Annotated in this window: 63 protein-coding genes and 2 riboswitches (2 of these 65 running past the window's edge); of the genes, 15 read left to right on the top strand and 48 right to left on the bottom strand. The window is 41.5% G+C overall.

Features of this window, described 5'->3' with window-relative positions:
- On the top strand, window positions 1–1,055 hold the 3' portion of the coding sequence (locus M3197_RS14260; protein ID WP_251662250.1) for a carboxylate--amine ligase. The gene continues 166 nt to the left of window position 1, outside the view; only the last 1,055 of its 1,221 coding nucleotides appear in the window; the start codon falls outside the window, past its left edge; the stop codon is at window positions 1,053–1,055.
- A 54-nt stretch (window positions 1,056–1,109) separates the two neighbouring features.
- On the opposite strand, the gene M3197_RS14255 is transcribed toward M3197_RS14260, so the two are convergent.
- Window positions 1,110–1,829, bottom strand: a complete 720-nt coding sequence (locus M3197_RS14255; RefSeq protein WP_251662249.1) for a YebC/PmpR family DNA-binding transcriptional regulator — start codon at window positions 1,827–1,829, stop codon at window positions 1,110–1,112.
- 166 nt (window positions 1,830–1,995) lie between these two features.
- Window positions 1,996–2,100, top strand: a riboswitch (TPP riboswitch).
- Between the two features lie 78 nt (window positions 2,101–2,178).
- Between M3197_RS14255 and M3197_RS14250 the strand changes: the two genes are divergently transcribed.
- From M3197_RS14250 to M3197_RS17540, 5 genes are all read left to right on the top strand, one after another.
- Window positions 2,179–3,174 carry an ABC transporter substrate-binding protein gene (locus tag M3197_RS14250; protein WP_251662248.1) on the top strand — a complete coding sequence of 332 codons (996 nt, stop codon included), beginning with the start codon at window positions 2,179–2,181 and terminating at the stop codon, window positions 3,172–3,174.
- Window positions 3,175–3,187: 13 nt separating this feature from the next.
- Window positions 3,188–3,478: a thiamine-binding protein gene (locus M3197_RS14245; RefSeq protein ID WP_251662247.1), complete on the top strand. Its 291-nt coding sequence runs from the start codon at window positions 3,188–3,190 to the stop codon at window positions 3,476–3,478.
- Window positions 3,475–4,260 carry an ABC transporter permease gene (locus M3197_RS14240; protein WP_251662246.1) on the top strand — a complete coding sequence of 262 codons (786 nt, stop codon included), beginning with the start codon at window positions 3,475–3,477 and terminating at the stop codon, window positions 4,258–4,260. Before M3197_RS14245 ends, M3197_RS14240 begins: the two co-directional genes overlap by 4 nt.
- Entirely contained in the window at window positions 4,241–4,975 is a 735-nt protein-coding gene (locus M3197_RS14235) for an ABC transporter ATP-binding protein (RefSeq protein WP_251662245.1), read from the top strand. The genes M3197_RS14240 and M3197_RS14235 overlap by 20 nt, the downstream gene beginning before the upstream one ends.
- A gap of 82 nt (window positions 4,976–5,057) precedes the next feature.
- Window positions 5,058–5,177, top strand: coding sequence for a hypothetical protein (locus tag M3197_RS17540; RefSeq protein ID WP_490723210.1), 120 nt, complete (start codon window positions 5,058–5,060; stop codon window positions 5,175–5,177).
- Window positions 5,178–5,209: 32 nt separating this feature from the next.
- On the opposite strand, the gene M3197_RS14230 is transcribed toward M3197_RS17540, so the two are convergent.
- The 6 genes from M3197_RS14230 to M3197_RS14200 all read right to left on the bottom strand — a co-directional run bounded on the left by M3197_RS14230 (window position 5,210) and on the right by M3197_RS14200 (window position 13,837).
- Window positions 5,210–6,937, bottom strand: coding sequence for an AAA family ATPase (locus M3197_RS14230; protein ID WP_251662244.1), 1,728 nt, complete (start codon window positions 6,935–6,937; stop codon window positions 5,210–5,212).
- Between the two features lie 543 nt (window positions 6,938–7,480).
- On the bottom strand, window positions 7,481–9,331 hold the full coding sequence (locus M3197_RS14225) for an ABC transporter ATP-binding protein (RefSeq protein WP_285851378.1): 1,851 nt from the start codon (window positions 9,329–9,331) through the stop codon (window positions 7,481–7,483).
- A complete protein-coding gene (locus tag M3197_RS14220; protein WP_251662243.1) occupies window positions 9,328–11,052 on the bottom strand; it encodes an ABC transporter ATP-binding protein in 1,725 nt (574 codons plus the stop codon). Before M3197_RS14220 ends, M3197_RS14225 begins: the two co-directional genes overlap by 4 nt.
- A gap of 1 nt (window position 11,053) precedes the next feature.
- A complete protein-coding gene (locus M3197_RS14215; RefSeq protein ID WP_251662242.1) occupies window positions 11,054–12,133 on the bottom strand; it encodes a sensor histidine kinase in 1,080 nt (359 codons plus the stop codon).
- Window positions 12,130–12,807 carry a response regulator transcription factor gene (locus tag M3197_RS14210; RefSeq protein ID WP_251662241.1) on the bottom strand — a complete coding sequence of 226 codons (678 nt, stop codon included), beginning with the start codon at window positions 12,805–12,807 and terminating at the stop codon, window positions 12,130–12,132. Before M3197_RS14210 ends, M3197_RS14215 begins: the two co-directional genes overlap by 4 nt.
- Window positions 12,808–13,279: 472 nt before the next feature.
- Entirely contained in the window at window positions 13,280–13,837 is a 558-nt protein-coding gene (locus tag M3197_RS14200; RefSeq protein WP_251662240.1) for a helix-turn-helix domain-containing protein, read from the bottom strand.
- Window positions 13,838–13,951: 114 nt separating this feature from the next.
- Between M3197_RS14200 and M3197_RS14195 the strand changes: the two genes are divergently transcribed.
- A complete protein-coding gene (locus tag M3197_RS14195; protein WP_251662239.1) occupies window positions 13,952–14,536 on the top strand; it encodes a LysE family translocator in 585 nt (194 codons plus the stop codon).
- Between the two features lie 78 nt (window positions 14,537–14,614).
- On the opposite strand, the gene M3197_RS14190 is transcribed toward M3197_RS14195, so the two are convergent.
- The 12 genes from M3197_RS14190 to M3197_RS14135 form a co-directional block, all read right to left on the bottom strand.
- A complete protein-coding gene (locus M3197_RS14190) occupies window positions 14,615–15,037 on the bottom strand; it encodes a DinB family protein (RefSeq protein WP_251662238.1) in 423 nt (140 codons plus the stop codon).
- Between the two features lie 25 nt (window positions 15,038–15,062).
- Complete coding sequence (locus tag M3197_RS14185; RefSeq protein ID WP_025783879.1) at window positions 15,063–15,572, bottom strand: PNPOx family protein; 510 nt, start codon at window positions 15,570–15,572, stop codon at window positions 15,063–15,065.
- 23 nt (window positions 15,573–15,595) lie between these two features.
- A complete protein-coding gene (locus M3197_RS14180) occupies window positions 15,596–16,375 on the bottom strand; it encodes an ABC transporter ATP-binding protein (protein WP_251662237.1) in 780 nt (259 codons plus the stop codon).
- A gap of 1 nt (window position 16,376) precedes the next feature.
- Complete coding sequence (locus M3197_RS14175) at window positions 16,377–17,363, bottom strand: FecCD family ABC transporter permease (RefSeq protein ID WP_251662236.1); 987 nt, start codon at window positions 17,361–17,363, stop codon at window positions 16,377–16,379.
- Window positions 17,364–17,380: 17 nt separating this feature from the next.
- Window positions 17,381–18,361, bottom strand: coding sequence for an ABC transporter substrate-binding protein (locus M3197_RS14170; protein ID WP_251662235.1), 981 nt, complete (start codon window positions 18,359–18,361; stop codon window positions 17,381–17,383).
- Window positions 18,362–18,703: 342 nt separating this feature from the next.
- Window positions 18,704–19,516 (bottom strand): Cof-type HAD-IIB family hydrolase, encoded by an 813-nt coding sequence (locus M3197_RS14165; protein WP_251662234.1) that lies wholly within the window; start codon window positions 19,514–19,516, stop codon window positions 18,704–18,706.
- 66 nt (window positions 19,517–19,582) lie between these two features.
- Window positions 19,583–20,437 carry an STAS domain-containing protein gene (locus M3197_RS14160; protein ID WP_251662233.1) on the bottom strand — a complete coding sequence of 285 codons (855 nt, stop codon included), beginning with the start codon at window positions 20,435–20,437 and terminating at the stop codon, window positions 19,583–19,585.
- A 115-nt stretch (window positions 20,438–20,552) separates the two neighbouring features.
- Window positions 20,553–21,335, bottom strand: coding sequence for a 3D domain-containing protein (locus M3197_RS14155; RefSeq protein WP_251662232.1), 783 nt, complete (start codon window positions 21,333–21,335; stop codon window positions 20,553–20,555).
- Between the two features lie 187 nt (window positions 21,336–21,522).
- Window positions 21,523–22,191 carry a peptide-methionine (S)-S-oxide reductase MsrA gene (gene msrA / locus M3197_RS14150; RefSeq protein ID WP_251662231.1) on the bottom strand — a complete coding sequence of 223 codons (669 nt, stop codon included), beginning with the start codon at window positions 22,189–22,191 and terminating at the stop codon, window positions 21,523–21,525.
- A 1,391-nt stretch (window positions 22,192–23,582) separates the two neighbouring features.
- A complete protein-coding gene (locus tag M3197_RS14145) occupies window positions 23,583–25,139 on the bottom strand; it encodes an ABC-F family ATP-binding cassette domain-containing protein (RefSeq protein ID WP_251662230.1) in 1,557 nt (518 codons plus the stop codon).
- Window positions 25,140–25,281: 142 nt separating this feature from the next.
- Complete coding sequence (locus M3197_RS14140) at window positions 25,282–26,622, bottom strand: Nramp family divalent metal transporter (RefSeq protein ID WP_251662229.1); 1,341 nt, start codon at window positions 26,620–26,622, stop codon at window positions 25,282–25,284.
- 183 nt (window positions 26,623–26,805) lie between these two features.
- Complete coding sequence (locus M3197_RS14135) at window positions 26,806–27,159, bottom strand: winged helix-turn-helix transcriptional regulator (RefSeq protein ID WP_251662228.1); 354 nt, start codon at window positions 27,157–27,159, stop codon at window positions 26,806–26,808.
- 146 nt (window positions 27,160–27,305) lie between these two features.
- Here M3197_RS14135 and M3197_RS14130 point away from each other — a divergent pair, with 146 nt between their 5' ends.
- Window positions 27,306–27,905, top strand: a complete 600-nt coding sequence (locus M3197_RS14130) for a nitroreductase family protein (RefSeq protein WP_285851377.1) — start codon at window positions 27,306–27,308, stop codon at window positions 27,903–27,905.
- A gap of 62 nt (window positions 27,906–27,967) precedes the next feature.
- Here the strand turns inward: M3197_RS14130 and M3197_RS14125 are convergent, their stop codons facing one another.
- Complete coding sequence (locus tag M3197_RS14125; RefSeq protein ID WP_251662227.1) at window positions 27,968–29,185, bottom strand: helix-turn-helix domain-containing protein; 1,218 nt, start codon at window positions 29,183–29,185, stop codon at window positions 27,968–27,970.
- Between the two features lie 120 nt (window positions 29,186–29,305).
- Here M3197_RS14125 and M3197_RS14120 point away from each other — a divergent pair, with 120 nt between their 5' ends.
- A complete protein-coding gene (locus tag M3197_RS14120) occupies window positions 29,306–30,601 on the top strand; it encodes an MFS transporter (protein ID WP_251662226.1) in 1,296 nt (431 codons plus the stop codon).
- Between the two features lie 108 nt (window positions 30,602–30,709).
- Entirely contained in the window at window positions 30,710–31,306 is a 597-nt protein-coding gene (locus M3197_RS14115; protein ID WP_251662225.1) for a hypothetical protein, read from the top strand.
- 75 nt (window positions 31,307–31,381) lie between these two features.
- Here M3197_RS14115 and M3197_RS14110 read toward each other — a convergent pair whose 3' ends face one another.
- The 18 genes from M3197_RS14110 to M3197_RS14025 form a co-directional block, all read right to left on the bottom strand.
- Window positions 31,382–32,407, bottom strand: a complete 1,026-nt coding sequence (locus M3197_RS14110) for a TolB-like translocation protein (RefSeq protein WP_251662224.1) — start codon at window positions 32,405–32,407, stop codon at window positions 31,382–31,384.
- Window positions 32,404–32,949 carry a hypothetical protein gene (locus M3197_RS14105; RefSeq protein WP_251662223.1) on the bottom strand — a complete coding sequence of 182 codons (546 nt, stop codon included), beginning with the start codon at window positions 32,947–32,949 and terminating at the stop codon, window positions 32,404–32,406. The genes M3197_RS14110 and M3197_RS14105 overlap by 4 nt, the downstream gene beginning before the upstream one ends.
- Before the next feature lie 509 nt (window positions 32,950–33,458).
- Window positions 33,459–34,067 (bottom strand): protein kinase family protein, encoded by a 609-nt coding sequence (locus tag M3197_RS14100; RefSeq protein ID WP_251662222.1) that lies wholly within the window; start codon window positions 34,065–34,067, stop codon window positions 33,459–33,461.
- Between the two features lie 396 nt (window positions 34,068–34,463).
- Window positions 34,464–34,775, bottom strand: coding sequence for a hypothetical protein (locus M3197_RS14095; RefSeq protein WP_251662221.1), 312 nt, complete (start codon window positions 34,773–34,775; stop codon window positions 34,464–34,466).
- A gap of 62 nt (window positions 34,776–34,837) precedes the next feature.
- Window positions 34,838–35,857 (bottom strand): hypothetical protein, encoded by a 1,020-nt coding sequence (locus M3197_RS14090; protein WP_251662220.1) that lies wholly within the window; start codon window positions 35,855–35,857, stop codon window positions 34,838–34,840.
- A complete protein-coding gene (locus M3197_RS14085; RefSeq protein WP_251662219.1) occupies window positions 35,857–36,732 on the bottom strand; it encodes a permease prefix domain 1-containing protein in 876 nt (291 codons plus the stop codon). The genes M3197_RS14090 and M3197_RS14085 overlap by 1 nt, the downstream gene beginning before the upstream one ends.
- Window positions 36,729–37,052 carry a PadR family transcriptional regulator gene (locus tag M3197_RS14080; protein ID WP_025786369.1) on the bottom strand — a complete coding sequence of 108 codons (324 nt, stop codon included), beginning with the start codon at window positions 37,050–37,052 and terminating at the stop codon, window positions 36,729–36,731. Before M3197_RS14080 ends, M3197_RS14085 begins: the two co-directional genes overlap by 4 nt.
- A gap of 172 nt (window positions 37,053–37,224) precedes the next feature.
- Window positions 37,225–37,914, bottom strand: coding sequence for an ankyrin repeat domain-containing protein (locus M3197_RS14075; protein ID WP_432814004.1), 690 nt, complete (start codon window positions 37,912–37,914; stop codon window positions 37,225–37,227).
- A 16-nt stretch (window positions 37,915–37,930) separates the two neighbouring features.
- Window positions 37,931–38,329, bottom strand: coding sequence for a VOC family protein (locus M3197_RS14070; protein ID WP_251662218.1), 399 nt, complete (start codon window positions 38,327–38,329; stop codon window positions 37,931–37,933).
- Window positions 38,330–38,396: 67 nt separating this feature from the next.
- Window positions 38,397–40,313 (bottom strand): FtsX-like permease family protein, encoded by a 1,917-nt coding sequence (locus tag M3197_RS14065; protein ID WP_251662217.1) that lies wholly within the window; start codon window positions 40,311–40,313, stop codon window positions 38,397–38,399.
- A complete protein-coding gene (locus M3197_RS14060; RefSeq protein ID WP_039042830.1) occupies window positions 40,300–41,058 on the bottom strand; it encodes an ABC transporter ATP-binding protein in 759 nt (252 codons plus the stop codon). The genes M3197_RS14065 and M3197_RS14060 overlap by 14 nt, the downstream gene beginning before the upstream one ends.
- 488 nt (window positions 41,059–41,546) lie before the next feature.
- The gene (locus tag M3197_RS14055) at window positions 41,547–42,569 is read right to left on the bottom strand and encodes a sensor histidine kinase (protein ID WP_251662216.1); all 1,023 of its coding nucleotides are present in this window, start codon (window positions 42,567–42,569) and stop codon (window positions 41,547–41,549) included.
- On the bottom strand, window positions 42,569–43,270 hold the full coding sequence (locus tag M3197_RS14050) for a response regulator transcription factor (protein ID WP_251662215.1): 702 nt from the start codon (window positions 43,268–43,270) through the stop codon (window positions 42,569–42,571). The genes M3197_RS14055 and M3197_RS14050 overlap by 1 nt, the downstream gene beginning before the upstream one ends.
- A 14-nt stretch (window positions 43,271–43,284) precedes the next feature.
- Window positions 43,285–43,806 (bottom strand): hypothetical protein, encoded by a 522-nt coding sequence (locus tag M3197_RS14045; RefSeq protein ID WP_251662214.1) that lies wholly within the window; start codon window positions 43,804–43,806, stop codon window positions 43,285–43,287.
- Between the two features lie 44 nt (window positions 43,807–43,850).
- A complete protein-coding gene (locus M3197_RS14040) occupies window positions 43,851–44,351 on the bottom strand; it encodes a GNAT family N-acetyltransferase (RefSeq protein ID WP_251662213.1) in 501 nt (166 codons plus the stop codon).
- A complete protein-coding gene (locus tag M3197_RS14035) occupies window positions 44,351–44,908 on the bottom strand; it encodes a GNAT family N-acetyltransferase (RefSeq protein ID WP_251662212.1) in 558 nt (185 codons plus the stop codon). The genes M3197_RS14040 and M3197_RS14035 overlap by 1 nt, the downstream gene beginning before the upstream one ends.
- A complete protein-coding gene (locus tag M3197_RS14030; protein WP_251662211.1) occupies window positions 44,865–45,563 on the bottom strand; it encodes an alpha/beta fold hydrolase in 699 nt (232 codons plus the stop codon). The genes M3197_RS14035 and M3197_RS14030 overlap by 44 nt, the downstream gene beginning before the upstream one ends.
- A 97-nt stretch (window positions 45,564–45,660) precedes the next feature.
- Window positions 45,661–46,038 carry a PH domain-containing protein gene (locus tag M3197_RS14025; RefSeq protein WP_251662210.1) on the bottom strand — a complete coding sequence of 126 codons (378 nt, stop codon included), beginning with the start codon at window positions 46,036–46,038 and terminating at the stop codon, window positions 45,661–45,663.
- A 175-nt stretch (window positions 46,039–46,213) separates the two neighbouring features.
- Here M3197_RS14025 and M3197_RS14020 point away from each other — a divergent pair, with 175 nt between their 5' ends.
- Both M3197_RS14020 and M3197_RS14015 read left to right on the top strand, forming a co-directional pair.
- Window positions 46,214–46,534, top strand: coding sequence for a hypothetical protein (locus tag M3197_RS14020; protein WP_251662209.1), 321 nt, complete (start codon window positions 46,214–46,216; stop codon window positions 46,532–46,534).
- Between the two features lie 110 nt (window positions 46,535–46,644).
- Window positions 46,645–46,860 (top strand): hypothetical protein, encoded by a 216-nt coding sequence (locus M3197_RS14015; RefSeq protein WP_251662208.1) that lies wholly within the window; start codon window positions 46,645–46,647, stop codon window positions 46,858–46,860.
- A gap of 51 nt (window positions 46,861–46,911) precedes the next feature.
- Here the strand turns inward: M3197_RS14015 and M3197_RS14010 are convergent, their stop codons facing one another.
- The 3 genes from M3197_RS14010 to M3197_RS14000 form a co-directional block, all read right to left on the bottom strand.
- Window positions 46,912–48,225, bottom strand: a complete 1,314-nt coding sequence (locus M3197_RS14010; protein ID WP_251662207.1) for a DUF4179 domain-containing protein — start codon at window positions 48,223–48,225, stop codon at window positions 46,912–46,914.
- Window positions 48,218–48,736, bottom strand: a complete 519-nt coding sequence (locus M3197_RS14005) for a sigma-70 family RNA polymerase sigma factor (RefSeq protein WP_251662206.1) — start codon at window positions 48,734–48,736, stop codon at window positions 48,218–48,220. Before M3197_RS14005 ends, M3197_RS14010 begins: the two co-directional genes overlap by 8 nt.
- Window positions 48,737–48,880: 144 nt before the next feature.
- The gene (locus tag M3197_RS14000; protein WP_251662205.1) at window positions 48,881–49,390 is read right to left on the bottom strand and encodes a DUF1801 domain-containing protein; all 510 of its coding nucleotides are present in this window, start codon (window positions 49,388–49,390) and stop codon (window positions 48,881–48,883) included.
- A gap of 106 nt (window positions 49,391–49,496) precedes the next feature.
- Between M3197_RS14000 and M3197_RS13995 the strand changes: the two genes are divergently transcribed.
- The gene (locus M3197_RS13995) at window positions 49,497–50,123 is read left to right on the top strand and encodes a YIP1 family protein (RefSeq protein WP_251662204.1); all 627 of its coding nucleotides are present in this window, start codon (window positions 49,497–49,499) and stop codon (window positions 50,121–50,123) included.
- Between the two features lie 260 nt (window positions 50,124–50,383).
- On the opposite strand, the gene M3197_RS13990 is transcribed toward M3197_RS13995, so the two are convergent.
- Complete coding sequence (locus M3197_RS13990; protein WP_251662203.1) at window positions 50,384–50,842, bottom strand: DIP1984 family protein; 459 nt, start codon at window positions 50,840–50,842, stop codon at window positions 50,384–50,386.
- 203 nt (window positions 50,843–51,045) lie between these two features.
- Here M3197_RS13990 and M3197_RS13985 point away from each other — a divergent pair, with 203 nt between their 5' ends.
- A complete protein-coding gene (locus M3197_RS13985) occupies window positions 51,046–51,231 on the top strand; it encodes a hypothetical protein (protein WP_251662202.1) in 186 nt (61 codons plus the stop codon).
- Window positions 51,232–51,436: 205 nt separating this feature from the next.
- Here the strand turns inward: M3197_RS13985 and M3197_RS13980 are convergent, their stop codons facing one another.
- From M3197_RS13980 to metE, 5 genes are all read right to left on the bottom strand, one after another.
- A complete protein-coding gene (locus M3197_RS13980; RefSeq protein WP_251662201.1) occupies window positions 51,437–51,880 on the bottom strand; it encodes a hypothetical protein in 444 nt (147 codons plus the stop codon).
- Between the two features lie 308 nt (window positions 51,881–52,188).
- Window positions 52,189–52,845, bottom strand: coding sequence for a TIGR04104 family putative zinc finger protein (locus M3197_RS13975; RefSeq protein WP_251662200.1), 657 nt, complete (start codon window positions 52,843–52,845; stop codon window positions 52,189–52,191).
- Window positions 52,832–53,341, bottom strand: a complete 510-nt coding sequence (locus M3197_RS13970) for a sigma-70 family RNA polymerase sigma factor (RefSeq protein ID WP_251662199.1) — start codon at window positions 53,339–53,341, stop codon at window positions 52,832–52,834. Before M3197_RS13970 ends, M3197_RS13975 begins: the two co-directional genes overlap by 14 nt.
- 114 nt (window positions 53,342–53,455) lie before the next feature.
- Entirely contained in the window at window positions 53,456–53,701 is a 246-nt protein-coding gene (locus M3197_RS13965) for a hypothetical protein (RefSeq protein ID WP_251662198.1), read from the bottom strand.
- Between the two features lie 315 nt (window positions 53,702–54,016).
- Window positions 54,017–56,305, bottom strand: coding sequence for a 5-methyltetrahydropteroyltriglutamate--homocysteine S-methyltransferase (metE, locus tag M3197_RS13960; RefSeq protein ID WP_349774140.1), 2,289 nt, complete (start codon window positions 56,303–56,305; stop codon window positions 54,017–54,019).
- A 144-nt stretch (window positions 56,306–56,449) separates the two neighbouring features.
- A riboswitch (cobalamin riboswitch) is annotated at window positions 56,450–56,591 on the bottom strand.
- Window positions 56,592–56,767: 176 nt separating this feature from the next.
- Here metE and ric point away from each other — a divergent pair.
- Window positions 56,768–57,466 carry an iron-sulfur cluster repair di-iron protein gene (gene ric, locus M3197_RS13955; RefSeq protein WP_251662196.1) on the top strand — a complete coding sequence of 233 codons (699 nt, stop codon included), beginning with the start codon at window positions 56,768–56,770 and terminating at the stop codon, window positions 57,464–57,466.
- A 56-nt stretch (window positions 57,467–57,522) separates the two neighbouring features.
- Here the strand turns inward: ric and M3197_RS13950 are convergent, their stop codons facing one another.
- Window positions 57,523–57,671: the final stretch of a class I SAM-dependent methyltransferase gene (locus tag M3197_RS13950; RefSeq protein ID WP_251662195.1), read on the bottom strand. It continues 445 nt past the right edge of the window; 149 of the gene's 594 nt are visible here — the last part of the coding sequence; its start codon lies off the right edge, out of view; it ends in the stop codon at window positions 57,523–57,525.

The following is a 57,671-nucleotide window of genomic DNA, read 5'->3' as shown; positions in this document are numbered from 1 at the left end:
TCAATACAGAGCTATCTGATGAAAATAAGTTTGCTGAAATTCTAATTGGAATTGCTGCAAAATATAAAGCAGCTGGGCGCGAACTATTGCTAGTAGGTACGAATGATTTATATGTCCGACTCATCATTGAACATGCCGATCAGCTAAGAGAGCATTTTACTTTCAATTATATCGACCGTGAGCTTATGGATAATTTACAGATTAAATCCCATTTTTATAAGTTGTGCAAAGAACATGGTATTGATACTCCATTAACATTCTTCTACGATTGCAAAGTAGATGGACAATTCAAGGAAGACATGAATTATCCTGTAATTGTAAAACCGAGTGATACTGTTGTTTATAACCAAAACAAGTTTGCCGGACAGCAAAAAGTGTACAAAGTGAATTCTCTAGTTGAATTAAACAAGGTCATTGAAACGATAAAGAAAAGTGGATACAACGAAGAGCTGATTATTCAAGATTTCATCCCAGGTGATGATACATATATGTGGGATTCCGTTATTTATTCAAATTCAGCTGGACAAACGCAGCTCGTTACGTTTGCACAAGTTGTTTTGCAGGAACATACTGTGACTGCAATCGGTAACTATACAGCCGTGATTACGAGATACAACGAAGAAATGATGTACAAGTTAAAAAACTTTTTAGAGGCTGTGGGCTATAAGGGCTTTGCAAACTTCGACCTAAAATACGACCCTCGTGATAAGAAATTCAAAGTATTTGAAGTGAATATTCGACAAGGACGTTCTAGTTATTATACAACTGCACTTGGACATAATATGGCGAGCTATTTTGTGGATGATTTGATTTACAACAAGCCAAAGCCACTTGTATTGCTCAACAAGCCATTCCTGTTCACGGTAGTTCCTAAGATAGTGCTGAAGAAGTTTGTAACAAACAAAGCTGTTAAAAGAGACATTAAACGTCTTTTGAAACAGAAGCAGTATGTAAATCCGCTGTTCTACAAAGGGGACAAGCATTTAAAGCGGAAGCTTTATTTGTTCCTGAGACAAGTGAATTATTATAAAAAGTATAAGAATAATAATTGGTGACAACTAAAAAAGCGACAAGAGCGTTAGACTGCTCTTGTCGCTTTTTATTGTGTTTTATTCTCCGAGGTCTACGTTGTGATAGACTTGTTGAACGTCTTCGAGGTCTTCAATTGCGTCAATCATCTTTTCGAATTGCTCTACTGAAGCCGCGTCAAGTTCCACATCATTTTGGGCAAGCATTGTCAATTCAGCGACTGTGAAATCAGTGATTCCTTCCGCTTTAAACGCTTCTTGAACTTCGTGGAAAGCTGTCGGGTCCGCGTAAACTAGTACTTGCCCGTCTTCTTCGTTAATGTCATTGACATCCACATCGTGTTCCATCATCAATTCAAGAACGTCATCTGCTGACTTCCCTTCTATTCCGAAGACAGCAGTGTGATCGAACATGTAGGCAACTGAACCACTTACACCCATGTTGCCTCCATTTTTACCGAACGCTGCACGTACTTCTGAAGCCGTACGATTGACGTTGTTCGTTAACGCATCGACGATTACCATAGAGCCATTTGGTCCGAATCCTTCATAGCGAAGCTCATCGTAGCTTTCTTCGCCGCCACCTTTAGCTTTTTCAATTGCACGTTCAATAATTGTTTTCGGAACACTATATGTTTTTGCACGTTCTAAAACGATTTTAAGAGCTTGGTTCGATTCTGGATCCGGCTCCCCTTGCTTTGCTGCTACATATATTTCGCGACCGAACTTTGCATAGATCCGGCTCGTGTTGGCATCTTTTGACGCTTTCTTCTCTTTAATATTGTTCCACTTACGGCCCATTTTGACCACTCACTTTCTGTTTGGATGAATCAGAGTAGAAAATCCTTTTCTTAGTATATCATGACTAAATTCATTGCGGAAAGGAAAAAACGTTGAACATGCAACACTTGCTAGTTTCAGATAAGTGTGGCAAAGTAATAAGTGAACTTTATACAATTTCATCACTGACAATATGTAGGGGGACCGGATATCGGTTGAGATGCATGCGAAATGCAGACCCTTTGAACCTGATCTGGGTAACGCCAGCGGAGGGAACATATTCATTTTATAATGATTATGTGACGCGCACTTCCGAAAACGGGAGTGTGCGTTTTTTGTTGCAGTGTGAAACTCCAGGAGGGGGATTTCATTGAAACGAATACTCACTATTCTATTTTCTGCATCGCTTCTTACAGCCTGCGGCGCAGACAAAGAACCAAATTCGTCAAGCGGTGTCGACAAAGAAGCCACCCAAAAAGTCCATTTCGCACTCGATTGGACGCCCAATACGAATCATACTGGTTTGTATGTAGCACAAGAAAAAGGTTATTTTAAAGATGCAGGACTCGACGTGGAAATCATGCTACCAGGTGAGGCAGGTGCCGATCAGCTCGTCGCTTCAGGTAAAGCAGATTTTGGAATTGGAGCACAGGAAGCACTCACGGAAGCACGTGCAGCAGGGATTCCACTTGTTTCGATTGCTGCGATTATCCAACACAATACGTCTGGATTTGCTTCCTTAAAAGAGGCAGGCATAGAATCACCGAAAGACTTTGAAGGAAAAAATTATGGCGGTTGGGGTGCTCCTATCGAACAAGCTGTTGTAGAATCTCTGATGGAAAAAGATAAAGGTGATAGTAGTAAAGTAAAATATATCAACATGGGCTCTTCTGATTTCTTCACGGCGATTCAACGTGATATCGATCTTGCCTGGGTATACTATGGCTGGACAGGCATTGAAGCCGAACAGCGTGGAATGGAACTGAACATGCAATATTTGAAGGACTACTCTGAGAAACTGGATTACTATACGCCCATCATCACGACCAATGAAAAACTCATTGCAAAAGATCCTGAAAAAGTGAAAGCATTTGTGGCTGCCACCGTCAAAGGATATCAGTTTGCAATTGAACATCCAGAAGAAGCTGCAGATATCTTAATAAAAGCAGTCCCTGATTTAGATCCAGAGCTTGTCAAAAAAAGTCAGCAATGGCTTTCCCCTAAATATCAGGAGGACGCACCTCGCTTTGGTGAACAACGGCTGAAAACTTGGGAAAATTACGCAGAGTGGATGGATGAGAACAACTTGCTTGAAGGCGATTTTAACGCAAAAGACGCGTTCACAAACGAGTTTTTACCAAACTAAGGAGGAACTAAAAATGGCTAATGCACTTGTTAGTATTCAAATAATCCCAAAGACCCCAAATGGCGAAGACGTCATTCCATATGTAGATGCGGCGATTGAAGTGATCGAGCAATCTGGTGTTCCTTATCGAGTCGCTCCCCTTGAAACGACGATGGAAGGCGAACTTGGGAACTTGCTTGGCATCATTGAAAAAATGAACACTCGCATGACGGAATTAGGAGCTCCCAGTGTCATTTCCCAAGTGAAAATCTACAGCAATCCTCAAGGTGCTTCTATGGAAAAGCTAACGGAGAAGTACAGATGAAATCAGCAGTAAATAAAGGATGGCGGCCGCTTCTGGTCCTCATCCTTTTACTCGTTATTTGGGAAAGTGCTGCTCGGCTTTTTAATATACCCGATTGGTTACTTCCTTTACCTAGTCAAATTGCTGCAGAGGCATTCACAGGCTATTCCTTGTATACCTCTCACATTATGTCCACAGTCACACTTTCAGCAACTGGCTATCTCGTGGGCATCATTGTAGGAATTGTTGTTGCCATTCTATTATTTCGGATTCCATTTCTTCAGCAAGCCTTTTATCCGCTCTTAATTTTATCGCAAAACATTCCAGTGATTGTACTTGCCCCACTTCTCGTCATATGGTTCGGGTTCGGAATGCTACCGAAAGTCATCGTCATCGTTCTCGTCTGTTTTTTCCCGGTGACGATTGCGGCACTGGATGGATTCAGGCAAACGGATCGAGACATGTTGTACTATTTGAAGATGATTGGCGCGAGCAATCGGCAGATTTTCTGGAAATTGCAATGGCCACATTCATTGCCTTCCCTGTTTTCAGGACTAAAAATCGCAGCAACCTACAGCGTAATGGGGGCAGTCATTTCTGAATGGCTCGGTGCTAACAAAGGAATTGGTGTGTATATGACACTCGCTTCTTCTTCGTTCAAAACAGATCGTGTCTTTGTTGCCATTGTTCTGATCATGATTTTAAGTTTACTGTATTTCGCAATCATTTTGGCAGTCGAAAAAAGCGTGCTTCGTTGGCGTAGTCAAGGAGGGAATGAATCGGATGGGTCGACTCACTCTTGAAAGCTTATCCAAATCATACGGCTCAAATCATGTGCTTCAAGACATTACATTGTCCGTGAAAGAAGGTGAATTCGTCTCTATTGTGGGACCTTCAGGTAGCGGAAAAAGTACGATTTTCCAGCTGATTGGTGGGCTTTACACGCCCGACTCTGGGACAATTTCTCTTGACGGTTCTGTTCTGAATAACTCCCGTGGACATATTAGTTATATGCCACAAAGTCCAGCACTTTTTCCTTGGAGGACCGTTTTACAAAATGTGGAGTTAAGTGCGGAAATCGCTGGCACCAAACAAAACCGTACTAAAACGCTAGAACTCATAAAAAGTGCAGGTTTGTCAGGTTACGAAGATGCCTATCCTAATGAACTTTCCGGGGGGATGAAACAACGCGTATCCTTCATCCGTAGCTTAAACGCCCCACAATCGATAATTTGTTTGGACGAACCTTTTTCGGCGCTAGATGAATTCACGCGACTTGAAATGCAGCAGTGGCTTTTATCTATTTGGGAAACGTACAAAAAGTCGATTTTGTTCATTACGCACGATATTGACGAAGCTCTGTTTCTATCAGATCGAATTATTGTCCTTTCCGACAAACCTGCCATCGTAAAAAAAGAAATCACTGTTCCGTTTGCTAGACCACGATCTGAGGAATTGTTGATGAGTGACCCATTCCTCATTCTAAAACGGGAAATTTATAATCTGTTACGTGGATAGCTCGATGGGATTCTCTTACAGGTTTAACACCCCCCTCAAGATGGGAAAAGAGGGGTATAACTTCTTTTAAGGAGCGAAGAATATGAAAATTACCAAAGTCGTAAAGACAGCTGTTAAATGGGGACCAATCATTCTACCGGTCGTTATGAAATTCGTTAATAATAAAAAACAAGGTGATAAAATTCCTAACCGAAAAAGATAAAAGAGGGAAAGCCATATGGCCTCCCCTCTTCTTTATACTGAACTTGGAACGAGTTCTTTTTTTGTACCACATACAATCGCATGTACTTCAGAGCCGTCCAATGTTTCCTTTGTATACAATTCATTGACCAAATGCTCGAACTGGCTAGCATGTCCACGGATTAATTCTTCAGTACGCTCAACCGCGACAGTAAAGAGTTCTTGCATCTTGACTTCTTTTTCAGTCTTACTGAATGTCAATGTGAACCCCTCTTGAAGTAACCCAGTGTCAACCATCCGTTCAATAATATCTTTTGCCTGTTGAACGTCCCCACTTACACCAATACTGTGTTCTCCCAAGTAGATGCGCTCTGCAATACCTCCGCCAAGAATCATACTAACTTGGTCAAGAAGTTCACTTGCAGTTTGCAAATGTAACTCTTTTTGAATGGGAGCTACATATCCAAGCGCTTGCCCTCTAGGGATAATTGTCGCTTTTCGAACTGAATGTGGTTTAGTAATGGCCGCAATTAATGCGTGACCAGATTCATGAATTGCAACACGGCGTTTTGTCAACGGATCGTTCATGCTCCTAGACGCATTGCCAAGAATGGTCCGGTCTATCGCAAAATCCATATCGCTCGTGTCGATTTCAGCTCGCCCTTCTCGAATCGCTCGTTTACTTGCCGTTGTAAAAAGTGCACTTATTTGTGCACCTGAAAAGCCGGATGTACTTTCTGCCAACATGTCCAGTGACGCAGACACGTTAGGTGCCAAAGCCTTCCCTTTCGTATGGATGTCCATAATCTCTCGACGCCCTTGTGTATCGGGAAGAGGAACTTGGAAGGAATAATCGATTCGTCCTGGGCGCAAAAAGGCTTCATCCAACATATCTTTCCGATTCGTAGCCGCAATGAAAAGTACTCCTTCATTATCAGCGCCACCGTCTAGTTGAACAAGAAGTTCAGTCAACGTCTTCTCAGACTCTTCTCCGCCATGCGCTTTCCGTTTTCCAGCAAGTGCATCCACTTCGTCAATGAAAATTACAGCCTTCTCCTGCTTTCGTGCATTTTGGAACATAGTACGAATTCGAGATGCTCCCACGCCGACAAAAAGTTCAGTGAATGCAGCACCACTTGAGGAATAGAACGAAGCACCGATTTCATGTGCAATTGCTTGAGCTAATAATGTTTTACCAGTTCCAGGAGGTCCTTCAAGCAAGATTCCTTTCGGTGCTTTCACCCCAAGTGCTTCCGATCGTTTCGGGTCTTTAATGATATCTAGTGTTTGGTGTATCTCATCTTTCATCTCTTGTGATAGTCCACCGATATCATTCAAGGTAATGTCAGGTAGAGGTGTTTCTTTCGATGCGCTATGTTTCATAGAAGCTGCGCCAACACCCAGTTTTCCTTTTTGTTGAAGGATGAGAAACGTAAGAAGCGCAGCGATCAGTAATCCCGCAATTAAGTAGCTAGATGTATTTCCACCTGAATACGTATACGAAACGTTATATGTCTTCACAAGCTGTTCTGCAAGCTCACTTTCCGGGCGTACCTTTGTTACATATAGATCATTCGCTGTTTTTAAGTACAGAGATCCTGATGAGGTTTCTTTTAACGACGCTCCATCTGCTACTGCAAGCTTTTGCTCTAACGATGGATATGACAGTGGAGTTGCGCGATGAGCATCACTCGTTATCCATAACAGAAAAGATGCTGTGCCAATGACTAGGAGGGACAGGACGATAAATGTTTTTGAAGTAAACGATTTGAATGACTTCAAATTCCCCAGCTCCTTAATTAAGATATCTCCATTATAGGGAGTCTTTTTATAAAAAGACACTAAGTTATCTTACTATTTTTTGTCTATCTCGTGAACGATATATTGCACAAATGATAGGATACAACAAAGTTTCCATACTAAATATCCTTTAACAAAAATACATAAAACTATTGGAAAAAGCCATATTAACGATGTACCCCACAACTACAACTAGGGAGGTTTTACTATCAACAAAGATGTCAAAAAAGGTGCAAACGGAAACTTACAATCACTTTCCACTGCAGAAGAAAAATCGAACAAAACCATTAAAAAAATGAAAGAAGAAATTTCACTAGAGTTATCTGAGCTCGGAAATCTAAAACCAAAACACGAACCGATGACACCCAACCAACGGGACAAATCAGAAAGGGAACGATCCTATTGATTGAGTAAGTAAAAAAGAAACCAGCGCCAGAGATTTACAGGCGCTGGTTTTATTTATGAACGCATAGGTAATCAGATGCAAAGAAATAAAGCTAACTTACTTCAACAACAGCTCCAACCTCATACTGCAGGATTCGATGAGAACTGACTATTGTAGAGGTCTGCATAGAAGCCATCTGCTTCCAACAACTCGTCGTGCGTGCCTTGTTCAATTACACGTCCTTCATCCATCACCAAAATAAGATTAGCATCTCTAATAGTTGAAAGCCTGTGCGCAATGACAAAGCTCGTACGCCCTTCCATTAACCGATTCATTGCTTGCTGGATGAGTAACTCTGTTCGCGTATCCACACTAGAGGTCGCTTCATCCAAAATCATTATCGATGGATTCGCTAGGACAGCTCGAGCAATTGTAATAAGCTGTTTTTGTCCTTGAGAAATATTGGATACCCCTTCGTTTAGAATCGTGTCATAGCCTTCAGGAAGAGTTCGGATGAAGTGATCCGCTCGCGCAGCTATCGCAGCTTCTATAATCTCTCCTTCTGTTGCTTCCTTCTTGCCATACGCGATGTTTTCTCTAATCGTACCATTAAATAGCCAAGTATCTTGCAGAACCATTCCAAACGTTGTACGTAGATCCGTTCTAGACATTTCTCGTGTATTAATCCCATCAATCTTAATAGCGCCACCATTCAACTCATAGAAACGCATCAGCAAGTTAATGAGTGTGGTTTTACCAGCACCTGTCGGACCGACAATTGCTACAGTTTGACCAGGTTGTACATGGACGTTCATGTCTTCTATTAATAGCTGATCCCCATATCCGAAATCAACATGTTCGAACTCAACTTCCCCTTTTGCTTCTTTCAAAACGGCAGTCGTAACATCGGGGATTTCTTCTTCTTCATCCAACAATTCAAACACACGCTCAGCTGCTGCCACGGTGGACTGAATGATATTAGCGATGTTAGCGGTTTGCATAATCGGTTGTGTAAACTGTCGAGTATACGTGATGAACGCTTGAATATCACCAATTGAGATGGCACGTTGTGTTACAAGAATTCCACCTACAATACATATGAGCACATATCCGAGATTCCCAATTAGTGACATCATCGGCATAATGATTCCAGAGATAAATTGTGCTCGACGCCCTGCATCATATAACTCCTCATTCACTTCAACAAATTCTTCAATCGCCTTTTTTTCGTGTCCAAACACTTTTACCACTTGATGGCCAGTATACATTTCCTCAATGTGACCATTCAGTTGCCCTAATGTGCGCTGTTGCTTTGCAAAATACGTTTGGGAACGCTTGATGAGTGGTCGAATGACAAAAATAGAAAGAGGTAGACTGACAAGAGCAATCAATGTCAACCATGGACTAATCGTTAGCATCATCACAAGTATACCGACCAACGTAATAATCGATGTGATGAATTGCGTAATACTTTGTTGTAACGTACTTCCAATCGTGTCAATATCATTTGTTACACGACTCAATGTGTCGCCGACAGGATGTCCATCGAAATATTTGAGCGGTAGCTTTTCCAGTTTTTGATTCACATCTTCCCGTAAATCATAGACTGTTTTTTGCGACACACTCGACATGATGAACTGTTGTAAGTAAGTAAACACACTACTGAAAACGTATAGGCCAACTAACAGAAGTAGGATTTTACCGAGCACATCAAAGTGAATCATCGCTCCAGGAACACCTGTCAGTTTTCCATATGCGCCTGTAAAGATTTCTGTAATAGCATTCCCCATTATTTTTGGACCTGCAATACTAAATAGCGTACTAAGGATCGCTGCGATGAACACAGCAATTAATTGATTGCTACGGGGCTTTAAATATCCGAGCAGACGGCGTAACGTTCCTTTGAAGTCCTTCGCCTTTTTCCCGGCCATCATCATGTTGCCTCCGCCTGGGCCTCCGCCATGTGCGGGTTGTTGTCTCTTCTCATTCATGCGATTTCCTCCTCTGCAAGTTGAGATTCGACGATTTCTCGATATACGTCATTCGTTTCAAGCAGCTCTTTGTGTGTCCCGACACCAGCGAGTTGTCCGCGATCCAATACAAGAATTTGATCGGCATCGATGACTGTACTTACACGTTGGGCAACAATCACAACTGTCGCTTCCTTCGTTTCCTCTTTTAAAGCTGAGCGTAATTTAGCATCCGTTTTATAGTCGAGCGCTGAGAAACTATCATCAAATATATAAATATCTGGCTTCCGAATGAGGGCTCGTGCAATGGATAACCGTTGCTTCTGTCCACCTGACACGTTCGATCCCCCTTGTGTAATTTCTGACTCGTATCCTTTTTCCATTTTCCGAACAAATTCTTCCGCCTGTGCAATACGTGCTGCATGTTCAATTTCTTCTTTTGTTGCATCCTCTTTACCGAATCGGATATTCTCTGCAATTGTTCCTGAGAACAGTGTCGCTTTTTGAGGTACAAAGCCAATCTTCGAACGAATCTCTTCTTGAGAAGATTCTTTACTATTGACTCCGTTGACATAAATCGATCCACTGGTTACATCGTAAAACCGTGGAATCAAATTGATCAATGTTGTTTTACCAGCACCGGTCCCCCCAATGATTGCTGTCACTTCTCCCGCTTTTGCTATAAAACTAATGTCCGACAATGCGGGTTCATCCGCACCTGGATAATAGAATGACACATGGTCGAATTCCAATGTTCCCGGTTCTTTATCCGCTTTCAAAACTCCTTCATCCAAGAAAGTCGGCTCCATTTCAAGTACTTCGTTAATTCGTTTCGCTGATACTGCTGCACGCGGGATCATAATGAACATCATAGAAGCTGTCACTAGTGAGAACATGATCATCATGACATATTGGATATATGCCATTAAATCACCAATTTGCATTCCCCCACTGTCAATGCGCATTCCACCGAACCAAATGATTCCTACCACAGTCAAGTTCATGACGAGCATCATCGTCGGCAGCATGAATGCCATCAATTTGTTTACCTTAATAGAGACATCCGTTAACTCCTTATTCGCTTTTTGAAGACGCTGTTGCTCTTCTTTCTCACGATTGAATGTACGAACTACGTGGATTCCCGTTAAGTTTTCCCGGAAAACCAAGTTGAGACGATCCAGTCTCTTTTGTACGGTTTGGAATAACGGAACTCCTTTTTTTAAGATCAGCACGATTGTCAAAATAAGTACTGGCATGATTGCTACGATAACAAGAGACAATTTCGCATCTTTCGAAAGGGCCATAATCAGACCACCGACTAACATTATCGGCGCACTGATGACCATCCGGAGCATCATAATGACCACTTGTTGAATTTGCGTAATATCATTCGTCGTTCTAGTAATCAAAGACGCTGTTCCGAGCTTGTCAAACTCTTGTAATGAAAAGCTTTCAACATGACGGAATACTTTCTGTCGAATGTCCCGCCCCATTCCGAGCGCCGCTTTTGATGAAAAATAACTAGCAACAATCGCTGCCAGCGCGCTTACTGCAGTGACACCGATCATAGCAGCACCGATTTTCCAAATATATGGGATATCTCCAACGACTACCCCTTTATCGATAATGTCCGCCATCAGCGTCGGAAGGAACAAATCCGCCATAGATTGAACGAAAACCATTCCAACAATTGCTACAACGAACCACTTATATACAGATAAATTTCTTAATAATTTTATCATTCTATTGACTCCTTACTTCATTTTCTAGCTGCCTATCGGGAATCGGCAAGTGAATCGTGAATACGGTTCCTTCGTCAGTCTCACTTTTCACCTCAATCCTACCTTCATGCATATCAACAATCTTTTTCACGATGGACAAACCGAGGCCGCTTCCACCGAGAGCACGGTTTCTGGATGGATCCACTTTATAAAAGCGTTCAAATATATGCTCTAAGTGCTCACAACCGATTCCGATACCAGTATCAGCAATTGTCACGATGGCTATCTCGTTCTGCTTACGCAGGTTAACTGTCAATGTTCCTCTATCTGGCGTGAATTTAATGCTATTCGTAATGAGGTTTAACCAGACTTGGTCCAAAAGCTCCTCGTCTGCATACACTTCGAATTCATCTAACGAAATGTCCAATTGAAGGGACTTCGCTAACCATTGAGGCTCACACGAAAGAAGTACTTTCCGAATTTGCTTATCCAATCGATAGGTCTTCAAGTCAAACGGATACCGATCCGACTCCATGGAGGTTAGCTTCAGCAAATTATCACTCAAATGACCAAGACGTAAGCTTTCTGTTTCAATGATATCCAAATAATGATTGCGCTCTTCCGGAGTCAATTCACTTCGCTTCAACACCCTTGCAAAACCACTAATTGAGGCGAGCGGAGATTGGATTTCATGCGAAACATTGGAAATGAATTCTTGACGCATCTCCTCCAGCTCTTTCAGTTCCTCTGCCATATCGTTAATGCCTTCCACAAACTTTTCGAAAGGATGGTTTTTCGCATGATCAAACTGGTGATTCAGTCGAACATCAAAATCACCTGTTGAGATTCGTTTCATGGCATCCATAATGGATGTGAGAAACTCCATACGGCGTGATACACCCGCCAACGAAGTGAGCCAAATTGTGAGGAAAAACAAAAAAATTGTGAGGATAGTTTTAATAAAACCCTCACTAAAATCAGTTAAGTGGAAGTTCAATGCATCTCTAGTGTATGGAAATACGAAGTTCACGACTGCTGAGTAGATAAAAACCAGTACCCAAAACGAGCAAACTACTTTTAGAATGTGAATGGCTTTTTTCATGTGATTGCCTCTAAGCGGTATCCCAAACCACGGACTGTTGTAATTTTTAAATCAGTTTCAAGTGAGGTAGGAAGTCGCTCTCGCAACCGATTAATATGAACGTCAACAGTTCGATCCGTTCCTTCATAGTCATATCCCCATATCGTTTCGATCAACTGCTCTCTCGAGAACGTTTTACCTGGATAACTTGCTAACAAAAAAAGCAATTCAAATTCTTTAAGTGGAAGCTCCAAAATTTCTCCAGCTAGTTCCGCCTCGAACGTTTTTCGATTCATGGAAAGGCTGCCCACGAATACAGTTTGGGAAATGGCGATTCGATAACGTTTTAGTAATGCCTTTACTCGCGCAACTAACTCTATAGGTTCAAAGGGCTTGACGAGGTAGTCGTCTGTTCCTAGTTCGAATCCTTTCACTTTTTGAGTCGTATCGCCTTTCGCAGTAAGCATGAGCAACGGCATGTCATAGGCTTTACGTAACTCACGACACAGCTCCCAGCCATCCATATTCGGCATCATAATGTCCAAGATGACCAAGTCCGCCTTGAATGACTCAAGCTTCGATAACGCTTCGATACCGTCGCATGCAGTGGCCACCTCAAATCCTTCAGGGAGTAAAAAAAGTTTGACGAGCTCCCTCATATGCGGATCATCGTCTACAATTAACACGTTTGCCATAGCTAGACCATCTCCTCTACACACATCGGTTACCTAAATAAGTAATCAGCCTCTGCTAACTAGGCTTATCATAATACACAATTGTAAACTCAGTATAAACTCACTCAAACTTTTCTTCCCTATTCTCGTCTGCCCCCCCACACACAAACATTTCCATTGCATTTCGCCGCATGTAGCAGTAAGATAAGTACATAAGCTGCATTGTTCGTATTCCCATAAAGTTTTAACCTTTAAGCTGTAAAAGGGAGTTTTATATAGGCTGGGAATGACACGCCAATCATTTATGGTTGGACAGGCAGGAACAGTTCTGCGAACACCCACTTTGAGGAGTGGTGGTTTAAAACTTTCTATGTATTGCAATACGGCAAAGGCGGCTTACAAACCGCTTCACACCAATGTTTGAAGCACCGCACCATCCTTCGTGGATGGTGCTTTTTCTTTGTAGTTTTCTTTTTCTCATATTTACACAAATCTACATGCTTGGATAATGAATTGTCATACTGATTCTAGTCAAATTATTGGTTGGATTGTAATACGCGTGTTTACAGTCCGCTTGGAAACGGATTGCTTGATCTCTCTCCAGCAAGTACGATTGCCCACGTACCGTCAATTCCAGTTGCCCATCAAATACAGTAATGTATTCCTCTGTCCCCTCATGATGAGGATCCGCTAATAAATAGCCACCTGGTTCGATTTCAACCATATATATTTCAAACTGCTTGTCATTTTCGAATGGAAAATATGGATACACTTTATATTTCCCATCATTACCCGGCAATTCCAGCAGGTCTTTTTTTGACGTTACCGTTACTTCATTCGTTGTTTCCTTTATCAAAGATGTAAAAGAAACCTTTAATCCATTTGCTATTTTCCACATCGTCGTTATCGATGGTATAGAGTCTCCACGTTCTATTTGACCTAACATTGTTTTACTAACTCCAGTTAATTCCGAAACTTTATCTAAGCTATAGTTGTTAGCTTTTCTATATGCCTTCATATTTTCAGCTACCACTACATGTATTTCCTTCATATTGTACCCTCACTTCCTTATTTACATTATAACGCACATAAAGTACACTATAAAGCACAATACGTTATCATGCATTTTTGTTCACTATAGCATACAAAGAAGAGGGTGGTTATAATGTCACTGTTGTCACTACTGGTTTATGCTTTTGTTGCAAGCTTCACACCAGGTCCCAATAATATTATGTCGTTGTTTTTTGCCAATAAATTTGGATTGAAAAGGACTTATAAATTCTGCTTAGGGGTTGGTCTTGGATTTTTCATTTTACTCATATTCGCCAATTATTTTAGTGTCGCATTAAAAACCGCTTTTCCAGAAGTCGAATTGTTTATGAAATTATTTGGTTGTCTTTATTTACTGTATTTAGCTTATAAAATCATTACGAGTAAACTTGATGAAGAACAACAATTTACTTATCGATACAATAATCTAATCTCCGGTGCTATGTTGCAATTCATCAATCCTAAAGCAACTATATATGCCCTTACAGTCACCTCAACATTCGTGACGCCTTTCTATCATAATTATTTGACTCAGTTTATCTTGGTAATTTTGTTAGCTGTAATTGGATTTTTAGGGACATTCAGCTGGAGTTTGTTTGGAGCATTATTCAAGGAATGGATTGCTACCTATCAGACGGTTTTCAATATCATCATGGCTATGTTACTTCTTTATACGGCGGTCACGATTTTGTTTCACTAAATAGTTGTTCAGCAAAAGTAATCATAAAGAAAACGCACCCCCTACATGTAGGATGCGTTTTAGAATAACAATTCTATTTTATTCACATGAACCATTTTTCTGTATCAATGAAATCTGCCCTGCGTGCATACCGGTATGGTACATGAGACGTCCTACTGCCTCTAAAGGTGAAGAAGAACCCATAGGAGATTTCACTGGTGTTCCCCATTGGTCCTCGGGTAGTTCTTGCATCGCTTGGACTAAATGTGCATTGGAAGCTGCCAGTAACTCCACAAGTTCCTGTAACGATTCTGATGACGTTTGAGCAGGATATTCAGGTTTCGTTTTGCCGAAAAACCACTCAGCAAACATATATTCAACTTCAGCCGTATGATAAAGTAGCCCACGGACGGAAGACTTACCAAGTGTCAGATTAAGATCGGATTCCGGTAATGCTGACGTCGTTTTTGTAAAGCGTTGACGCAGTGCCTCCCAAATTGGGAGTACAGTCGAATAAGACATATAGTAATTCTCCTTTAGGTTAGACTCAGACGTTTGCTTTGTTCTTTTTGTCGACAACTACGTGTGTGAAGACCTCACCTGAGATGTCCGCATCGAAAGCCATTCCAAATCCAACGACATAACGTCCCATTGACGGTGTCAGTTCGAATAGTGAGAAGTCGAGTCCGCGAAGCACATCTAGCAATTTCGAATCAAACTGTGAGTTGAACAACTCAAAAATATCATCGTGTCCTTCGTTTCCAATGTTTTTCGGTGTGCAACGCATGCGCATGCGTTCAGTTGCAAATGGATTTTTCGTCGTAGTCTCATCCGCAATCATCATTGCATCGATCCACTCGCTATTCTCCATATGGTAATAATGTTCAGCAACTTGGCTTATGTAAATGTACAATTTGCCGTCTTTTTTCACAAACGGAGCACAGCTTGTAAATGGTTTTCCTTCTCCGTCTAACATTGAAAGGATAAGACCTTTTCGTGTCTCCATAAATTCCAAATAAGATTTTTTGTATTTTTCTAGATCGATTGCTTTCGCCATGTGACATTCCTCCAGTAAATTAATTATCGTGCTGTCCGTAATAAATGAATACGTGGTTTTCGTTCTGCCTGATTGTACATCACTTCAGAATCCATTCTATACACTTCCCGAATCATCTCGGTTGTCATGACCTGATCAGGTGTCCCACACATCGCCTTCTCACCACTTTGTACGACGATAACTCGATCGCTATAATGGGCAGCTTGGTTCAAATCATGCAGTACCATGATGACAGTCATCCCCATCTCCTCATTTAGTTCACGTACAAGTTCAAGAACCTCGTGCTGATGGGAGATATCTAGGTATGTCGTTGGTTCATCCAAAAGCAGGATTTGTGGTCGCTGTGCGAGTGCCATTGCAATCCATGCGCGCTGAGACTCTCCTCCTGAAAGTGAGGCGACCGTTCGTTCTTGATAATCCGTTAAATGTGTTTTTTCGATTGCCCACTCGATAATATCCCGGTCATCGTTGGTCAGTTTTTCAAACCAACGCTTATGTGGATATCTACCATATGAAACAAGATCGTACACCGTCATATCGCTTGGTGCCTGATTTTTTTGGCTAAGCATACACAACTTACGGGCAATTTGTTTGGGATTCATCGCTTTCATGTTCATCCCATCCAGTTCCACTGAACCAGATTGGTAGGGGATTTGGCGAGAAATAGATTTGAGTAATGTTGACTTTCCTGATCCGTTTGGGCCGATAATCGATACAACTTCTCCTTCTTCTACACTAAATGAGAAATCGTTAATTACCTTTTTCTGTTCATATTGAATGGAAATTGAGTTTACCGTTAACATATTAAAATACACTCCTTCTCATCAAATAAAGAAAATAAGGTCCTCCGATTACCGCCATTAGAATCCCTGCTGGAATTTCAAGCGGTGAAAATAATGTTCGGCCCCCGGTATCCGCTACTAACAATACCAATGCGCCAAGTGCCATACTCATCGGCATCATATACTTATAGTTAGAACCTACTAGAAAACGGGCCATATGCGGAACAATGAGTCCGACAAATCCGATCATACCAATTGCCGCAACTGAAATGGCTGCTAAAAAGACAGCTAAGATTGATAGGAGAATTCGGATACGATGTACGTTTTCACCTAGGTTCGCGGCGACTTGATCGCCCATTCGAATCACATTTGCTTTTCTGATGGCAAAGAAGGATAAAATCCAACCCACGATTGCGTAAGGAAGAATCATGGTGACGACTGAAGTCCCCTTCGCCGCCAAACTACCATTCATCCATTGAACTGCTGATGGCAGACGGTCACTGTAGATAATCGACAGATACCCGACGACTCCACCACATAACGCATTGACCGCGACTCCTGCCAATATGATTGAAATCGGAGAAATTCCATTCCTTCTCCAAGCTAGTGCATAGACAATGGTTGCCGCCAACATACCTCCAATGAGCGCTGCAAGCGGCATGAACTGGGTGTATTCAGGCTTCGCCAACATAATAACTAGGACAAAAACAGCCGCTCCGCTAGTAACTCCAGTAAGACCTGGATCTGCAAGTGGATTTCCCATGACTGCTTGCAAGATTGCACCGGAGATTGCGATATTCGCCCCGATAATCAATGCCAAAATCACACGTGGCAATCGAATGTTAAAAATAATCGTGTCGTTTACGTTTCCAGCTGATGTGTGAAAGAGTGTCTCGAAAATATCAGGTACTGAGATTCGAATACTTCCTAATCCGATCGCGATCACCGCTGCCGCAATTGCTAGAAGAAACGTACTAACAACAATGAGACCGCTTCGTGATTTAGTCATGCCATGCTCGCCTCTCTTCATTCATAAAAATAAGTTGAAATATCGGTAAGCGCCTTTTCTGCGTTTTTAATCGAAGTGACACCAAATACTCCATAATCCAATACTTCTATTTTGTCGTTCTGATAAGCAGAGAGCTTCGTCCACGTATCATTGCTCTCAACTTCTTTTTTGAACGCGTCTTCAGAAGCACCATGATCTCCTGAAGCAAGTACGAGGATGATGTCTGGATCTGCGACAACGACGTCTTCCATATTAATTGGTGAATAGCGGTCTTTCACTTTCAAGACCGACGTGGCAATATTGTCTGCGCCTAATTTTTTCACTAAGCTCCCAACATATGATTCCTCATTCATGACCATGAACGAATCCGCCGTACCGATAACAAGTAATACGCTTGGCAAGTCTTTGCCTTTTCCTTGCTCTACTAATTCGTTCTCTTTTGATACTAATTGGTTAAGGACCTTGTCCATTTCAGCTTTTTTATCGAAGTATGTTCCAAGTGCCTTAAAACTAAGTTTCAAATCATCAAACGAATCCGTTGGCAGGTAAGCTGTAGGAAGATCCATGCCTTCTAAACTTTTATCCAATGTGCTTCGCAATGACTCCGCCCCTAAGATTAAATCCGGCGTTAAACTCGTCACCACTTCAAGATCTGGCTGCATAGGAGATCCGATTTGATCGATCTTTTCAAAATTCGCTGGTAATGGGTTTGTTGAAGTTGGTACGCCAACTGGTGTTACACCAAGTAAATCAAGCATCTCTGCCAAAGGCACAGATGTCGTAATAATTCGTTCTGGTGAACCTTCAGGGAACTCAGCAAGTGCATCTTTTAGTTCCTTTTCATCCACACCGTCAGCCGTTTTGGAATCTGCGTTCTCGACTTGCTCAGTATCACTCGCTACTGGTGTTTCTTTTTTAACTTCTTCTTTCTCTGTTGGACCACAGGCAGTTAATACCGCAAGCACTCCAATTGATAATCCAGTTAAGATCTTTCTCAATTCAGTTCCCCCTAAATATGTATTTGCATGAGATTATGCCATTCTCTTGAAATTTAATTGAGAATGAATTTCAATATCAATGATAACCGTTCTCATTGTTAACTGTCAAACTATTTTTAAATGGCGATTATTTATGTACTTATAGGACATATTCAAACCGTTAAGTAGCAAGAACAATGAATCTTAATTCAATGAATGAGTTACATGAATTTAACTACATAGAATATAGATTTAGTTTGAAGTGAACGCAAAAAAACTGCTATCGTTGTGGAACGATAACAGGTAAATTTCCTATGGGCATTCATCACAATGGATGATTGCGTTAGATTACATAAAGCTCTATTAGTGATTGTTGTGCAAAGACACTTCCGCTTCTTCTAACAACCCACAGGCAAGTAAGCCTTTTAAAATGCCGTCATTTGAACACGTATCAGTTACAAGATCCGCTTTTTCCTTCAACTCAGGAATTGCATTGCCCATCGCGATTCCTGTTCCAACGAATTCAAGCATTTCAAAATCATTCGGTCCATCCCCAAAAGCATAACTATTTTCAATAGGAATATCTAGGTGTTCCATCAATTTACGAATTCCAACCGCTTTTGATGCACCTTTTGGCAGCATGTCCACCGCATTTTCATCCCAGTGAATAAAGACATAGTCCTCTTGATAGCGATCTTTGTAAGACTGCAGATCATCCATATTGCCGTATAACTGAATTTGATGAACAGGTGAATGAGCGAAGATTTCTGCATCCACTTCCGGATACTTCAGCTTCAGTCGACCGAGACTTCCAACAACGAGTGGATGTTCAGCTGCATTTGCGGCGAACACTTCCGAATTGGAGTACGTAATGCCATGTCCATTTTCTTTCGCTAGTGCACTCAGTTCTGTCAGGATTTCCGTGTTCATCGGATTGGAGAATAATTCGTTACATTCATAGACAACATGTTGGCCATTCATCGAAACATAAGAATCGAATTCTAAATCGGTCAGTAATTCCTGGAACATTCTAGGAGCACGTCCTGTACAAATGACGGTAATGATTCCTTTATCACGAAGTGCGTGCAATGCTTCTTTTGTTGACGGCAAGATGGTTTTATCATGACTCATTAATGTACCATCCAAATCAAAAAACACGATTTTTTGTTTGGTCATTTCCATTCCTCCTAGCGAACATGAACTGAATATACGAGCACAATTCAGGGACATGCTTTAAATGATTCAGTCTACTTTCTTCACAATATATTTGTCCTTTAAAGCTTGTTGAAGCGAACTATGTGTTTCAATCGTTGAGAAGTCCAAGCCTAATTGGATAGATGTCTGTGCGATTTCAGGACGAATTCCAGTGATTGTAGACTTAACACCAAGCAAGTTAAGCACTTGAATGACTTCATAAATTTGGTTGGCGACCATGGTATCGATAATCGATACACCAGATAAGTCGATAAATAATTTTAAAATATCTGCTTCCATACATTTAGCAGGAACGACTTCTAAAATTGCTTTCGCACGTTCAGTATCGATATCTCCTACCAATGGTAAAATTCCGATGTTATCGTTAATTTTAATAATAGGAGAACTCAGCTCATCAATTAGACTTTGCTGGGCATTTAAGCGCGTCGTCATTAAGGCGAAGTACATGTCAGAGAAGGCTGTCAGTAATTCGTCAAACGCTAAATGGATCGTCTCTCCCCACTGCAAGACAACCGCAACAGGAACAGGTTCAGGTTGCTGTCCGACAAAACGTTCAATTTGCCGCCAAAACACTTTACGTACACGACTAATGGCATCGACCACTTCAGCTATCGATGTATTCGATGCAATTCGGCTTTTAGCGATCAGTTCCGCCCATTCCGTTTTTTGTTCCTCAAAGTTCCCACTAGGACCTAACAAACTGCTTGCAATCGTACGGTTTGTTAAATTGTTCTGCTCTCTCAACGTTTGCTCAGTGGCTGCACCCGCATCACTTGAGTAGATGGAATGTTGCCCAGAATCACGAAGTGCCAGCCATTCATCTGTTATTGTTTTAATATTGTCCATTAAGTAGATATTTAGTTCCTGATTCCAATCTATCATCGTTTGTTCTACTCCTGTCTCTTACTAGTATGTACATGCTTCCCCTCTATACATCTTACATCAGAATCACATTTTTTGCAGAAAAAACCGGAGAGTCTCCTCTCCGGACTAGTACTTAATTTAGAACTTTGACTTTGACTTTTTTAACTCCCCAGGCCATAGCTGAATCTAAACCAGGGATGAATACATCGATTTTATGTCCTTTAATCGCGCCGCCTGTATCACCAGCAATCGCCTCACCATATCCTTCTACCCATACCCGAGAGCCTAGTGGTATGACAGAAGGGTCTACTGCAATTACTTTTTGGTTCGGGTTCGCACGCAAGTTAATGCCGATTTTCGTCGTACCAGAACAGCCATTGCAATATGCGGTATATGCGGTTGCAGTCATGGTGAGCTCTCTTCCGCTCTGCGCTGAAGCAGGAACCGTGGCAGGAGCAGAAGCCGTTTTAGTCGAAGCCACTTTCTTATTAGCAGGAGCAGTATTCGATTCTTGTTTCGTTACCGGTGCTGCCGCTATAGCCTTTTTCATCTTTTTCATATTCGTTGTTGAACCTGGTGCTTCTAGAGAGACATTCAGTACATCTCCCGGATGAATGAGTTCGCTTGACAGCGCATTCCACTCTATTAATGATTGCAAAGGAACAGAGTGAGCTATCGCAATTCTGTATAGGTTATCTCCAGGTTGCACTTTGTACGTAAGAGGGATTTCCTCTTCTAAAAGCGGGTTATCTGCAATAAGTTCGGATCCAATTGCGGGTTGGAATGGATAGACATCCCGCCCCTCTGTAGCTTCAGATTCAACTACTGAATCTGATTCGTTCGACTCGGCAACAACAGGTCCTGCTAGCAGTACCATTGCCAACAGGAAAACAATTGCTTGTACAATCTTTTTCAAATGAGTTCCTCCTTCAATGATTAAAAATGTGCGCCGCTTTTATCATTCTTTCGACGCTGTTTGTAAGTATTACCACTCTTATACTTTTTAATCATTCATTTGATAAATGAAGAGTTTCTCAATTTGTAAACAAGAAAGTAGCAGACTCCCTGTATTTGGAAGCTGCTACTTTTTTAGTGATTGTTTACTACCATTTCATAGTCTGAAGGGTGCTGGATAAAACCCGCTGAGCATTACTGGTGATTGGCCACCTCGTGATTTCTTTAATCAGTTCTTGACGAGTGCCAAAACCTTTTACAAACCCATTAAGACGGGCTGCGAACGCGGAATCGTCTAACATTTCTGGGATAGGAAACAAATCTTTAATTTGTTCAAATGCCTTCGGATAGCGTTTGAGATAGTATTTTTGATGTCGTGTTTCTGCGAGAGTAAACGATTCAAACGGAGCGATTTCTGTTTCAATCGCTTCTCCTAAAACGGTTTCCATTTCCTTTTTGATGCGCTCAATGTCACGATGTTGCTCCTCACTTCGGTACCGGAGGATCGACAAATATTGTCGTCCTTTATAAGCGTCGCGATTCGGATAATGATTATTCCAGAATACGCGCAGCAACGTTTCATAGGAGACACCGGTTGGATCAAAATCAACTTCCACGGTTTCCGTATGATCTCCCATTTTCCGATACGTTGGATTTTCGGAAGTACCGCCTGCGTATCCCACACGGGTCCTGAGTACACCTGGAATTCCTCCAAACCTAGCTTCTGGTCCCCAAAAGCATCCCATACCAAATAACGCGGTTTCAAATGGGATTTCGTGTAATCCATGTTCTACTTCTACTATCGTTATGGGTTCCATAATTTCACCTCATTTGATTTATTGTACCCATCATGAAGAGTGGGGAATCTCAACATGACATGCGGAATTATTAATGTTTGTTTGTGTTCATACATTGTGTAATTCGTTCATGAACTCGGGAAGGTGCTTATAAATCTAAGTTTCCGCTCATAAACTCTAGAATGTGCTCATAAATCTCGGTTTTCGCTCATAAACTTGGGAATGTGCTCATAAATCTCGGTTTCTGCTCATAAACTTGGGAATGTGCTCATAACACTCGGTTTCCGCTCATAAACTCTGGAATGTGCTCATAAATCTCCGTTTCCGCTCATAAACTCGGCATTGTGCTCATAAATCCTGGTTTCTGCTCATAAACTCGAGATTGTGATCATAAATCTCGGTTTCCGCTCATAAACGTGGGAGTGTGATCATAGATCTCAGTTTCCGCTCATAAACGTGGGAGTGTGATCATAGATCTCAGTTTCCGCTCATAAACTCTGGAATGTGCTCATAATTCTCGGTTTCCGCTCATAAACTCTAGAATGTGCTCATAAATCTCGGTTTCTGCTCATAAACTCTGGAATGTGCTCATAATTCTCGGTTTCCGCTCATAAACTCTGGAATGTGCTCATAAATCTCGGTTTCCGCTCATAAACGTGGGAGTGTGATCATAGATCTCAGTTTCCGCTCATAACCTCTAGAATGTGCTCATAAATCTCGGTTTCCGCTCATAAACGTGGGAGTGTGATCATAGATCTCAGTTTCCGCTCATAAACTCTGGAATGTGCTCATAATTCTCGGTTTCCGCTCATAAACTCTAGAATGTGCTCATAATTCTCGGTTTCCGCTCATAAACTCTAGAATGTGCTCATAATTCTCGGTTTCCGCTCATAAACTCTGGAATGTGCTCATAAATCTTGGTTTCCGCTCATAAACTTGGGAATGTGCTCATAAATCTCGGTTTCTGCTCATAAACTTGGGAATACGCTCATAAACTCGAGATTGTGATCATAAACCCCTCGTGTCCTGATGTACCACCATCCATCAGTTTGCGTTCACGATCACTCCGCTGAGATTGTCCATCTCTCACCGATGGTTCTTAATCACTCACTCAAATTTGTCCGACACTCAGAGGCATTTCTCAGTCACAAGGAAGAGTTTGTCGATAACGGGATACAATTCAAATGAGTTAAGTGATTAATTGGTAGCGCTTCGCTTGTTTTAGGATGGGCTACCACAGCTAACTCGGCCAGATTCTGGGAAGAAACGGCCACGTGGTAGTATAAATTGGCAACCAAACAAATTTCACCATCGTTAAAAGATTACATAGTAGCGCTTCGCTAATTTCATTTCACCAAACAAAAAAACTGCAAGCACGCCAACCTTCGTTGGCACACTCGCAGTTTTTCCTCTTAAAACATTTTCGTCGTCCATGTCTCGCCGTTCCACATTTTGTTCACGACACCCTCATAAAAATCAGGCTCGTGGGAAATGAGCAGGACACTCCCTTTAAACTCGGTTAGTGCGCGCTTTAATTCGGCTTTTGCATCGACATCCAAGTGATTTGTCGGCTCATCCAGCACCAGTAAGTTCGTTTCTTGATTGACCAGTTTACATAACCGAACTTTTGCCCGTTCACCACCACTTAAGACTTTTACTTTACTTTCAATATGTTTTGTCGTCAGACCCACACGTGCAAGAGCTGCGCGCACTTCATACTGTGTAAAGTGAGGGAATTCACTCCAAATTTCTTCCAAGCAAGTCTTATCACTATCTGACTTCATTTCTTGCTCGAAATAACCGATAGCCAAGTGCTCACCACGCTCCACCGATCCTGACAATGCTGGAATTTCTCCGAGTAAACTCTTCAGCAACGTCGTTTTACCAATCCCGTTCGCCCCAGACAGAGCAATTTTTTGACCGCGTTCCATCTCAAGATCCAGTGGACTCGATAACGGTTCATCGTATCCAATTACGAGTTGATTTGTCTTAAACAAATATTTGCTCGGAGTTCGTGCCATCTTAAAGTCAAAGCGAGGTTTCGGTCTTTCAGAATCCAGCTCAATCACTTCCATACGATCCAGCTTTTTCTGCCGTGATTTCGCCATACCACTGGTCGCAGCATTCGCTTTGTTACGTGCCACAAAGTCTTTAAGCCCCGCAATCTCTTTCTGTTGTTTCTTAAATGCCGCTTCCATTTGTTGTTTCTTCATCTCATGCACACGAAGGAATTCATCATAGTCCCCTGCATAACGTGTAATTTCTTGATTTTCCATGTGATAAATTAAGTTCACAACACTATTTAAAAATGGAATATCATGCGAAATGAGGATGAACGCACTTGGATAGTTTTGCAAGTACGTACGTAACCATTCAATATGCTCCACATCCAAATAGTTCGTCGGCTCATCCAATAGCAAAATATCTGGCTTCTCCAACAGCAATTTAGCAAGCAATACTTTCGTACGTTGACCACCACTTAAATCATTTACATCACGGTCCAAACCGAATTCATCCAATCCAAGGCCATTTGCGACTTCTTCTACTTTTGAATCCAAAATATAAAAGTCTTGTCGCTCCAGATCCTCTTGAATTTGACCCGTTTCTTCCAAAATCGATTCCAGTTCGTCCGGGTCTACTTCGGCCATCTTTGCAAACAACTCATTCATTTCACTTTCCATATCGTACAAATATTGAAAAGCGGTACGCAATACATCGCGAATCGTCATCCCCTGCTTGAGTGCAGCGTGCTGATCTAAGTACCCTACTCGAGCACGTTTCGCCCAAGAGACTGTTCCCGCGTCTGGTTCAAGTTTCCGTGTAATAATATTCATAAACGTCGATTTACCTTCTCCGTTTGCACCGACTAGCCCGATATGCTCACCCGCCAACAATCTAAACGACACGTCTTCAAAAATCGCACGGTCTCCAAAACCATGACTCAAGTTTGATACAGTTAATAAACTCATGTTGAACACCTATTCTTTCTTCCCAGATTCAAGTGAAGTGGAAGTTTGGCCAATTCACATCTATTCGCTATCATACTAAAAACAGAGGTTGACCGCCACCTTCTCTATCAAAAAACGCCTCTGCAAAGGAGACGTTTTCCATTTAACCAATTTCATGCCCCGTCACAACAACATATCCGATCAGGAACACGTTCAAGATGATGATGACAACTGTACTCGTCCATGCCAGGATCTTGATCGGCAACGAATTCACGAACTCCCCCATTTTGTTCTTATCACTAGTAAACCTAACAAGCGGAACTACCGCAAAAGGAAGTGCTAAACTCAAGATGACTTGACTCCACAACAGCAACTCTCCTGTACCTTTATCACCTGCAATCCATGTGACGATAAAAGCAGGAATAACGGCGAGTAGGCGAGTAATTAGTCTTCTCAACCAAGGAGTAATCCTTAAATTAATGAACCCCTCCATAACAATCTGACCGCTAATCGTTCCTGTAATGGTAGAATTTTGGCCAGATGCGAGTAATGCCACTGCAAATAACGTACTGGCAATCCCCACTCCAAGAGTTGGACTCAACAAATTATAAGCAGCTTCAATTTCAGAGACATCCAGTTCCGTTCCGTAAAATGCGGCCGCTCCCAAAATAAGGATCGCTGAGTTTATGAGGAACGCAATCGTCAACGAGAACCCCGAATCGATCAGTGAGAACTTAATCGCTTCTTTTTTCCCTTCTTGAGTACGTTCATAATTTCGTGTTTGTACAATAGAAGAGTGCAAATATAGATTGTGCGGCATGACAGTGGCACCCAAAATTCCGAGTGCAATGAACAACATACTCGGATTCGTTACAATCTCTGTCTGCGGGATAAATCCAGCAAACAATGAAGATAATTCTGGTTTAGAGGAAATCACTTCGAACACAAATACGACAAAAATTGTGGCCATTAGCACAATGACAATCGATTCAATAATACGGAAACCTTTCCTCTGTAAATAGAGAAGGAGCAAGACATCCAATGTCGTAATGGCAATACCGACTAATAGCGGAATCCCAAATAGCAGATTCAATGCAATCGCCGAGCCAATTACTTCCGCCAAGTCCGTCGCAATTATGGCTAATTCTGTAATAAACCATAAAAATATCGACATTTTCTTACCAACAGAAGCACTTGTAGCTTGTGCTAAATCTTTTCCCGTTACAATACCGAGTTTTGCAGACAATGACTGCAGAAGCACGGCTATTAAGTTGGAAATTAGAATTACACTAAGCAATAGATAGCCAAAACGTGAACCGCCTGCAATCGAAGTCGCCCAATTACCAGGGTCCACGTATCCTACTGCTACGAGTGAACCAGGCCCAGCGAATGCAATAAGTTTACGCCAAAATCCTTTTTTGTTTCGGACATTAATCGTGCTATTGACTTCTTCCAGACTAACGCCTGTGCTTTCTCGAAGCCATCCATCTTTTTTATCGCCCATAAGTAACCTCCTAACTTTCTTTCCCTTGTGCAACTTTTTAAGTATAGGTAGACACTTCCATTGAATGTTAACTAGCATAGCATGATTTTTCGAGAAGTAAATTACTTTGCTTGAATCTTCAAAAACTGAAATCATAAAAAAACCGTTCAGCATAGTCTGAGCGGCTTCTCTACTATCTATTCCCTATTTTACTTGTTTTTCAACAATCCCCATGTTCTGCTTGTGGAGGACATGATGGGTTCCCCACTCATGCATCGCCTCTAAAATTGGGCTCAGTGTTCTTCCATAATCCGTCATCGAATATTCCACTTTAGGAGGAACTTGAGGGTACACTACGCGTTGGATTATATCTTCCTCTTCTAATTCACGCAGCTGTTTCGTCAGCATCTTTTGCGTGATCCCCGGCATGCTACGTTTCAGTTCACTGAAACGTTTTGTCCCTTCATGTAGCAAATACAAAATGATGACTGGCTTCCATTTCCCCACAACAATTCCGAGTGCTTCTTCCACGCGACATTGAGACACTTCTCCTTCCACACGTACTCCCCCTAACAGTATCTTTTTAGATACTACACCACTTTAAAGTGCGTACTTCCACATGAGCAATCGTCTGACTATACTGAAAGAGAAGTGAAGCAGCTCCTTTATGAGCCCTTTACGTAAACCCCAAGGAGGAATTCATCTTGTCACAAACATTTTTGAAGTCTGTTGAAAACCGCCGTTCCATTTATGCCATTAATAATGAACCTATCCTTTCCGATGAAAAACTGGAGGAGCTCATCCAGCATGCAGTAAAACATACGCCTTCTGCATTCAATTCACAAACGGCACGTGTCGTTGTCCTATTAGGTGAACAAAGCAAACGACTATGGGAAATTACTAGTGATACTTTAAAGAAAATCGTACCTGCAGAGAATTTCGAATCGACTGCACAGCGTATGACGATGTTCGGCAGTGGCTACGGAACAATCCTGTTCTTTGAAGATATGCAAGTTGTTGAAAACTTACAAGAACAATTCCAAGAATACAAGGATAATTTCCCGACATGGTCTCAACAATCATCCGGTATGGTCCAGCACGTTATCTGGACTGCTCTATCAGATGAAGGATATGGTGCAAGTCTCCAGCATTACAATCCATTGATCGACGATGAAGTGAAAGCTGAATGGAACCTCCCTTCTTCTTGGAAGCTTATGTCGCAAATGCCTTTTGGTAAAGTAGTGGCGCCTGCAGGAGAAAAGGAATTCCTCCCAATGGATGACCGATTGCGTGTATTCAAATAAGTCTATCATCAAAAAAACAGGGAATGCATTGACACGATGCATTCCCTATTTTTTGCATGCTATTAGTGTGCCGCTAAACGTTCAACTGTCTCACTGACAAACTGTGTATAAGGCGTATCCGGCATTTGAGCCATATTGGAATCCGCTGTTCTTGCGAGCTCTTGAGCATACTTTAAATCTCCAAGTTGCTCAGCACATAGTGCAGCATACGCATCCTTCTCATAATACATGGAAAGGTCGTACGGATGATGCACATTCTCACTGATGACAACTTGTTGCAACATGTTTAGCCCTTCCTGGTAGCGGCCAACCCCATAGAGCGCCTTTCCACGTTCCAGAACAAAGAAATTCGTGAAGAATTCATGATTTGGCATAGGACCCGTCAGTTCCGAAAGTTTTTCGAGCGCCGTTTCATGGTCATGGCGAAACGAATTCAGCTGATGGATCCGGACCAGTTTCGTAAACCAGTTCGCATGATCATCTTCTGCAAATTCCCCATACTGGAGTAGCTTCCGCTCGTAGTAATCAAGTTTTTCGTCGTCTTCATCTATTATCGCTCGATAAGCCGCCAGACGGTAAAGCTGCTCGACTTGGTAAAAAATCTTTTTGTCCTTCGAATAGCGGATTGCCTCATTCATCAGTCGGGTCGCTTCATCCGTATCATTGACCGCAAAACGGAAAATCACCTCATATGTGTATAAATCTAAACGTGTCAGCGAGTCGATATAGCCACTTCGGCTTTCCACTTCTGCTTTTTCTTCTAATAACCGCGCTAGTGCTTCTTCATACCGATGCTCAGTGAACAACACCATAGCCCAGAAAATTCCGACTGCCGCCCTCCGTGGTACAATATTAAGCTCTTCGTAAATATCTGATGCTCTTTCCGCTATTGGTTGCCAATTTGAACGGCCTAGTAAATAAGAAAGTTTGCTGTAGATTTCTAATAGACGGCCAGCAGTGTAGCCAGACAAAAGCTTCGGGACTAATGGCTCTATCATTTCCAAAGTTTCCTCATATTTATTTTTGTCTTCAGATTTAACAACTTTTTCAGCTTGGTCCAGCAGCGCTCGAAGCTCGCTACCGCTCACTTCTTCCAACAGTTCAGATACTTCGACGTCGAGACACTTCGCTAAATAATTGAGATTCTCCATAGAAGGGTTTGCTTTATTATTTTCAATCAGACTGAGCATACCTTTTGTCATTTGCTCACCCGCACAGGACTCTAACGTCATTTTTCGTTCTTTTCTCAGTGTTCTAATCCGCTCTCCTAATGTTCTCATTACGCTTCACTCCTGAATCAACCATTTAGTTTAATTATATTAAACTTTCTCTTGAAATGAAAGAGTTCACATGCTATTATTTGTTTAATATCATTAAACTTTCTGAATGGAGTGACTATTTTGGACGAAAACGTAATAAAGCTGAAGCGTGCCACTTATCATTTATGGACTTTTGCTGCGAGTAAGATGATCAGCGCATTTGGTTCACAAATCTATGCATTTGCCATCAGCTTTTATATTTTGCAGATAACTGGTTCTGCTACTAGTTTTGCAGCGAACCTCATTTGCAGCATCCTCCCTCGCACACTCATGGGACCATTTGCTGGATACGTCGCAGATACGTACTCTCGAAAAAAAATCGTCATCATAGCACAGGTTGTTTCTTCCGTGGCGATACTTGGACTGCTGACCATTAGCTTGTTGACTAATGAGTTATCGTTGCCTGCCATCTACGCGACAACCGTTGTGCTATCATTAGCGTCAACATTTTCGAGTATTGCTTTCACGTCTTCCATCACAGGTCTTGTTGATGAAGATCGGATTCAAAAAGCGATGTCGCTGAACCAGATGTCAATTTCATTTGCGGCGATCGGAAGTCCAGCAGTAGGTGGTCTGCTTTATGGAGCTGTTCCTATGCCAGTTTTTCTAGGTCTCTATGCAGGCGCTTCCATTCTTGCCGTCCTGCTAGAGTCTACGATGAATTTCAATTTGTTTGCCAAACGTACAGTGAAGGAAGATGGGATACCGAAAGAGAAAATGCTCGAAAGCATGAAAGCCGGGCTCGCGTATGCCCGTCTTCAGCCACTATTGATGGCAATGATCTGGGTTGCGTTGCTCGTCAACTTCCTGTTTGGTGCGGTCACGGTCGGCTATTCGTTCATCCTCATCGAAAAGCTGAAAATGCTTCCGGCCCATTTTGGATTAGTCGAAGGAGCGATGGCGGTCGGTATGCTCCTCATGTCCATTTACTTAGCGGCACGTAAACCGTTTGCCTCGCCGCTGCATGTATCCAAATGGGGGATCACAGTACTGGGTCTCGAGATGGGACTAATCGCGGTGCCGTTGCTGATTCTCCTTCCATATGGTGGCATGTTTGCGTTTTACGTAACGATTTCGTTTATCAGCGGAGCCTTAGGACCACTCATTAATACCCCTCTCCAAGTCTTCATGATGAAACTGATAGACGACGACTTTAAAGGTCGTGTGTTTTCCATCTTGGAGACGATGGCGATGGCGCTCATGCCACTCGGAATGGTGCTATTTGGATTTTTATACGATGTCTTGCCAGCACCTTGGATACTCATCAGTTCAAGTTTCTTGCTGATTCTTACGGTGTTCATCCTTCTACGCGCTTCCGTCATCCGACAAGTGACTGGGACGAAACCTGAAGAGGAACTGAAAACGGTATCCAATTAAAAACACGTGCCACCTGTATATTTTCAAAGCTCTATTTCAAGTCTATCTAGCATAAGCTCTCTAAAGCTTCATCGTGTTTGACTTCCTTTAGAGAGCGAGGAACCACCCTTGATTCGGAAACTATTCATCGTCCTTATCCTGATTATTATAGGAATCATTGTTTTTAAATTACTAACTCCGGATAAATCCTTACTTGGACTATGCTTTCCTACTGTTGTTGAAAAGACGGACATCACCCTGCTGGATGCTTATTTCATCGCTATGAAAAAGGCGAAGGAATTGGATCCGATACCCGAACTTGTTTTTTTAAATAGCGTAAATGATGGTGAAATGAGTGGAAAAGATGGCAAGCGCGGGAATTGGCAAGGATATATCTCCCTCACAGATACCAAAAAAAGTTTGATTTTCGCTATTGAAAAGGGGAAGTTAATTAGCTATAGGGTTGGTGATATTTCCTATGAGAAGACGATTAATGCATCCTCCATTAAAATCGATAGCACTCTGATAGTGAAATCCGCAACAAAAGAATTCCACCTGGAACCCGGACCAAAGAGTGATTCGTTCTCCAATGGCTATCATTTCCGTCTATTAAGGGATGCTGAAAACATCTTTCTTTCAGTGGATGGAATGATTAATGGCAAGCCTGCAGAGATTTTTTATCATCCTGAAACCGGCGAATATATGGGAAGAGTTGAAACCAACTAAAGAGCATAAAAAAGCAGAGACTTACACTAAATGAACGTGTGAGTCTCTGCTTTTTCAAGGTATTTTATTTACAAATTATTGCGATTCCTCCAACGATACTTCTTCCACATCGCTTCCATCGGGACTCATCCTATATAAAGAATTGTCTGGGCGCCTTCCACCAAAGTCTTTATCAACCATAAAATACACTTTTTCGTCAGCACCATATATTGGGTACTCTGCATACTCATGTAAGTGGGTGAGTTGCGTAATACTTTGTGTATCCCAATTATATGAGAACAATTCGTATTCAAAAATCCCCTCCGAATTTGCCTCTGCTACCGCTTGGTAAACAAGTTCAGAACGGTCAGGAATAAGTACGAAATCATAGAGATCCTGAGTATCTTCCGGAATACTAATCACCATTTTGTGGTCAGGGTTGGACAATGGGATTTTAAAAACACGACCTTTTGTTTCGAAGCTATCCTCAGCGGTTTCCACATCTGCATCGTCATCCATTTGAATATAGATGGAATCATCTTCGCTGGAAACTTGAAGAGAGGACATGCTATATTTTTTCAATTCCGTATGTTGAACATGCTCCCCTGTTTTCAACTGAACACTGTGGACATCAAAGTCATGGGGATACAAACTTGCAATCGGTGAATAATGGGAAAACTGATTGGCTTGCAAATAAAATATCCGCTCATCATTCTTTGGATCAATCACTAGCTCCATAACGATGGCGTCTTTTGTGAAAAGGACTTCATCTTTCCCCGATTCAATTTTAACTTTGTGTATAATACTTTTACTATGCTCATCCAACTCTTTGTCCGAGTTTACATAGAGCACTGTTTTACCGTCCGGCATTATCGCAAGATCTAAAATCGACTGATTTGAGGGAAGCTGAACGACTTGTCTCAACTGCTTAGATTTCACATATAACGTAGGCTTTCCTCTTTCATAGGTTACAAAAGCAATATCCCCTTGAGCGGAAACATCAAATTGCCCCGTCAGCCCTTGTTGTTTTTCCTCATCTGGAATGCTATAGGTGAACCCGAGCAACAAGCAAATCCCTGTCACTAGTATAATTATGCTTGCGAACAGAAAAGTTTTTCTCAAAGTCCTCCCTCCCCTGGTACTACCATCCATATTAGGAGAAGCATAACCGGCATTAGAATTTGTACGACAGCAACTGTATACACGAGACTCTTACGTTGTGTGTCTAGTACCCTCATTTGAATTGCATAAGCGATGCCATACAATACAAGTGGAACAAATAGTTTCCAGATCTCTCCGTTTCCATCTTCACTGAATAGAAAGAATATGTATATGAAATACAACGTACCCAATGTTAACACGATGCCGATTGTGATATTAAAGGCATGTAATACCTTCGCGTTTGTTGCCATTTCGTAATGAAGACTCGTTCGATAAATGCAAATGATTGCACACAATACCAGCAGATAACCGATGATTGAAAGACTTGTTGAATACGGGCGTTCTAAATTAGTTGCGAGAAGTGTCCCATAACCTAACAAGAAACCATTCACAATGAGCAAAGTATTCATCACAGCACGATGTCTGCTCATCCACTTCTTTGAATGCGTTGAGCTAAATAGAAGTGCTGAACTCATCAAAACACCGATCAGCAACCAAATCATATGCGCATCTCCCGATCTGAATAGGTGAAACAGATAGATAGTATAAATATAAAGAAGCGAGCCGATAGATAAGCTTAATGGCAACTTTTTCAGATAGCGTCCCACAGATTGATCCCCCACAATACAATGAAAGCATTTGTTTCAGATTACCATTATACTGGGCATGTGACAATGCTCTCTTTAGTGGGGAATGATGTTTAAAATAGAGTTATATAAAAGTACTTGAAAAATTCACTTAGTGACAAATAGTTACTCTACTATTAAAAAGAGATGGATCAGAACGATTTTTCTCTTTAAGTTCATTACCTTTCCCTGCACTTGTGGCGCTTTTTTACTTTTATGATGGAAATATCTCTAGCGGTTGAAGAATATTCAATGAGCACTTTTAATCTGGACTAGAGTAGTTAGACACTTGTTATCGAGAAGCAGATAATTATAGATACATCCCTTTATTTCATCGTGTGGAATAAAGGGATGTATCTATATGGTGCGAGTGTTCGATTAGCACTTCATAATCGGTAGTAAGGTATAAGACCCTTTTTATAAAGATAAGCCACGATATTCAAGAATGGAGAAGGGATTTTCTTCAAAAAGTAACGTTTGGAGTAAACTTGCCGATGGGCTTTTTTAAGATCACGCCATTGCCTGCAGTCTTTCAATTGTCTATAACGTGCAACGTCAATGAGCTTTATCTCATCAGTAGATGTGATGAAAATATTACGCAAGTGAATGTCGGAAGGGTTTAACCCCAAATCTGAAGCCAATGATAATGCGTAATCAATTTCTTTAATATGATCTGATGTAATGAGTCTCCCATGTGTCATACACTCAAATAGTGTATAACCATCGATGTAATCCATGACAATATAATTCACTCCTGCTTCATAGATAAATGGAAAATAACTAATATCTTGAAGTGATTTATAAATTTCAGCTTCTTCTTTAGCAATGTACTTAAAATCAGGAAAGAACACTTTCATAGCTTTATTTACTGACTTTACTTTGAAAACACATGCACTTCTCCCTGTCCCGATAAGTTTTAAAGATTTGTCGTAGCTAATAAGGCGATTCTTCTTATTAAAAACAACTGAATTTGCAAGTTCTAAGTAATTATTCAAAGGTTAACCTCCAATAACTTTCAAAAAATAAAAAAGAGACACTATAACCAATTCTCGGTCATAATGTCTCAAAGAAAACAAAAGACCTCACCAAATAAATGGTAAGGTCTCGCAAACAACGATTGTTGCCAATAAAGCCGAGGATCTAAATCCTGTATTGACGACTTTTACTGTATTAGCTACTCCCCTTAGCGGAAGTTGAATATATTATTATGTAAATTCACTATAAGTTTTAACAGCTAAGATGTCAAATATAACAAAGTAATTGTGTCAGAAAGCAGAAAATAGTGGCCAATTTGATAGCACATAAAATATTTGGATCATCATTCTAAGTGCTATCAAATTTCACTTAAGAAATTCAATAATTATTGTAAAACCTCCTGGAAACTTTCCGTTTTACGGAGCAAAATCCATCTGTCCCGTAAACAACAGCACAATAACACTGACCCAAAAGATAAAGAAGGACGAGGAGAAAATGAGAGCGATGATTGGAATGCCGTTTCTCTCCTCTTTCGATGCAATACCTATGATCGAGAGGATCATTCCTACCGCAGTCAGTAAAATCGTCAGATAATCCCCACCTGCATTGCCGATGTTTGCGATTCGTGTCGGAGGTATAAACACTATGAAAAAGCAAATAACTCCTATTACTAAAGATATATAGCTGATTTTTCCATACTTTTTACTAATTGGCTTGCTACTTTCCATCTCATCACAGCCCTCTCTGTTTGAACTGTTTTTCCCTGTTCAGCTTGTCATTCAAGGTACTCTTATTCAGTAAGCTGAACCTGTTCTGTTTCTCCGTCTTCCAGATTCATCCGAAATAGTTCATATTCCGGTGACCTGCCTGCAAAATTATAGTCCATCATATAATAGAGCTGACCATCATCACCGAGTAATGGCCTGGCAGCGTAGTTTTTCTGGAAGGTCAGCTGTTTAGCTTCCTTCGTCTCCCAGTTATAGGAAAACAGTTCATATTCGTATGTCCCTTTACTGTTTGTTCCGCTAACCGCCTGATAAATGAGAAGTGAGTGTGCTGGCACCAAAACAAAATCGTAGAGATCTTCCGTATCCTTTGGGATGAAGAGTTTTTTGGGCTGATCCGGTTGAGCGAGAGGAATCTGAAAAATTCGTTGTTTCGTTTCAAAAACTTCTTCCGCCGTATTGGCATCTGCATCATCATCCATCTGGATATAAACGGATTTTTCTTTACCCGATACTTGCAGGGATGTCATGTTATACTTCTTCAAATCTGTAAGCTGCTTCTGTGTTTTTTCTTTTAAATCGTAGCTATGGACGTCAAACTCATGCGGGTATGCGCTGGCAACCGGTGAGTAGTTCAAATAGATATCTGCTTGAAGATAGAACAGCTGATTTTCTAATGCCACATCCAACGCTAGTTCCGTAATAATTGCGTCTTTTTCAAATAGAACTTCATCCGAACCGGTTGAAAGATCGACTTCATGTACTATACTTTTACTCGTCTCACTGAGTGTTTTATCGGAATTCACATAGAGAACTTTTTTCTGGCCTGGCATCATAATGACATCAGAAATCTCCTGATTCGGTGGTAACTGAGCCACTTGTCTTATGCCGTTGGACTTCACATACAGCGTTGGTTTCCCATCTTCATACGTCACAAAACCAATATCCCCCGTATCAGACACGTCAAAAATTCCTGTCACTCCCTGTTGCTTTTCCTCTTCAGGCACTTGAAAAGTAAAACCAAAAAATATGCAAACAGAAGTTACGATCAAAATTCCTACGGCCAACCCTATCATTCTCTTCATCAGGATGCTCCCCCTCTAACAACCAGAATCCAAAATACGAAGAGTACGACTGGCATTAAAAGTTGAACTGCTGTAAATGAATAAGCGATTTTCTTTCGGCCATAGTTCAGCAAGATCAGTTGTACGGCATAGACAATCCCCCAAAAAGCAAGTGGCACAAACAGTTTCCAGAGCACCCAATATCCATCAGATGCAAATATGAGGAACGCATAGAGGAAAAACAACGTGCCTAGAGTCAACAGAATACCCATCGATAAGTTGAAATAATGAATAAATTTTGTTCCTGTCCTTAAATTCACTTCAGTCGCTGGCACATCGTAAATCGTCGTCCGGAAAATCAAAACAACCGCCAGCAGTACGATAAGTGTATCAAGCGTCGCAAATATCATAGAGTATGGTGAATCGAAATCAAGCAACAGCCCTGCCGCCATGACAAAACCATGGACCACGAGCAAAGTATTCATGACTGCCCTACGGTTCAGCGAAGCAACTGGACGCAGTGTCAGGAACAATATGCTAGAACTTGTGAGAACTCCAAGCAAAAGCCATCCAATATGGGAATCACCCATTACGAATAACTGACTTAAAAAGATAGCATACGTAAGAATTAAAGAGCCGATGCTGAGCGTTAGCAGCATTTCCCTACGAAACGGATACATCGCATGCTGCAGTGTTCTACCGACATACTTCCCGTCCCCGAAATTCCTCATTGCCAATTGAGCCGCCTCCTCCTCGTTATATCCGTTCCCCTTGAAATCCTCACATGCGCATTCCAGATGGATGACTAACTCTTCGAAAAGGTCTTCCCGTTCCTCCCGGCTGCAGTCCGTTTCCTGGATTACTTTTTTTACGAATCGTTCGAAGGAGTGTTTCATATGAGACCTTCCGAACTTTTATGGACCAGGGCATTCATCCATTCCCAATTCTCTTTTTTCATTTCCAGCGCACGAGTACCTTCCTCCGACAGATGATAATATTTTCTGCGGCCACTTTCCGTCTGCTGCCAGTAGGAAGTAATCCATGTCTTTTTTTCAAGACGTTTCAAGGCCGCATATAACGTCCCCTCACTCATCTCATACGTATCGTCGCTAAGCTCTTTCAGCACTTTCACCATTTCGTACCCGTACATGTCTCTCTGGGCAATCAACGACAAAATGAGCAAATCGATGCTGCCTTTCATCATTTCCTGATCCACTGTTTCCACCTCTTCTTTCTAAACTTGAATGTAGTACCTCGCAATGCAAGGTGAGTTATTTCACCATATCTTACTACTTTGTACCTCGCAATGCAAGGGCTCTATTGTTTTATTGATAATAAAAAATCCCGTTGCTCTTAAAATCTTTAAGAGTAACGAGATTATCAACTTATTACTGTGCGGCTTCTAAAATATCCACAATTTCTAAATACCCTTTGTCCTTCGCATGCTGCAAAGGAGTTATGCCATCATTATCCGTGATTGACTGATCCGCACCGTGTTTCAGCAGAACTTTAATAATTTCTTGCTGACTGACACCACCGTCACTTAGAATGACAGCTTCCATGAGAGCCGTCCAGCCAAGCTTATTCACGTGATTCACATCGACCTTGGTCTCATTCAGTAGGATTTCTACCATTTCAACATGGCCACGCTCCGAAGCCGGAATGATTGCAACCCCACCATACCGGTTAGTAATCGCGGGATCTGCTCCTGCTTCGTTTGCCAACCTTAAAATATCGATGTATCCTTCTGCGCCTGCATAAAGGAAGCAATTGTTTTGCATATTGTCCTGTATGTCGACATCTGCACCTGCATCTAATAGTGCTTTGACGGTTGGTGCATCGTTATTGTACGTTGCAATCATAAGCGCCGTTCTTCCTTCGCTATCTTGTGTGTCCAACTCTGTGTTTTGCTCTATCAGTTCTTTCACTTTCTCCGTATCTTGCTGATTGGCAGCTTTCAATAGCTCAATTGTCATTAAATCTCCTCCTAGTCTAGTATCGGTATTCCCGTCTTTTTCATCAAGCACACATGAGGACAGCAGAAAAACAGCTATGCCTACCATGAACAAATAGCGCATCAAACTACCTCCTAACTCATTCGTTTGGAGCGACTACTTCCACCTTCATGCGATCTGGATCTTCGAAATACACAGCATAATGGGATTCACCACCTGCGTATGGATGGGTATCAGGGTAAAGAATGCGCACGTTACGACCCTCCAGTTGCCTTGTAATTAAATCCACGTGCTCTCTGGATTCCGCATGGAACGCTAGATGATTTAGGCCAGTCCTACACCGATGATACGGTACATCTAGAAAACGTTCTTCCGTTTGAACAAATACTAGATACGTATCACCTAATTTCCAACTCTTCCCCTCTGGCCAGTCTTGATGCACCGTGTATCCCAACTCCTCGAGTAGCCATCCCCAAAACTCTACTGAGCTTTCCAAATCAGATACATATAATTCAATGTGATGAAGCAACCCTTTCACACATAAATCCCCCTTCTAAAAAACGTCCACTATTCATGTTGAATAGTGGACGTTTCCGATAAAATGATTATAACGCAGCTTGAACCGTTTTACGATAATACCCGACTGTCAAGAATGCGAATACTAAGTAGATTCCTATATAGACCGACATTGCAATGACGGTCGGTACCGTAACATCACTCATGAATATGAACGACGCAGATTTCAATGCGAAAATTGAATGCAGTAATCCTATCGCAAGTGGCAGTCCGAATACGAATACTTGTTTCTTAATAACGCCTTTCATAATTTCCTGACCACTGAATCCAAGCTGACGCAACGTTCTGTAACTTGCTTTCTCTTGTTCAGCTTCGGTCATCTGCTTGAAGTAGAGAATACTTCCTGTCGAGATGAGGAACACGAGACCTAGGAATCCAGCTATGAAAATTAACATACCACTAGATTGCAGTGTTTTCCGATATTCTGTGTAAAAATCGAATCTTTTAGAGACGCTTTCGATATCATTATAAAGAGCGGTGGCTTCTTCAAAGTCACTTTTATTTATTAAATTAATAACTATCGCATCATTAAGCTGAGTTTCTTCAACTGCTTTGTACTCAGACTTAATCGCCTGAAACTTCTCATCTTTCACAACAAGCGTTGAAGCGAATTCAACCATATTGAATGCATTTCCTTCTGCAAAACGTTCGATAGAAATGTTCTTATTGAATCGTTTAGGCTCAAGTGTTAAATTGAGCGGAACCTTCGCAGACTTAACAATCCAATAGGTGGGAGCATCCAAGATCACACCTGATTGCGAATCTTTCACTTCAATCTGCAGACCCGCTTCACTCAGTTGACGCTCGCTTACGATTCGGACCGTCGTATCTCTATCTGAAAACAGCGGATTTAGTTTTTTTTCATAGGTTCCAGCTAACTCGATACCTTCAATAGTGGAAGCATGATATGCGATCCCAGCATCATCCAGGGATTTAGTGAACTGATCCGCTATAGTTGCGTCTCCGTCAATCATATAATCGAATGGCTGCAGCAACCGTGTTTCTTTCTCAGTGGAATAGTAAGTAGAATACGCAGCCGCAAGCATCGTCAGCGTCATCGCCGATAATACAGTAATGATGGTCAGTGAATTCGCATTAGCTTTTATCCTGTGCATCAATGGAGCTAAAGATAAGCTATTTGACAGGCCTAGATGTCCTTTTTTAGAGCTTCGAATTTGGTAAAGCATCCATCCAATCGTCACTCGAAACAGCAGATACGTTCCGAGAATGACTGAAACCAGCACGACAATCATATTGAAAAACAGCAAACTGTTGAGCATATGGCCGGATAACCAATAACCGAATCCAATTAGGAGTATACCCAAAATCCCAAATATAGTGGAAACAATGGTTTTTGGCTTTTTGATGCGTTCACCGGACTGATCCACTTTAAACAATTCAAGCAATGTACTCCGTTTCACAGCAAACGCCATTTGTAGAGACGTTAGCGCTAGAAGCGCGACAAACACGATGACTGTTTGCAAAATTGCGGCTCCTGAAAATGACAAAGTCAGCACACCGTCTATTCCCACAAGTTTCATTAATAGGAGTAAGAACACTCTTGAAACAAGCAAACCAATTCCAATTCCAATTGCTAGTGCACCAGTTCCGAGCAAAAAGTTTTCTGTCACTAACATTCGGGTGACGGTGAATTTGGACAACCCGATCAGCTGATAGAGTCCCACCTCGCGACTTCTTCGTTTTAGGAAAATGGAGTTCGCATAGAGAACAAATACACCAGAGATGAACAGCAATAAAATTCCTGCAGCTTTGAATCCCGATGCCATTGTAAAAGAGGATTCCGTTCGTTCCAACACCGTACTATCATGTTGCAACGAAGCAAATACAAAATAAAGCACAACACTTAATATCAATGCAAAAAAGTACAAGTAGTAATGTTTCAGGTTTTTCCGCATACTGCGGACAACGAGGTCAAAGAGCGTCAACGCTGTCACCTCCAAGAATCCCTTGCACTTTCAGGATTTCTTGAAAGAACTGCTGCCTCGTCTGATCCCCTCGATACAGCTCAGAGTAAATCGTACCGTCTTTCAGGAATACAACGCGATTGCAGTAACTTGAAGCGACTGGATCATGAGTTACCATCATGATCGTAACATCCCGTTCGTCGTTGACTTTCGCTAATGTTCCGAGCAAGGACGCGGCTGATTTAGAATCGAGCGCTCCCGTCGGTTCATCCGCAAACACAATCGAAGGTTCGTTGATCAAAGCACGCGCCGCAGATGTCCGCTGCTTTTGTCCGCCTGAAATTTCACCTGGGTATTTATTTGCTAGCTCCGGAATCCCAAGAGTACGTGCAATTGATTTGAAGCGATCTTCCGCCACCACACGTTTTACGTTTCCGACTGAAATCGGAAGTAATATATTCTCTTTCACCGTCAATGTATCGAGCAAATTATAATCCTGGAAGATGAACCCAAGCTGATCGCGTCTGAACTGCGATAGTTTGCGGTCGTTCATCGAAGAAATATCTGTTCCATTTATCTTAATCGAGCCTTCCGTAGTACGGTCAATCGTCGCGAGTACATTGAGCAATGTTGTCTTTCCGGCACCAGAAGGACCCATGATCCCGACAAATTCACCTTCCATCACCCGGAAGTCGATTCCTTTTAATACGTGCTGTATTTGTCCACGTTTTCCGAACGACTTACGAAGTGAAGTAGCTTCCAACATAGTTGTTTGTTGTGACACTTAAAACGCCTCCCTGATTTCTATACACTCACTTTACTGCAGAAATACAGTGGGGTCGTTCGATTTGAATGACAATCTGCGCCGGCAATCTTACAGTTTTGTCACTTACGGGTTTCACCCAGTCATTTCCCTATTGAAATACAATCGTTGTCTGTGTTCCTGGTAAGCCCTGAGGCAAACAACACACCTGCTCTCACAAAAAATGCTTTTCACCAATCAAATCTTCCTCATGCGAAGCATTTATTACCAGTATTAGGGAGGTGAAAGCATTCTTCATAGTGAGAAACAATTCCGGACAACTCGAAGCTTTGCAATGTGCTCATAAACCAATGAAAATGATCATAAAACTCAATATGTGATCATAAACCATGGAAAATGATCATAAAACTTAATATGTGATCATAAAACTCGAATTGTGATCATAAACCAATGAAAGTGATCATAAAACTTTAAATGTGATCATAAACTCCCTACTTACGGGTTGCATCAAAGTCATTTTCTGTAGAAAACGTCATAACCATCTTTGTACCAGAAGAACCATCGGACTGCCCAAACAATTGCACTCCTATTTTTCCAGCCGTCTGTTTGGCTAAATAGAGACCCAGTCCCGTTGCAGCATGTTGGATTCGACCGGCATTCCCTGTGAATCCTCTATCGAATATGCGTGGCATTTCGTGCGCTGGAATTCCTGGTCCTTCATCTGTCACTGTTAGTGAAACGTTTCCTGTTTCATCTGATTTCGCTTGAAGGGTCACTGTTCCGCCAGCCGGACTGTATTTCACCGCATTCGTCAACAGTTGTCGGAGAATGAAACGGCACCATTTTTGGTCGGTGACAACTTCCACTTTTTCTCCTTCAATCTCGACGGCAATGTTTTTCTCCAAACACCACGGCATCAGTTGACGCACTTCTTCAGTAGCCCAACGGACAACATCGGTTTCCTCTACTACATAATCGGCTTCTAAAGAAGGAAGTCGAGAAATATACAGTTGCTGATCAATCAGTAAATGGACACGCAACCATTCTGCATCGATTTTCCGAAACAATGGTTCTTGACGATTTGCATCAATTATCAACTTCATCGCAGTAAGTGGAGCTTTCACCTCATGGACCCATGCTGCAGTATCGTTTTGCTCTGCATACACAAACTCTCTCAAACGAGACATCCGATTCCTATAAGCCCCATCGATTTGCTGGAGCATTTCAGTCAAAATCTGATCTTGATGAAAGACAGACGTCGGAAGTCCTTCTTGCCAATCATCCTGTAGTTCGTGAACAAGCTGATTGAGCGCTTGTAAATAGGCAGTCTCCTTGCGATACCGCCATATGAAAAACAGAACGAAAATTGTGAGCAACAAGAGGTTCAAATATCCGATAGAGACGCTACTGATAGCTAATCCTTTATCCAAAACTAACAACAGATCCGTTACTAGGAGTGAACCTACAAATAAGGCGATCCAGCTTTTCCGATCCGCAATATAGGCGCGTATCATCAGGATTTCCCCTGTAGAGTAACCGCCATATAGCCCATCCCTTTTTTGGTCACAATCGCTTCTTCCAATCCTAAATCACTTAACTTTTGGCGTAAACGCGTCACGTTAACAGTTAGCGTATTGTCGTTGACAAAGCGTTCATCATCCCATAACTTTCGGATTAGTTCATCCCGAGAGACAATTTTATCGTTCGACTCAACGAGAATAGAGAGGATGAAAAACTCATTTTTTGTGAGCTCGATTTCTTGGTCATTCCCTTTGATTACACACCTTTTTAAATCGATGGTCGTCCCATTCCACTTCAATTCATCACTAGATTCTTCTATCTCTGTATAGGAGTAGGCCCGTCGTAACGTCGCCTGAATTTTAGCAAGTAAGACATCCGTGTGAAACGGTTTTTGTATGTAATCATCTCCACCCATATTCATCGCCATGACTATGTCCATCGGATGATCTCTCGAAGAAAGAAAGATGATGGGTACATTGGACACCGCCCTAATTTCCCGACACCAGTGGAAGCCATCATATGCGGGAAGTTGAATGTCCATAATGACGAGTTGAGGACTAACATTTGTAAATGGAGTCATGATGTCTTGAAAACTTTTTGGTCCAACTACACGAAACGACCACTGTTCCAAATGGTCTTTTAATGACGAAAAAATTGCTCCATCGTCCTCTACGATAAAAATAGTTTCTTCCATTTCATTCTCCTTCCTCAGTGTTGCATACGACTCAACACATGCAATGTATCTAACACATGGTCTAAAAAGAGCGAGAGTTCAGTCATGTTGTCCTCAGTGAGCCTAGGTTTAAATGCAGCTTCAATGGAATTCATCAACTTGGGATTTTCTTCACCATACACGTAGCGAATCGTTTGCGTGATTTCAACATCTTGTTCCCAAATCGATGCCATTATTTGTTCAACCCCTGAACATTCAGTGTCAGGATTGACAACACTTTTTTGAAAACAGAGAGACAACGAGCAAGCGGGATTTGCGTTGGGGTCTTCCATGATTTCACCGGCAAGATCACGGACACCTGCACTCAACAAAACTTCCGCATCAATTTCAGGATGATGACGTAGGACGAACCGTAAAGCAAACTCGCGAGAAAGCACAGCAAAGTCCATCACGTCCCGGCGATTTCTTATTTCGATTTGTTCTTCTATTGTATCTAGGTCATATAAGTGATTTTCTAGAGCAACTTTCAAGTTATCAAATATCGTCGGATCGTACATGTTCAATATGCCTCCAGTGATTAACAAGTGTTATTTGAAGTAGTCTATCGATGAACCCAAAATCGTCTTACGACGGTACCATCATCCTCGGTAAAGCTTTCATCTTCTACTCCGCCATTATTTTGAATCGTTTTCGCAGATCCGATATTATCATGATTACAGGTAATGAGTACAGTCTTTATCCCCAGTGCATCAGTCACCTTCAATGCTTCAGCTAACATCCAAGTCGCATATCCTTTACGTCTGTCTGATGGACGAATACCGTATCCAATATGTCCACCTACTTGGTGCAAATACTCGTTTAAGTCATGACGGATATCGATCATTCCAACGACACGCTGCATATCGTCTACGAGAAAGTAGTTGGTGCATGGCAACCATTTATCATGACCAGCTTCCCGCATTGCTAATTCTTTTAAATAGTCTTCATAAGAGATGCCTTCTTTTAAATGAAAACTACTCGGTGTCATCCGTTCCTCATCCCATTCCTTCATATATGCTTCGTGTTCCTCTTTCCACTCAAGAGTTGGTCTTATAAGTCGCATTACATCTCCTCCATTACCTTTGGTTTAATATCAGTGATTAACAATTCAAATGTTGGTTCTTCTTGCTGTGTATCCTCAAACCATTGCACACCTTTAAAATGAAATCCAAGCTTTTCTAAAATGCGAATAGATGCAGCGTTTCGGGAATCCGCAGATGCGGAAATACGTACAAGCGAAGAATGGTTTTTAGCGATTTCTAAGCAGAGGGAAGCCGCTTCAAATGCAAATCCAAGCCCCCATGACTTCTTTTGGAAATGGTAGATGAGTTCGATTTCCTCAGGGTTCCCGTACCAATTAAATCCAGCAGTCCCTACTAACTCCCCCATTTTCTTATCCATCACGCCATAGACGGACAAGCCGTATTTCAACTGCTGTTCGCTATAAGCCTGAATCGTTTTGTGGAACTTCGAAAAATTTGAAGCGCCACCGCAAAGATTCATGACAGATTCATCCCCCCAAATCAGTTTCAATGTTTCTATGTGGGATTCCTCAAGTTTTACAAGGCTAATCCGCTTAGTTTCTGCAATTACTGTGAATTCGTTTGATTTCTTGCACATCTCTTAGCTCTCCTTCTCGTTCAGCTAAAAAGCGTCCTGATTGTAAAAATTGTGCGGTTAGCACAGCTGTTTCTTGTTGATGATGAATATCTTTATGTCCATACGGAAGTGTTGTAAAGTCTGTAAGGTCGTCGTAAGGTACAGAGGAAACTTCAACGCGTCCGTCATTTTGTCCTTTAATCAGTTGTCCTAGCCACAAATTACTGTTTGTACCGGCAATTGCACCCACATCCACCCCTGCGACATTCGTGAGGTTTAGCTTTTGAATATAAGTTGCATGCAGTGATTTAACAGTACGGAACAAAGAGCTGTATCCTTTTAAAGTCCCTGCAAGTGCTGCAAGCTGACTGCCTTGGTTTGGTGTTGCAATTTGTACACAGCGACCGATACGAGCAGGAATGTCAGAATGAGTAAGCACCTTACGAATGAGCAAACCACCTGTACTATGACCTACAAGGTGGATTCTGTCAGGATGATTCTTCTCAATATCCTTCAATCTATCCAAAACAAAATGGACCGAATAATCGAACTCATGGCGGGTCAACGGAAGGGTGATAGAATGACAACGAAATCCTAACTTTTCAAGATGATTAGCTAGCGTCTCCATGTCTTTCGCAGTCTTATTGAATCCATGTAACAGTAAAACTTCATCCATTTTGTCACCCCCACATGCACCATCTTATTACTTCTGACGTATTTTTTGCCTTGTTGGTTCTACAATCATCAAGAATACATTTTCTTAGCTTACCTCTTCACAAACAGACAGCCGCTAATATTTTTTGAATGTCATAGATGCTAGCATCTTTTTTGAATTGCTTGTTTACAAGTGGTTCTGTCGCACTCGATATCCAAATTTTCAGTTCGGCATCCATATCAAACGTTCCAGCGGTTTCAATACTGAAATGAGATATACTCTTATAAGGGATAGAATGATACTCTGTCTTCTTCCCAGTCATCCCTTGTTTATCGACCAAAATCAAACGCTTTTCCGTAAATACCATCATATCCCGAAATAACTTAAACGCTGCTTCCACAGTCTCATCTGCCACTAAAATTGGAGCTAACTCTTTTTCCACCGTTGCCGTTTCTACCGTCGATGCATTACCAAGAAATGAATCTAAAAACCCCATTTTAATTCCTCCTATTTTTTCTTTTCTCATTTACTAACTTTTCACTCACTTGTATTATATCATGTCACTAAATAACCACTCTGAAAATTCTCCAAACAATTCCAGCTTACTTTTTCCAGCCAATTTTTCTTCATCACATGCTATACTTTAGTTATGGATGAAGGAGGTGGGATTATTGAGCGAGGTATTGCTGCAGCAGATTCTTTCTGAATTACAAGAAGTGAAAACAGGGCAACATAAAATGGAAAAACGCTTTGACAAAATCGATCAGAAGTTTGTTGCGATTGGTGAACGCTTCGATAAGATGCAAAGTCAGTTGGATCGAATTGAGAGTCGTCAAGACTCAATATTTGAGCAGACTGGACAGATAACGGAATTTCGTCAAGAGACGCTAGCTAAATTTGATGAAGTCGTCAAAAAAGAGGATATGCATTATTTTGAAGCCAAAGTGCTGGAACACGACCGTGAATTATTTAACTTAAAGAAGCGGGCATAGCTGACTCCCCTATCACAGCTTGGATAAGCCCGCCACACCTCTCCTTTATTTCTCAACGATGTATGAATTCCCTTTTTCCCAGGCATCTTACCTATAGGAGGTGAGCCTGCATGGGGAACAAAAACAATCCAAAAACGATGAATGAACGAACGCACAACCCTTTTGATACGTATCAAAACAAAGACCTAGATGCGAGCAATAGCAACAGCAACAATCCACTAGATAACGCAGATACGGAATTTGCTCCTGAATTTGATGCAAAAGTGAAGAACAAGAACAATAAGACCAATCACGACAAGAATCAGCAATCGAATAAGAAGAAGTAACTCTAAAAGCCGCAGATCTCTTCAAAGAGAAATGCGGCTTTTGCGTTCACTTTACTTCACTTCGACTTTCACATCTCCTTCGATGTACGTCGGATAAGCATGCAGTTCAAGACGAATTGGATTCGTGTAGGATGTCGTTTCAAACGTAGGACCCCAGTGAGTCGCGTCTCCTTCCCCATATAGGCTGAATGAAGAAATTGCAATTTCTTTTCCTTTAGCATCAATAGCAGTAGTAAATGGATCATGGTGAAAATCTTTCACTGAAAGCAATAGTTCAATTCCATTTCGGCTTGCATCTACTAGTTGTAATTGAGGACCATCAGGATACGAAAGCAACTCTTTTGTATCCGTATTCACTTCCAGAAATGCTTGTTCCTGTTTGACTGCTTGTGCTTTATTGATTTGCAGGTAGAGTTTTTTAGGTGTTGAGAAGTAGTTGCTCTGCAGGAAGAATGTGTGCGTCGTCTTTCCTTTTTCATTGCCAAAACCCGTGACTCCGTTCGCGATTTTACTCCATACTTCTCCTTTTTCATCTATCAGCCTCATATCTTCAAATGACAAGATTTTTTTCGTATTGTTTAGATCAAATGTAATTTGCACCCCTATTCGCAAAGGAGAAATCACTACTTTATCGACGGTGAAGTGCTGTCCATCTAATTCCACTATTTCGTTCAATACATAGGGCTTACTTGGCTTCGTTTGTTCAGGTACTTCAAATGGAATTGAAAACGAGACCTCACTGCTATCTATGTCCATTTCCGCTTCAACTGTAAAACTCAGATCAGCAAATACATTTCGTTTAGAAAAGGTGATTTCCATAACTTCCTGATAGGAAAATATATCATTCGCACTCATACCACCATACGAAATCCCTGCCTCTGGCATAGGACTTGAATTGGTGATTTCAATCGTGTTGACACTCGCTGTTTTCATTTTTTTTGACGATTCAATCGTATAGTAGACATTCATGCCGGTTTCATCCAAAATAACACCGTCAATTGTCATCGTGACATCCCCAACAGTTTGTGAGGCTCCAATTTTCTGATAGTAATCCTCTTTAAAAATCGCCTGCAGTCCTTTGTCCTGCTGAATCATGGCAACAAAAGGTTCCATTCCCGGAATAGACGCGATTGTGTTAGCAAACGCTGTTGACACTCGAATTGAAGTTACGAAGGTCAGGACCAGTATCGCTGACAAAGCAGCTGACCACATGATTCGCTTTCTACGTCGGTTCTTTTTGCTTCGATCAGCTTTAGCTTTTGCAATCCCTGAACGTATCATTTGATCGGCTTCATCTAAGGGCAGAGACTGCTGTTCCAACTGGCTTTTCAATTGACGCAGTTTCTCCTCTTCTCGTTCATACATGCTCCCGTCCTCCTTCGTCTTCAAAATAGGCTCGTAGTGTCCGCAAGGTTTTGTGCAATCTGGACTTTACCGTGCCTTCCGGAATATTCTCGAGTTTTGCAATGTCTTTAATCTTTACATCCTGAAAGTATTTGAGGTAGATAAGTTGCTGTTCTTTTTCTGGTAGTGAAGCAAGGGCTTCCTTTAGTTCTATCTGTGAGACGTCTTCCGCCCCCTGATGGTCAACCACAGTTTTCCAATGATGAATCCGTTTTTGACGTTTCAACTGATCCTGGCAATAATTTATCATGATGCGAATGAGCCACGTCTTCGCATACCCAGGCTCTTTCACAGTGTGGATTTTATTGTAGGCTCGCACCGTCACTTCTTGAAGTGCTTCTAATGCATCTTGGTCGTTTTTCAAAAATGCGAGAGCTGTTCTTAGCAAATCTTCTTTATATGTTTGCAGCAATGCTAAAAATGCACCTTCATCACCAGCAATCGCTTTTCGACTAATTTCCAATTCATCCACGCCACTACCACCTCGCTCCTGCTCTAGTTATTCATTAGACTCTGCTGCACGGAAATAGTTCATATTGAACATTAATTTTTCGAAACTCTCTTTACGCACATAAAAAAAGCACTGAACCCTACGACAAGTTCAGTGCCTTTCCCATTATTTCTTCCACGCCGTTTCATAGTGAGCAATATACTCTTCAACTGTAATTTTTCTACATAACTCAGCTATCAACTCATAAGGGATCGTGTCCATCTTTTTTAAGCGAATACAGCTTTTTCCCATATCCAGTTTTGTTTTCACGTGTTTTGGATATTCGGCAACGAACCAATCATGTACTTCAGGAAATGCGTATATCCCCATATGATAGAGACCTATGAAATTTTTTTGAGAGCCAATGCTTATAAATGGCAGCGGTTCTTCCGGTTTGCAGTGATACCCATCTGGATAAATCCGATGAGGGATGACATAACCAATCATCCCATAGGAAAGTGTTTCCTCAAATCCACTCGGCAGATTTTCTTTTATCGTCAATCGCAGCTTTTCGATTGCTTGCTGACGGTCTTCAGGAAGTTGGTGAACGTACTCTTCAATAGTATTCGCTTCAATTCTCATCTCGATCCTCATTTCTTTTTCTACTTGTTTATAGCCACTGTACCATATGTTCATTAAGTTTTTAAGCCTTGCATTTTAGTTAAAAATACTACAATGTGAATCTTTCTATCCCCCTATGTAGTACAGTAGAGAGTAGAGTTTTACAGAGAGGAGTTTTCCATTGAATCCGTTTTTATCGATTTGGGCTCGTCCTACAGAAACAATTCAGTACGTACTCGAGCATAAGACATTATCGTATAGCTATCTCATTCTCGTTATGGCTGCACTTGCGATTGCACCGCTCACCATCACACAAATGCTTTTCATAGAAGAGATTCCACTTATAGTAATCCTACCTATTGCGTTTTTCGGGTTGTTTATCCTTACAACTGCAGGTTGGTTTTTGAATAGTGCTCTTTATACGTGGATTGGCAAGTGGCTCGGTGGTACAGGAACTTATAAAAAAATGCTTGCGGTTGTACCTATAGGTTCACTTACAGCAATCTACATTCTACCTTTCTCCTGGGCCATGATGTTTGCGTTAATCATACTCAGATACGTGGAGTCAGATGCAGCTGCTACCGTGTTTGTAATCCTTTTCGCATTGTCACCGATTCTATTTTTAGGATTAATGGGCCTATCCGTATATGGGACAGTGATTATGTCAAAAGCAATTGGGATTGTCCACAACTTCTCTGCGTGGAAAGGCTTCGGAACGATTGGAATCCTGATGGGCATCGCTTTCGCCCTGAGTTTTGTTGGATGGATCAGCTTGTTTTTCATCATCTTTATGTTAGCATCCGTATAGAGAAAAATAAGCATCTGTTAGTCGTTCAACAGATGCTTATCTATATGTAGTCAGTCCCCGAACCCACCCTCGCAAGCGCTGCAAATTAGTGCATGGTAGTTACATTGACAATCTAATTGTACAGGTGTCACAGTACTGGGTATTATTTGTAGACGGTTATCACCCGCAAAGCAGACCCCACTACTTATCTTTAAATCCAACTATCCCTGTTGGCGGGTTTGCACTCACCTTTACAACGGCTCACTACCGACTGTTATGCGTTATTCTAGTAAATCAATATTCCAGTTCATTCCTTGGATCTTCGTGTCCATTTCTCGGTACGCTTTCGATAACTGATCCACTTGTTTTTGAATCGACTTCACATCTACTGTGCTGACGATACGGATTTCTGATTGGCTATATCTACCGACTTGTTGGGATGCTTCATCCACTACTTTCGCCAGTAACGATCGTTGATCAAACAACTGATCACGCTCGGTTAGCGCATCCGCGAGTGTTCGTTCCTCATCGAACTTTATCTCACAGTTCGTTCGGTTAACTTTTTTAATTAACGATGTAAGCTCTTGACGGATTTCAGCAAGTTCCGAAAGCATCTCTTTTGGATTTTCGGAAGGCTCATCACCTTCTTGAATTTTCAAGTTCATATGAATTCGTTTTTTCAACTGTTCAATGCGCTTTTGGTAATCTGCCCTCGCTATTAAAGCTTCTGCTAATTTCATTTCAAGTCCCTCCCTAGTTTTGTTATCCATACGCTATCTATTCTGCCCACCATCAAAAAAACTCAAAATACCCCAGTATTCGTCTAATTAAATTATAGAAATTCTATCTCATCTACATGTATTTCCTCTTGAAAAATCTTCCTTCTAAGGATACCCTATTTATATCTAACTTTTCAAATAATATTTAAAGGTGGAAGCAAATCATGAAGCAATTGTGCCTTTTAGCAGCTGGAGCAATCTCGACTTGGTTCGTACTAGGACTAATTACAGGCGATTTTGATGCAGAGATATTACTCATTCTAGGCATCGGAGTTTCTCTTGGATATAAAGTAGGGAAGAGAAATGGTGCTCAGGAAGTAGAAGATTCTATGGAAGAACGTGTTCAATAGCTTCTGTTAAATCCGCGCCTATTTAAGTAAGGTATACTTCGCCAGGCACAGTTATGGCCTTTTCAGGGAATCCCTCTGCTACGATTATGGAAGATTGGCTTTGAAACATTGTTTAATAATGTAGCATGAGCCAGATAGATAATCCTTTCCTATGCATCCTAGCCAAATTCGTTTGGACAAATAGCCACGATTAGCATAGTTCCACTCAGTCTGACTTGTTCTTGCCCCGGTCTATAAACCTGACAATCATGCCGGCAACGACTAGGCTAAACACCAGGTGGCTCGATGTCCAGTAGAACCAAGCCATCTGGTCATCTGCAGCGGGCGGTCGTTCTGTAAGAAGCGACAGAAAGTACAGGATCCCGCTTCCTACTGTATATACTACGAGATAAGGCCACATTCTGTATTCCCATCCGAAGAATTTTAATATGTAAAATAGCCCGATGACACTTGCAATGCAAAAAACAAAGTGAAAGACAATACCGAACCAGGCAACATCCTGCCAGACACGAATGATTGGGAAATAGTCCACATTATATAGCAGGACATATGCCTCATTTCCGGTTAACGTATAGATTAGCTGCATCAATGCCGCTAAAACTGCCGCACTAATAATACCTATACCAATCAATTGCATGAACTGCTTCATCTAATTCCTCCCTTCCTTCGCTTGATGGTCATCTATTCCCCCTACCTCAGTAGAATAAAACGATATATATTTAAGAATTCGTTCGGAAGTATCGAAATAATATTAAACGCGTTTAGCAGCATCCTCTCCCCTTCTTTGCAGGATTATCCTATTTTCCACAACCCGTTCCAATATATTGGATTTACTTAAGCTTGTTCCATTTACAAATAGAGTTTACTAGACAATAAACTTTCTCGTTTATTTAAACTCAGTCCAATCACAAAAACCGTATTCATCTCATCAGGATGAATACGGTTTTTGTATGTATTTCACCAAAGTGGCTCATTCTTCGGATCCTCCAGTTGCAATTCTAGATAATATGGCATCAAAGCAACTCCAAACAGGATGACATAGAACAGATAAACAATCATTCCATATGTTCCATTGTCAAATATATTAGCACAAATTATCATTATAGGAAGAAGTATTTGGAAGGCACTAGTCTTCTTACTGGATTTTCTTGTTTGATGATTCTCAGCACCACAATTTGGACATGCAATTTTTTCGTTTTTAAGAATCTTCCTTAAAGCAGTTTGACGAGACCATGTATCTTTACATTGCGCACATTTAGGTAATCCTTTTCCTTTCTTCTTCAGGTTCTTTTTCAACAGGAGATATACAACAAAAAATAGCATTGCAAGCAGTATGGTTTTTACTGAATCGGAAGTTAAAAGGTCGGGAAACGAAATCTTTCCACCACCTGCAGCTTGTGTTGCTACAGGGGTACTTTCTGTATTGCTATTAAAAAAAACTAAACTGATTGCAAACAAAATCACCGTCGTGAGCACTGCACGATATTTCCAAACGGGCGTATTAAATTTACTTTTCCATGATTTTTCCACATGCTGTACCATTTCTTGTTTTCGTTGCTCCGTAAAGGAAATCGTTTGCAACTCTCTTTTCAATGAATCTTTAATCGAATCCATGCAAAAACCCCTCCTGTTCTTCCAGCCGTTCTTTCAATTGAACTCGTGCACGTTGCAGCCGAGTCCGCACGGTTGCTTCTGGGCAATTTAAGATATCAGCAATCTCCACTGTCGAAGATTCCTCATAATAGTACAAAACCAAAACTTCACGGTATATGAGTTTCAGAGACAACAGAGCGGTTAACACAGATTGCGAAGTCTCCTGTTCAATCATGTGTCTTTCCGGTGTTTTTCTTGTTTTATTTCCTATAATCTTTTCTTTCAATAAAATGCGTTTGTGCGCCCAACTTCTTAAGTAATCATGACTTCGGTTGACTGTCATCTTAACCAAATACGTCTTTAACGAGCTCTCGTCTCTGAATTGGTCTGACCGTTGGTAGTACCGAATGAGTACATCTTGCACTATATCTTCTGCGGTACTTTGATTTTTTACATAGACATAAGCGACTCGAAGTAAATAATCGCCGTAGTCGTCCATCACTTTTTCGATATCCACTTCTGCCACCACCTGCCTTCCACTCTATAGACGGACGCCACTTCATTTCCGATTCATTTTCTTTAAAAATAAAAAAACTGCAGCATCCCCTTCAGGAAACTACAGGCTACACTATTAAGAACAAGAAGCGACTGCCATATTGTGTTCCCGCTCCTGAATTAGAATATTCTTTTGTGCATCGAGTTTAAACTCGATGCCTCTATCGTCCAGACAATTTATTAAATAGTCCCTGGACGTCTCACTCATGTTTTCATGGTTTCCATAGATGATAAATTCGCTTGAATCATCTGCACGTGCCCCTAAAGACATCAGTGTCACTAGAGTGACCAAAGGAATAATAAATAACTCCTTCTTTTTCATATCGTTCTTCTCCTTTCACTAGTTTTCACTGACTCTTCTAGTATGATAGTGCAGAGCACATTCTACTAATTTAAGTATACGAACAAACTAGATTTATAGCTATCTAATTTTGAGCATTTTTGACATATTTCGTGTTTATAAAATATTTAAGGGACATACTCTCGAAGGTATTATTATTAGCTTGATACCACTTGAATGGTCATGATTTCAAACGACTGATACATTACGCACATTCCTGATCCACGAGAACAATTACTCATAGCCCAAAAAAAGCGTGAATGACTTCCATTCACACTTTTCTTAAAGATTCTTCTATTATTTTTGCATGACTTCTAAGCTCTCTCGCATTTTGTTTGTGGCAGCCACCATATTTTTGAGTGCGGCTACAGTTTCTTCTTGCTTTCTTGTTTTTAATCCACAATCGGGATTGATCCAGAATTGAGTAGGTTCCAGAACGCTTAGTCCTTGTTCAATGACGTCCACCATTTCTTGCACTTCTGGTACTCGCGGACTGTGGATATCATAAACACCTAAACCAATTCCTTTGTCATAAGAGAAGTCATTGAAAGCAGACACTAAATCTCCGTGAGACCGTGACGTTTCAATTGAAATCACGTCTGCATCCAATCCGCTGATGGAATCGATGAAGTCATTGAATTCGCAGTAACACATGTGTGTGTGGATTTGAGTGGTATCTTCTACCGAACCCGTTGCCACTCTGAACGCCGTGATTGCCCACTCTAAATAGTCATTCCACGCGGATTTCTTCAACGGCAATCCTTCACGAAGTGCGGGTTCATCTACTTGAATAATCGGAATCCCCGCTGCTTCAAGCGCTTCGATTTCCTCTCGTAACGCAAGTGCAATTTGATATGTGACGTCTTTTCGGGAAAGATCATCCCGAACAAACGACCAATTCAAAATCGTCACTGGACCTGTCAGCATGCCCTTCATCGGCTTATCTGTCAGGGATGCCGCATAGACAGACGCTTCTACTGTAATTGGATTTAGGAATGTTACATCACCATAGATAATCGGTGGTTTCACACAACGTGAACCATAGGATACGACCCATGCTTTTTCAGTGAATACAAAACCGCCTAGCTTTTCTCCGAAGTATTCCACCATATCCGTCCGCTCGAATTCCCCGTGGACAAATACGTCCAAACCGATTTCTTCTTGAATGTCGATCCACTTTGAAATTTCATTTTGCACAAAGTCCGTATATTGTTTGTCAGTCGAGTCTCCCTTACGCCACTTGTTGCGAGCGCTTCGAACTTCCGGTGTTTGTGGAAAACTACCAATTGTTGTGGTGGGTAACAGCGGTAATCCTAGCGCTTGCTGTTGTTTCTCGCGTCGTTCGGGCGCAGCTGATTTTCGCTTGCTGTCTTGTACGCTAATATTATCCACAGCTTGACGCAGTTCAGGATGATTGCGTGCCGGTAATGCTGCAAGCTTTTCACGGGCAGTTGAACTTTCAGCAATCGGCTCTGAAATAGATTGCTTACCTTCACGTACTCCTTTTACAAGCGTCGTCACTTCCTCAAGTTTTTCATCTGCAAACGCTAGCGCATCTTTAATTGTCGAGTCTAATTTCACTTCAGATTTCAGCGTGACCGGTACATGAAGCAGACTGCTGGAAGGTTGTAGCCATAAGCGGTCTTCCGAAACACTCGTAAGTATTTCATCCACAAGTTCAGTTTTCGCTTGTAAGTCTGCACGCCAGATATTGCGGCCGTCAATCATCCCTGCAGCGAGTACCTTATCTTCAGGGAAGCTATGCATTTTCAATTGTTCTATGGTTTTGTCTTTTCCTGCCACAAAATCTAAGCCGATTCCTGCAACTGGCAATGCAATAACGTCTTCATAATGTTCCACAGCGTCAAAGTACGTTTGTACAAGGACATTCAATTCTGGAACTTCAGCGTTTAGTTGTTTATAGATTTCCGTCACTGCTTGCATTTCTTCCTTTGTAATCGATGTGGTTAAAATCGGTTCTTCCAGTTGTACCCACTTCGCCCCGGCTTCAGCTAACTCACGCAGAACCTGTCCATATAAAGGAATCAACTGAAGTAAAAATGCCGGAACATCTTTTTCCTCGTATCCTTTTGAAAGTTTTAAGAATGTATACGGACCGATTAAAACAGGTTTTCCATCTATCTCTAACTTTTCTTTTGCTTCTAAGTACGCAGTCAAGGGCTTATTCTCTGTCAATTTCAGTTTTCGAGTGCCATATTCCGGAACGATGTAATGATAGTTTGCGTTAAACCATTTCGTCATTTCTGAAGCAACGGCATCGTCATTTCCTCGTGCCATTGAGAAATATGTGGATAGCTGAACGTCCTCACCATCCCATTCGTAACGCTCAGGAATCATCCCGAACATGACTGCTGTATCTAGCATTCTGTCATACAATGTAAACTCACCAACTGGGATGAGAGCAATTCCTGCATCTTTTTGCTTTTGTAAACGCTCCAGTCGGATTTTTTCTACTGTTTCAAGGAACTCTGGCTCTTCAATCTTTCCTCCCCAAAACGCTTCAAGTGCTCGTTTCCACTCGCGATTTTCTCCGATATACGGATACCCGATCGAACTGCTGATAATTGACAAATGATTTCCTCTCCTCTTCTCATATGATAAGCCGTGTTTTTTTGTACAAAAAAACACTTCTAACGAGGGTCAGAAATGTGGACGCAACAAAAAAGTTGCGCGTGCGCATTCTAACACTCCCTATCGACCGTAGGGGATAGCGTCATAAGAAACTAGGCAGTTATCTGGCTTCAGCAAAAAGCTGTCACAGTGGCGGGACCGCGCCGGATTGTATTCACCGGCTTCACTTTTAAGATTTAGTTACACGTTCTACTAAATCACCTATCTCTCTTGCTTTACTATTCGGTTGTCGATTTAAACAAACCTACCATAGTTAAATTTTTCTGTCAAATAGAGTATTTCGTCAATTATTCTCATCTTAAAGATGTAGGTATTTCCCCAATATGAAACCTGACAAAGATTCAGTAAGATTAGATTTGAGAACGATTATCAATTAATCCAATAGGAGGAATTCCATTGTCACAAGTAACGCTTGACCAACACGTCTCTGATATTGTCACGGCTATTCCCCAAAGTGCAGATTTGTTCCGTAACTTACGCATCGATTATTGCTGCGGAGGTAAAATTTCATTGCGAGAAGCAGCTGTTAAACGAGAACTAAATCCTGCTGACGTCTTATCACGTGTTCAAGAAATTGAAGAGAAACGAGAATTACGTGAACAGCTGGAGCCTTCCTCCTTTGGGGAGAAAACACTTATTGCTCATATTCAAGAAAAGTATCATACAGGCTTGCGTGAAGAACTCCCATTGCTTGCTCCATATGTCACAAAAGTCGCGCGTGTGCATGGAGAACATCATCCGCATTTGTTGCGTGTTCAAGAGATTTTTATATTACTGAGGACTGAACTAATCGATCATACAGACGATGAAGACCAAAACGTCTTCCCTCTCATTCTTGAATTTTTAGCAAACCCAACACCCGAACTGAAAGAGCAGCTAAAACTTCATGTTACGGAACTAGAACAAGAGCACGATAATGCAGGACGACTTCTACATGAACTACGGGAAATCACTAACAATTTCACACCTCCCGAGGAGGCTTGCGGAACGTATCGACTTGTATATGCACGTCTTGAACAGTTCGAAAAAGATACCTTTCAGCATGTACACTTAGAAAACAATGTTCTATTTGATCGTGTTCGAAAAGCAATTTAACTACTAAAAGCCGGGCACCGCGCAGTATATAGCGCGGTGCCCGGCTTTTGTATTACTTATCTTTTCTGTCCGACAAATTGGATGACATGAGACAACCCACTATGCCCCGCTCCTTCTTCACGAACCACTTCTTTCTTTTCGAAGTGTAAATGCTCCCAATCAGAGAACACTTCAAAGTCCTCCATATCATACAAATACGTTACAT

The sequence above is a fragment of the Sporosarcina aquimarina genome, from assembly GCF_023715615.1.
Lineage (GTDB): Bacteria > Bacillota > Bacilli > Bacillales_A > Planococcaceae > Sporosarcina > Sporosarcina aquimarina_A.
This window is presented reverse-complemented; position numbering and strand designations above follow the sequence as displayed.

Coding starts and splice junctions, on each gene's coding strand:
- M3197_RS14225 (WP_285851378.1), bottom strand. CDS start 9,331: ATGAATGAGAAGAGACAACAACCCGCACATGGCGGAGGCCCAGGCGGA.
- M3197_RS14140 (WP_251662229.1), bottom strand. CDS start 26,622: ATGGGCGATAAAAAAGATGGATGGCTTCGAGAAAGCACAGGCGTTAGT.
- M3197_RS14085 (WP_251662219.1), bottom strand. CDS start 36,732: ATGAAACACTCCTTCGAACGATTCGTAAAAAAAGTAATCCAGGAAACG.
- M3197_RS14245 (WP_251662247.1), top strand. CDS start 3,188: ATGGCTAATGCACTTGTTAGTATTCAAATAATCCCAAAGACCCCAAAT.
- M3197_RS14210 (WP_251662241.1), bottom strand. CDS start 12,807: ATGGCAAACGTGTTAATTGTAGACGATGATCCGCATATGAGGGAGCTC.
- M3197_RS14165 (WP_251662234.1), bottom strand. CDS start 19,516: ATGACCAAACAAAAAATCGTGTTTTTTGATTTGGATGGTACATTAATG.
- M3197_RS14090 (WP_251662220.1), bottom strand. CDS start 35,857: ATGAAGAGAATGATAGGGTTGGCCGTAGGAATTTTGATCGTAACTTCT.
- M3197_RS17540 (WP_490723210.1), top strand. CDS start 5,058: ATGAAAATTACCAAAGTCGTAAAGACAGCTGTTAAATGGGGACCAATC.
- M3197_RS13985 (WP_251662202.1), top strand. CDS start 51,046: ATGAAGCAATTGTGCCTTTTAGCAGCTGGAGCAATCTCGACTTGGTTC.
- M3197_RS14000 (WP_251662205.1), bottom strand. CDS start 49,390: ATGAACATATGGTACAGTGGCTATAAACAAGTAGAAAAAGAAATGAGG.
- M3197_RS13965 (WP_251662198.1), bottom strand. CDS start 53,701: ATGAAAAAGAAGGAGTTATTTATTATTCCTTTGGTCACTCTAGTGACA.
- M3197_RS14125 (WP_251662227.1), bottom strand. CDS start 29,185: ATGAGAACATTAGGAGAGCGGATTAGAACACTGAGAAAAGAACGAAAA.
- M3197_RS14040 (WP_251662213.1), bottom strand. CDS start 44,351: ATGCGACTTATAAGACCAACTCTTGAGTGGAAAGAGGAACACGAAGCA.
- M3197_RS14255 (WP_251662249.1), bottom strand. CDS start 1,829: ATGGGCCGTAAGTGGAACAATATTAAAGAGAAGAAAGCGTCAAAAGAT.
- M3197_RS14015 (WP_251662208.1), top strand. CDS start 46,645: ATGGGGAACAAAAACAATCCAAAAACGATGAATGAACGAACGCACAAC.
- M3197_RS14145 (WP_251662230.1), bottom strand. CDS start 25,139: ATGAGTTTATTAACTGTATCAAACTTGAGTCATGGTTTTGGAGACCGT.
- M3197_RS14035 (WP_251662212.1), bottom strand. CDS start 44,908: ATGTGCAAGAAATCAAACGAATTCACAGTAATTGCAGAAACTAAGCGG.
- msrA (WP_251662231.1), bottom strand. CDS start 22,191: ATGGAACCCATAACGATAGTAGAAGTAGAACATGGATTACACGAAATC.
- M3197_RS14030 (WP_251662211.1), bottom strand. CDS start 45,563: ATGGATGAAGTTTTACTGTTACATGGATTCAATAAGACTGCGAAAGAC.
- M3197_RS14160 (WP_251662233.1), bottom strand. CDS start 20,437: ATGATAGATTGGAATCAGGAACTAAATATCTACTTAATGGACAATATT.
- M3197_RS14180 (WP_251662237.1), bottom strand. CDS start 16,375: ATGTTAACGGTAAACTCAATTTCCATTCAATATGAACAGAAAAAGGTA.
- M3197_RS14050 (WP_251662215.1), bottom strand. CDS start 43,270: ATGGAAGAAACTATTTTTATCGTAGAGGACGATGGAGCAATTTTTTCG.
- M3197_RS14235 (WP_251662245.1), top strand. CDS start 4,241: ATGGGTCGACTCACTCTTGAAAGCTTATCCAAATCATACGGCTCAAAT.
- M3197_RS14075 (WP_432814004.1), bottom strand. CDS start 37,914: ATGCGCTATTTGTTCATGGTAGGCATAGCTGTTTTTCTGCTGTCCTCA.
- M3197_RS13990 (WP_251662203.1), bottom strand. CDS start 50,842: ATGAAATTAGCAGAAGCTTTAATAGCGAGGGCAGATTACCAAAAGCGC.
- M3197_RS14095 (WP_251662221.1), bottom strand. CDS start 34,775: ATGGAAAGTAGCAAGCCAATTAGTAAAAAGTATGGAAAAATCAGCTAT.
- M3197_RS14025 (WP_251662210.1), bottom strand. CDS start 46,038: ATGGGGTTTTTAGATTCATTTCTTGGTAATGCATCGACGGTAGAAACG.
- M3197_RS14055 (WP_251662216.1), bottom strand. CDS start 42,569: ATGATACGCGCCTATATTGCGGATCGGAAAAGCTGGATCGCCTTATTT.
- M3197_RS14045 (WP_251662214.1), bottom strand. CDS start 43,806: ATGTACGATCCGACGATATTTGATAACTTGAAAGTTGCTCTAGAAAAT.
- M3197_RS14220 (WP_251662243.1), bottom strand. CDS start 11,052: ATGATAAAATTATTAAGAAATTTATCTGTATATAAGTGGTTCGTTGTA.
- M3197_RS14200 (WP_251662240.1), bottom strand. CDS start 13,837: ATGAAGGAAATACATGTAGTGGTAGCTGAAAATATGAAGGCATATAGA.
- M3197_RS13975 (WP_251662200.1), bottom strand. CDS start 52,845: ATGGATTCGATTAAAGATTCATTGAAAAGAGAGTTGCAAACGATTTCC.
- M3197_RS14195 (WP_251662239.1), top strand. CDS start 13,952: ATGTCACTGTTGTCACTACTGGTTTATGCTTTTGTTGCAAGCTTCACA.
- M3197_RS13980 (WP_251662201.1), bottom strand. CDS start 51,880: ATGAAGCAGTTCATGCAATTGATTGGTATAGGTATTATTAGTGCGGCA.
- M3197_RS14190 (WP_251662238.1), bottom strand. CDS start 15,037: ATGTCTTATTCGACTGTACTCCCAATTTGGGAGGCACTGCGTCAACGC.
- M3197_RS14215 (WP_251662242.1), bottom strand. CDS start 12,133: ATGAAAAAAGCCATTCACATTCTAAAAGTAGTTTGCTCGTTTTGGGTA.
- M3197_RS14175 (WP_251662236.1), bottom strand. CDS start 17,363: ATGACTAAATCACGAAGCGGTCTCATTGTTGTTAGTACGTTTCTTCTA.
- M3197_RS14060 (WP_039042830.1), bottom strand. CDS start 41,058: ATGTTGGAAGCTACTTCACTTCGTAAGTCGTTCGGAAAACGTGGACAA.
- M3197_RS14010 (WP_251662207.1), bottom strand. CDS start 48,225: ATGTATGAACGAGAAGAGGAGAAACTGCGTCAATTGAAAAGCCAGTTG.
- M3197_RS14105 (WP_251662223.1), bottom strand. CDS start 32,949: ATGATTTGGTTGCTGATCGGTGTTTTGATGAGTTCAGCACTTCTATTT.
- M3197_RS14240 (WP_251662246.1), top strand. CDS start 3,475: ATGAAATCAGCAGTAAATAAAGGATGGCGGCCGCTTCTGGTCCTCATC.
- M3197_RS14185 (WP_025783879.1), bottom strand. CDS start 15,572: ATGGCGAAAGCAATCGATCTAGAAAAATACAAAAAATCTTATTTGGAA.